Annotated in this window: 50 protein-coding genes and 1 tRNA gene (1 of these 51 only partly in view); 28 read left to right on the forward strand and 23 right to left on the reverse strand. The window is 73.6% G+C overall.

Annotation, left to right across the window (positions count from 1 at the left end; genetic code table 11):
• Nucleotides 1-104 precede the first annotated feature (104 nt).
• The 4 genes from ACFYE1_RS14035 to ACFYE1_RS14050 are packed head-to-tail and all read left to right on the forward strand — an operon-like array spanning nucleotide 105 to nucleotide 2727.
• Entirely contained in the window at nucleotides 105-431 is a 327-nt protein-coding gene (locus ACFYE1_RS14035; protein ID WP_387743989.1) for a MoaD/ThiS family protein, read from the forward strand.
• A complete protein-coding gene (gene mobA / locus ACFYE1_RS14040; protein ID WP_387743991.1) occupies nucleotides 428-1024 on the forward strand; it encodes a molybdenum cofactor guanylyltransferase in 597 nt (198 codons plus the stop codon). The genes ACFYE1_RS14035 and mobA overlap by 4 nt, the downstream gene beginning before the upstream one ends.
• A 39-nt stretch (nucleotides 1025-1063) precedes the next feature.
• Complete coding sequence (locus tag ACFYE1_RS14045) at nucleotides 1064-1360, forward strand: DUF6457 domain-containing protein (protein WP_387743994.1); 297 nt, start codon at nucleotides 1064-1066, stop codon at nucleotides 1358-1360.
• A complete protein-coding gene (locus tag ACFYE1_RS14050) occupies nucleotides 1360-2727 on the forward strand; it encodes a molybdopterin molybdotransferase MoeA (RefSeq protein WP_387743996.1) in 1368 nt (455 codons plus the stop codon). The genes ACFYE1_RS14045 and ACFYE1_RS14050 overlap by 1 nt, the downstream gene beginning before the upstream one ends.
• Before the next feature lie 105 nt (nucleotides 2728-2832).
• On the opposite strand, the gene ACFYE1_RS14055 is transcribed toward ACFYE1_RS14050, so the two are convergent.
• A complete protein-coding gene (locus ACFYE1_RS14055) occupies nucleotides 2833-3333 on the reverse strand; it encodes a DUF456 domain-containing protein (protein ID WP_387743999.1) in 501 nt (166 codons plus the stop codon).
• A gap of 82 nt (nucleotides 3334-3415) precedes the next feature.
• Here ACFYE1_RS14055 and ACFYE1_RS14060 point away from each other — a divergent pair, with 82 nt between their 5' ends.
• Nucleotides 3416-4024 (forward strand): transglycosylase SLT domain-containing protein, encoded by a 609-nt coding sequence (locus ACFYE1_RS14060; RefSeq protein ID WP_387744001.1) that lies wholly within the window; start codon nucleotides 3416-3418, stop codon nucleotides 4022-4024.
• Nucleotides 4025-4031: 7 nt separating this feature from the next.
• On the opposite strand, the gene ACFYE1_RS14065 is transcribed toward ACFYE1_RS14060, so the two are convergent.
• From ACFYE1_RS14065 to ACFYE1_RS14075, 3 genes are all read right to left on the reverse strand, one after another.
• Complete coding sequence (locus ACFYE1_RS14065; protein ID WP_387744004.1) at nucleotides 4032-5474, reverse strand: phytoene desaturase family protein; 1443 nt, start codon at nucleotides 5472-5474, stop codon at nucleotides 4032-4034.
• An 8-nt stretch (nucleotides 5475-5482) separates the two neighbouring features.
• Nucleotides 5483-10405 carry an NAD-glutamate dehydrogenase gene (locus ACFYE1_RS14070; RefSeq protein ID WP_387744006.1) on the reverse strand — a complete coding sequence of 1641 codons (4923 nt, stop codon included), beginning with the start codon at nucleotides 10403-10405 and terminating at the stop codon, nucleotides 5483-5485.
• A 134-nt stretch (nucleotides 10406-10539) separates the two neighbouring features.
• Nucleotides 10540-11118, reverse strand: a complete 579-nt coding sequence (locus ACFYE1_RS14075; protein WP_387744008.1) for a histidine phosphatase family protein — start codon at nucleotides 11116-11118, stop codon at nucleotides 10540-10542.
• Between the two features lie 359 nt (nucleotides 11119-11477).
• Here ACFYE1_RS14075 and ACFYE1_RS14080 point away from each other — a divergent pair, with 359 nt between their 5' ends.
• On the forward strand, nucleotides 11478-12860 hold the full coding sequence (locus tag ACFYE1_RS14080; RefSeq protein WP_387744011.1) for a TIGR01777 family oxidoreductase: 1383 nt from the start codon (nucleotides 11478-11480) through the stop codon (nucleotides 12858-12860).
• Nucleotides 12861-12989: 129 nt separating this feature from the next.
• On the opposite strand, the gene ACFYE1_RS14085 is transcribed toward ACFYE1_RS14080, so the two are convergent.
• Both ACFYE1_RS14085 and ACFYE1_RS14090 read right to left on the reverse strand, forming a co-directional pair.
• Nucleotides 12990-15218: a catalase gene (locus ACFYE1_RS14085; RefSeq protein ID WP_387744014.1), complete on the reverse strand. Its 2229-nt coding sequence runs from the start codon at nucleotides 15216-15218 to the stop codon at nucleotides 12990-12992.
• Between the two features lie 247 nt (nucleotides 15219-15465).
• On the reverse strand, nucleotides 15466-16416 hold the full coding sequence (locus ACFYE1_RS14090) for a YsnF/AvaK domain-containing protein (protein ID WP_387744016.1): 951 nt from the start codon (nucleotides 16414-16416) through the stop codon (nucleotides 15466-15468).
• Between the two features lie 146 nt (nucleotides 16417-16562).
• Between ACFYE1_RS14090 and ACFYE1_RS14095 the strand changes: the two genes are divergently transcribed.
• From ACFYE1_RS14095 to ACFYE1_RS14105, 3 genes are read left to right on the forward strand one after another with little or no spacing between them, the layout of a single operon-like run.
• Nucleotides 16563-16826, forward strand: coding sequence for a PLDc N-terminal domain-containing protein (locus ACFYE1_RS14095; RefSeq protein ID WP_387744018.1), 264 nt, complete (start codon nucleotides 16563-16565; stop codon nucleotides 16824-16826).
• Nucleotides 16827-16867: 41 nt separating this feature from the next.
• Nucleotides 16868-17551 carry a tetratricopeptide repeat protein gene (locus tag ACFYE1_RS14100; protein ID WP_387744021.1) on the forward strand — a complete coding sequence of 228 codons (684 nt, stop codon included), beginning with the start codon at nucleotides 16868-16870 and terminating at the stop codon, nucleotides 17549-17551.
• Nucleotides 17548-18504, forward strand: a complete 957-nt coding sequence (locus ACFYE1_RS14105) for an aldo/keto reductase (protein WP_387744023.1) — start codon at nucleotides 17548-17550, stop codon at nucleotides 18502-18504. Before ACFYE1_RS14100 ends, ACFYE1_RS14105 begins: the two co-directional genes overlap by 4 nt.
• Before the next feature lie 9 nt (nucleotides 18505-18513).
• On the opposite strand, the gene ACFYE1_RS14110 is transcribed toward ACFYE1_RS14105, so the two are convergent.
• Nucleotides 18514-19284, reverse strand: a complete 771-nt coding sequence (locus tag ACFYE1_RS14110; protein WP_387744026.1) for an IclR family transcriptional regulator — start codon at nucleotides 19282-19284, stop codon at nucleotides 18514-18516.
• A 172-nt stretch (nucleotides 19285-19456) separates the two neighbouring features.
• Here ACFYE1_RS14110 and ACFYE1_RS14115 point away from each other — a divergent pair, with 172 nt between their 5' ends.
• Together ACFYE1_RS14115 and ACFYE1_RS14120 are read left to right on the forward strand one after the other, a co-directional pair.
• The gene (locus ACFYE1_RS14115) at nucleotides 19457-20914 is read left to right on the forward strand and encodes an MFS transporter (RefSeq protein WP_387744029.1); all 1458 of its coding nucleotides are present in this window, start codon (nucleotides 19457-19459) and stop codon (nucleotides 20912-20914) included.
• On the forward strand, nucleotides 20914-22779 hold the full coding sequence (locus tag ACFYE1_RS14120) for a bifunctional sugar phosphate isomerase/epimerase/4-hydroxyphenylpyruvate dioxygenase family protein (RefSeq protein ID WP_387744032.1): 1866 nt from the start codon (nucleotides 20914-20916) through the stop codon (nucleotides 22777-22779). Before ACFYE1_RS14115 ends, ACFYE1_RS14120 begins: the two co-directional genes overlap by 1 nt.
• Before the next feature lie 158 nt (nucleotides 22780-22937).
• Here the strand turns inward: ACFYE1_RS14120 and ACFYE1_RS14125 are convergent, their stop codons facing one another.
• Nucleotides 22938-23411, reverse strand: coding sequence for an acyl-CoA thioesterase (locus ACFYE1_RS14125; RefSeq protein WP_387744035.1), 474 nt, complete (start codon nucleotides 23409-23411; stop codon nucleotides 22938-22940).
• Nucleotides 23412-23610: 199 nt separating this feature from the next.
• On the opposite strand from ACFYE1_RS14125, the gene ACFYE1_RS14130 reads away from it, so the two are divergent.
• A complete protein-coding gene (locus ACFYE1_RS14130) occupies nucleotides 23611-24246 on the forward strand; it encodes a YdcF family protein (RefSeq protein WP_387744038.1) in 636 nt (211 codons plus the stop codon).
• A 14-nt stretch (nucleotides 24247-24260) separates the two neighbouring features.
• Here the strand turns inward: ACFYE1_RS14130 and ACFYE1_RS14135 are convergent, their stop codons facing one another.
• Nucleotides 24261-24512: a hypothetical protein gene (locus ACFYE1_RS14135; RefSeq protein WP_387744041.1), complete on the reverse strand. Its 252-nt coding sequence runs from the start codon at nucleotides 24510-24512 to the stop codon at nucleotides 24261-24263.
• Nucleotides 24513-24557: 45 nt separating this feature from the next.
• On the opposite strand from ACFYE1_RS14135, the gene ACFYE1_RS14140 reads away from it, so the two are divergent.
• Nucleotides 24558-24845, forward strand: coding sequence for a hypothetical protein (locus ACFYE1_RS14140; protein ID WP_387744044.1), 288 nt, complete (start codon nucleotides 24558-24560; stop codon nucleotides 24843-24845).
• 40 nt (nucleotides 24846-24885) lie between these two features.
• Here the strand turns inward: ACFYE1_RS14140 and ACFYE1_RS14145 are convergent, their stop codons facing one another.
• A complete protein-coding gene (locus ACFYE1_RS14145) occupies nucleotides 24886-25641 on the reverse strand; it encodes an alpha/beta fold hydrolase (protein WP_387744047.1) in 756 nt (251 codons plus the stop codon).
• A gap of 180 nt (nucleotides 25642-25821) precedes the next feature.
• Between ACFYE1_RS14145 and ACFYE1_RS14150 the strand changes: the two genes are divergently transcribed.
• Nucleotides 25822-26604, forward strand: a complete 783-nt coding sequence (locus ACFYE1_RS14150; RefSeq protein WP_387744050.1) for a metal-dependent hydrolase — start codon at nucleotides 25822-25824, stop codon at nucleotides 26602-26604.
• Between the two features lie 3 nt (nucleotides 26605-26607).
• On the opposite strand, the gene ACFYE1_RS14155 is transcribed toward ACFYE1_RS14150, so the two are convergent.
• Complete coding sequence (locus ACFYE1_RS14155) at nucleotides 26608-27465, reverse strand: formate/nitrite transporter family protein (protein WP_387744053.1); 858 nt, start codon at nucleotides 27463-27465, stop codon at nucleotides 26608-26610.
• A 147-nt stretch (nucleotides 27466-27612) separates the two neighbouring features.
• On the opposite strand from ACFYE1_RS14155, the gene ACFYE1_RS14160 reads away from it, so the two are divergent.
• The 4 genes from ACFYE1_RS14160 (at nucleotide 27613) to ACFYE1_RS14175 (ending at nucleotide 33147) form a co-directional block, all read left to right on the forward strand.
• Nucleotides 27613-27699, forward strand: a tRNA-Leu gene (locus ACFYE1_RS14160).
• A gap of 178 nt (nucleotides 27700-27877) precedes the next feature.
• A complete protein-coding gene (serA, locus tag ACFYE1_RS14165) occupies nucleotides 27878-29074 on the forward strand; it encodes a phosphoglycerate dehydrogenase (protein WP_387744056.1) in 1197 nt (398 codons plus the stop codon).
• A gap of 55 nt (nucleotides 29075-29129) precedes the next feature.
• A complete protein-coding gene (locus ACFYE1_RS14170) occupies nucleotides 29130-32102 on the forward strand; it encodes a glycosyl hydrolase family 65 protein (protein WP_387744059.1) in 2973 nt (990 codons plus the stop codon).
• 157 nt (nucleotides 32103-32259) lie between these two features.
• Nucleotides 32260-33147 (forward strand): endonuclease/exonuclease/phosphatase family protein, encoded by an 888-nt coding sequence (locus ACFYE1_RS14175; protein ID WP_387744062.1) that lies wholly within the window; start codon nucleotides 32260-32262, stop codon nucleotides 33145-33147.
• Between the two features lie 3 nt (nucleotides 33148-33150).
• On the opposite strand, the gene ACFYE1_RS14180 is transcribed toward ACFYE1_RS14175, so the two are convergent.
• Both ACFYE1_RS14180 and ACFYE1_RS14185 read right to left on the reverse strand, forming a co-directional pair.
• Nucleotides 33151-34386 (reverse strand): CapA family protein, encoded by a 1236-nt coding sequence (locus ACFYE1_RS14180; protein WP_387744065.1) that lies wholly within the window; start codon nucleotides 34384-34386, stop codon nucleotides 33151-33153.
• Between the two features lie 46 nt (nucleotides 34387-34432).
• Entirely contained in the window at nucleotides 34433-35158 is a 726-nt protein-coding gene (locus tag ACFYE1_RS14185; protein WP_387744068.1) for a DUF1028 domain-containing protein, read from the reverse strand.
• Nucleotides 35159-35407: 249 nt separating this feature from the next.
• Here ACFYE1_RS14185 and ACFYE1_RS14190 point away from each other — a divergent pair, with 249 nt between their 5' ends.
• The 5 genes from ACFYE1_RS14190 to ACFYE1_RS14210 are packed head-to-tail and all read left to right on the forward strand — an operon-like array spanning nucleotide 35408 to nucleotide 41028.
• Nucleotides 35408-36946: an ABC transporter substrate-binding protein gene (locus tag ACFYE1_RS14190; protein ID WP_387744071.1), complete on the forward strand. Its 1539-nt coding sequence runs from the start codon at nucleotides 35408-35410 to the stop codon at nucleotides 36944-36946.
• The gene (locus tag ACFYE1_RS14195) at nucleotides 36943-37899 is read left to right on the forward strand and encodes an ABC transporter permease (RefSeq protein ID WP_387744074.1); all 957 of its coding nucleotides are present in this window, start codon (nucleotides 36943-36945) and stop codon (nucleotides 37897-37899) included. Before ACFYE1_RS14190 ends, ACFYE1_RS14195 begins: the two co-directional genes overlap by 4 nt.
• On the forward strand, nucleotides 37896-38864 hold the full coding sequence (locus ACFYE1_RS14200; RefSeq protein ID WP_387744077.1) for an ABC transporter permease: 969 nt from the start codon (nucleotides 37896-37898) through the stop codon (nucleotides 38862-38864). Before ACFYE1_RS14195 ends, ACFYE1_RS14200 begins: the two co-directional genes overlap by 4 nt.
• Complete coding sequence (locus tag ACFYE1_RS14205; protein WP_387744080.1) at nucleotides 38864-39901, forward strand: ABC transporter ATP-binding protein; 1038 nt, start codon at nucleotides 38864-38866, stop codon at nucleotides 39899-39901. The genes ACFYE1_RS14200 and ACFYE1_RS14205 overlap by 1 nt, the downstream gene beginning before the upstream one ends.
• The gene (locus tag ACFYE1_RS14210; RefSeq protein WP_387744083.1) at nucleotides 39898-41028 is read left to right on the forward strand and encodes an ABC transporter ATP-binding protein; all 1131 of its coding nucleotides are present in this window, start codon (nucleotides 39898-39900) and stop codon (nucleotides 41026-41028) included. The genes ACFYE1_RS14205 and ACFYE1_RS14210 overlap by 4 nt, the downstream gene beginning before the upstream one ends.
• A 101-nt stretch (nucleotides 41029-41129) precedes the next feature.
• Here the strand turns inward: ACFYE1_RS14210 and ACFYE1_RS14215 are convergent, their stop codons facing one another.
• Genes ACFYE1_RS14215 through ACFYE1_RS14250 form a run of 8 tightly spaced genes read right to left on the reverse strand, consistent with a single transcriptional unit; the run spans nucleotide 41130 to nucleotide 48363 of the window.
• Nucleotides 41130-41675, reverse strand: coding sequence for a Na+/H+ antiporter subunit E (locus tag ACFYE1_RS14215; RefSeq protein ID WP_387744085.1), 546 nt, complete (start codon nucleotides 41673-41675; stop codon nucleotides 41130-41132).
• A gap of 8 nt (nucleotides 41676-41683) precedes the next feature.
• Nucleotides 41684-43489 carry a complex I subunit 5 family protein gene (locus tag ACFYE1_RS14220; protein ID WP_387744088.1) on the reverse strand — a complete coding sequence of 602 codons (1806 nt, stop codon included), beginning with the start codon at nucleotides 43487-43489 and terminating at the stop codon, nucleotides 41684-41686.
• On the reverse strand, nucleotides 43486-45030 hold the full coding sequence (locus tag ACFYE1_RS14225; protein ID WP_387744091.1) for a complex I subunit 5 family protein: 1545 nt from the start codon (nucleotides 45028-45030) through the stop codon (nucleotides 43486-43488). Before ACFYE1_RS14225 ends, ACFYE1_RS14220 begins: the two co-directional genes overlap by 4 nt.
• On the reverse strand, nucleotides 45027-46502 hold the full coding sequence (locus ACFYE1_RS14230) for a complex I subunit 5 family protein (protein WP_387744093.1): 1476 nt from the start codon (nucleotides 46500-46502) through the stop codon (nucleotides 45027-45029). The genes ACFYE1_RS14225 and ACFYE1_RS14230 overlap by 4 nt, the downstream gene beginning before the upstream one ends.
• On the reverse strand, nucleotides 46499-46807 hold the full coding sequence (locus ACFYE1_RS14235) for an NADH-quinone oxidoreductase subunit K (protein WP_387744096.1): 309 nt from the start codon (nucleotides 46805-46807) through the stop codon (nucleotides 46499-46501). The genes ACFYE1_RS14230 and ACFYE1_RS14235 overlap by 4 nt, the downstream gene beginning before the upstream one ends.
• Nucleotides 46804-47778, reverse strand: a complete 975-nt coding sequence (locus ACFYE1_RS14240) for a hydrogenase subunit MbhD domain-containing protein (protein ID WP_387744099.1) — start codon at nucleotides 47776-47778, stop codon at nucleotides 46804-46806. Before ACFYE1_RS14240 ends, ACFYE1_RS14235 begins: the two co-directional genes overlap by 4 nt.
• Entirely contained in the window at nucleotides 47771-48106 is a 336-nt protein-coding gene (locus ACFYE1_RS14245; protein ID WP_387744102.1) for a cation:proton antiporter, read from the reverse strand. Before ACFYE1_RS14245 ends, ACFYE1_RS14240 begins: the two co-directional genes overlap by 8 nt.
• Nucleotides 48103-48363: a monovalent cation/H+ antiporter complex subunit F gene (locus ACFYE1_RS14250; RefSeq protein WP_387744105.1), complete on the reverse strand. Its 261-nt coding sequence runs from the start codon at nucleotides 48361-48363 to the stop codon at nucleotides 48103-48105. The genes ACFYE1_RS14245 and ACFYE1_RS14250 overlap by 4 nt, the downstream gene beginning before the upstream one ends.
• 281 nt (nucleotides 48364-48644) lie before the next feature.
• Between ACFYE1_RS14250 and ACFYE1_RS14255 the strand changes: the two genes are divergently transcribed.
• Complete coding sequence (locus tag ACFYE1_RS14255) at nucleotides 48645-50291, forward strand: SLC13 family permease (RefSeq protein WP_387744108.1); 1647 nt, start codon at nucleotides 48645-48647, stop codon at nucleotides 50289-50291.
• A gap of 40 nt (nucleotides 50292-50331) precedes the next feature.
• Here ACFYE1_RS14255 and ACFYE1_RS14260 read toward each other — a convergent pair whose 3' ends face one another.
• Complete coding sequence (locus tag ACFYE1_RS14260) at nucleotides 50332-51099, reverse strand: endonuclease/exonuclease/phosphatase family protein (RefSeq protein WP_387744111.1); 768 nt, start codon at nucleotides 51097-51099, stop codon at nucleotides 50332-50334.
• Between the two features lie 83 nt (nucleotides 51100-51182).
• The gene (locus ACFYE1_RS14265; RefSeq protein ID WP_387744115.1) at nucleotides 51183-51746 is read right to left on the reverse strand and encodes a Dps family protein; all 564 of its coding nucleotides are present in this window, start codon (nucleotides 51744-51746) and stop codon (nucleotides 51183-51185) included.
• 214 nt (nucleotides 51747-51960) lie between these two features.
• Between ACFYE1_RS14265 and ACFYE1_RS14270 the strand changes: the two genes are divergently transcribed.
• From ACFYE1_RS14270 to ACFYE1_RS14285, 4 genes are all read left to right on the forward strand, one after another.
• Complete coding sequence (locus ACFYE1_RS14270) at nucleotides 51961-52200, forward strand: hypothetical protein (RefSeq protein ID WP_387744118.1); 240 nt, start codon at nucleotides 51961-51963, stop codon at nucleotides 52198-52200.
• Between the two features lie 4 nt (nucleotides 52201-52204).
• Nucleotides 52205-52753 (forward strand): hypothetical protein, encoded by a 549-nt coding sequence (locus ACFYE1_RS14275; protein WP_387744121.1) that lies wholly within the window; start codon nucleotides 52205-52207, stop codon nucleotides 52751-52753.
• A 73-nt stretch (nucleotides 52754-52826) separates the two neighbouring features.
• Complete coding sequence (locus tag ACFYE1_RS14280) at nucleotides 52827-54863, forward strand: oxidoreductase (RefSeq protein WP_387744124.1); 2037 nt, start codon at nucleotides 52827-52829, stop codon at nucleotides 54861-54863.
• Between the two features lie 204 nt (nucleotides 54864-55067).
• A protein-coding gene (locus ACFYE1_RS14285) for an amidohydrolase (protein ID WP_387744127.1) crosses the window boundary here: on the forward strand, nucleotides 55068-55824 show its 5' end (the start). The gene runs 872 nt beyond the window's last position; only the first 757 of its 1629 coding nucleotides appear in the window; it begins with the start codon at nucleotides 55068-55070; its stop codon lies off the right edge, out of view.

The raw sequence follows: 55824 nt of genomic DNA on the forward strand, positions 1-55824 counted from the left end.
GTGGGTCTGGACTCCCCCGGCTACGTCCAGCCGGAGCGCTCGATGAGCGCGATCGGAGGCTGAGCGGCGTGACCCAGCACAGGGACCCGACCGGAACAGCGGCCATGACGCACCAACCCGCCGGGAGCACCCCCGGGATCCCCGCCCCGGACACGGGCGCCGTGGTGCAGGTGCGGTTCTTCGCCGCCGCCCGGGCCGCGGCCGGCACCGAGGCCGAGACCGTGGCCCTCGACGGGCCCGTCCTCACCCGCCGGGAGGTGGAGGAGCTGCTGGCCCGGGCCCACCGGCAGCCGGCGCCCGGCCGGCCGCCGCTGGCGCAGGTGCTGGCCCGGGCCAGCTTCCTGCTCGACGGGGTGGCCTGCCCCGACCCCGACACCGAGGTCCCGGCCGGGGCGGTGCTCGACGTCCTGCCGCCCTTCTCCGGCGGATGAGCACCACGGGCCCGCACACCGTGGTGTTCCACGCCCTGGTCCTGGCCGGCGGGCGCTCCTCCCGGCTGGGCGGGCGGCCCAAGGCGGGCCTGCGGCGGGGCGGGCGCACCCTGCTGGAACTCACGGTGGACGCGGTCGGGGCGGCGGCGGGTGTCGTCGTCGTGGGTCCGGAGGACCTGGTCGTCCCCGAGGGGGTGCTGCGCACCCGCGAGGACCCGCCGTACGCCGGGCCCGCCGCGGGCATCGCCGCGGGGCTGGGTGCCCTGGCGGTCCTGGAGCCGGCGGAGTGGACCATGACCCTGGCCTGCGACATGCCCGGGGTGTCACAGGCCGTGCCCCTCCTGCTGGAGGCCGCGCGGACCGGTGACGGCGCCGCCGGCTACGTGTCGGTCCCGCCCGGGGGCCACCGCCAGCCCCTCGCCGCCCTCTACCGCAGCGACGTGCTGCGCCGGGCGTTCGCGGGGCAGGACGCCGCGGACCGGTCCGTGTTCTCCTTCGTGCGCGATCTTCCGCTCCGGGACGTCACCGTGCCCGAGGACGCCACCGCGGACGTCGATACGTGGGACGATGTGCACAGGCACCACCTGACCTGACCACGAGCGGGCGGCCCCACCGTCCGGGAGGAGCGGCGCATGCCCAAGGACCTGAGCCCGTCCGAGAACGAGATCCTGGAGCGGTGGGTCGAGGTCGTGCGCGGAGCCCTGGACGTGACCGACGCCGACCTCCCGCTGGACGCCGTGCTGGGCCTCACCGGCAGGATCGCCCACGGCACCGTGCGCCCGGCCGTCCCGCCCACCGCCTATCTGCTCGGCTACCACGTGGGCCGTGCCGTGGCCGCGGGCGAGGACGAGCACCGCGTCCTGGACCGTGCCCTGCAGACCGTCGGCGGACTCGTCCCCGCCGCCCGCCGAACCCCCGAGGAGAACTGATGTCCGGACTGCCCCTGCCCCACGACACCAACAGCCCCTACACGCACGCGCTGCCCGTCATCGAGGACGACAGCGGCACGCCCGAGAGCGCCCCCGAGGAGGTCGAGACCGTCCACGACGCCGAGTGGCACCAGGCCCGGCAGTTCTCCTACGAGATCGCCACCGCGCTGCCCAGCCACTGGCTGCCCCTGCAGGAGGCGCTCGGCGAGGTCCTGGCCGAGGACGTCACCGCCCCGATCCCGGTCCCCCACTACGCCTCCTCCGCCATGGACGGCTACGCCGTGGCCGGCCCCCAGCCGTGGACGGTGGTCTTCCCCGAGCCCGTGGAGACGGACCCCCGCAAGATGCTGACCATCCCGCCGAAGGAGCTCTACCGCCCGGTGCTCAACCTGGAGCCGGGCGAGGCCACCCGCATCGTCACCGGCGGACTCGTCCCCGCCGGGGCCCGGGCCGTGCTGCGCGACGAGTACGCGCGCCTGTCCGAGGAGGGCACCGTGCTCACGATCGCGGCCCACGCCCCCTCGGCCGAGGACATCCCCTACGGGCAGAACATCCGCCGCACCGGCGAGGAGGTCGCGGCCGGGGACATCATCCTGCACGCCGAGTGCCTGCTCAACCCCGCGCACATCGCCTTCGCCGCCGTCAGCGGCCACGACATGCTCCCGGTCCGCCGCCGTCCGCGCGTGACCATCCTGCTCACCGGCAGCGAGGTGGTCGAGGACGGGATCCCCGAGCCCGGCCAGGTCCGGGACGCCTTCGGCCCCCAGCTGCCCACGTTCGTGGAGATGCTGGGCGGGTCCGTGGACCAGCTCCGGCGCGTCGAAGACACCGCCAAGGCGATGCTCTCGGCCCTGACCGAGGCGCCCTCCGGCATGGGGTCGGTGCTCGACGCCCGCACCGAGGTGGTCGTCACCACCGGGGGGACCGGGCACTCCGACGCCGACCACGTCCGGTCGGCGCTCCAGGAGCTCGGGGCGGTCTTCCTGCTCGACGGCCTCGCCCAGCGCCCGGGCCACCCCACGTTCCTGGCGCGGCTGCCCGAGGACGGCCCCTTCGTGGTCGGCCTGCCCGGCAATCCGCTGGCCGCGATGACCAGCATCTTCACGGTGGCCCAGCCCCTGCTGGCCAGGCTGCACGGCGACCATCCCCCGGCCACGCGCACCCTGCCCGCGGCCGAGGAGCTGCCGGGCCAGAAGGTCACCGCCCTGGTGCCCGGCTACCTCCGGGACGGGACGGTCTCCCCCCGGGACCGGGTCGGCGCGAACATGCTGCGCGGGCTCGCGCACGCGGACGTCATCATCGTGGTCCCGCCGGGCGGCGTGGCCGCCGGGCAGGACGTCGAGGTGGTCCCCCTGCCCTGGCGCTGACGCGCCGCGGGACGCCGAGGGCCCGGACACCCGCACTGCGGTGTCCGGGCCCCGCCCGTGCCGGGACCGGTTCCGGCCCGCTCCCGGCAGAGGCAGGGCCCGAGCTCAGGCCGTCGTGAAGAGGACCAGCGCGCCCAGCACGAACACCGTGGAGGCGGCGAGCGCGCACGCGAACTCCACGACGATCCCCAGGCCCGCTGCCTTGAGACCCGCCCAGCTGGAGTCCAGCGCCGCCCGGAGGTCCCGCTGGCGGGCGGTCTCGCTCAGCAGCAGGCCCCCGAAGAACCCCACGAAGATCCCGACCACGGGGATCACGAACAGCCCCACCACGGCGCCTGCCGCGGCGTAGAGGAGAGAGCGGTTGGGGATCTGCCGGCGCTTGAGCCGGGTCCCGGTGAGCACCACGCTCGCGGCCATCCCGGCGATCGCCAGCGCGGAGCCGACGACCAGCACGGTCCAGCCCTCCACGGCCTGGACCGTGAACGCCCAGACGGCCAGGCCGACCACGATGAGGATCGAGCCCGGCAGCACCGGCACGATGACGCCGAGGCACCCGACGACGAGCAGGGCGGCGGTGATGAGGGTCGCGATGATCTCGGCAGTCACGCCCTCATCGTAGGCTCTGGGTCGCACTGTCCCCCCAAGAGGCCGCAGACCGGGCCGGGTGGGTCCTCCTAGCCTGGAACAAATGGCCACCATCGTCCTGGACCCCGCGCGCCCCGGCACCGGGGAACTCGCCCCGCGCGGTTCCCCGTGGTTCCTGCTGGCCTCCGTGGTGCTGCTCCTGATCGGCACCGGGGGGCTCTTCCACGCCAACACCTCCGGGTGCTGCGGGGCGTCCCTCGGCGACGAGCCGAGCCGCACCGCCCCCGTCCCGGAGCCGTGGGGCGACGACGTCCTGGCCGCCGCCGAGCTCTCCGGGCTCCCGCCCGAGATCGTGGCCGCCCAGCTGGACGTCGAGAGCCGGTGGGACCCGCGGGCCGTCAGCCACGCCGGGGCGCAGGGCCTCGCCCAGTTCATGCCGGACACGTGGAAGCGCTACGGCCGGGGCGACCCCTTCGACCCGCGGGCCGCCATCCACGCCCAGGGCGTCTACCTCAAGGACCTGCGCCGCATGGTGCGAGGACTGGCGCCCGCCTCGGCCCAGGAGGAGATCGACCTGGTGCTCGCCGCCTACAACGCCGGGCCCACGGCGGTCCTGCGGCACGGCGGGATCCCCCCGTTCGCGGAGACCCGCGGCTACGTGGCGCAGATCCGCGAGCTCGCAGCCACGGAGTACGCCGGGCTCGGGGCCTGAGCCCCCGTCAGCCGGCGGGCCGCCGGCTCCTCGCGAGGCCCCGCAGCGCCCTGCGGGCCGCGTGGTACCCGGCCATGCCGTGCACCCCGCCGCCCGGTGGTGTCGACGACGAGCACAGCCAGACCCCCGGCACGCCGGTCGCGTAGGGATCGGCCTGCACGGCCGGCCGGAACACCTGCTGCAGCCCGTCCAGGGAGCCGCCGCCGATGTCCCCGCCCACGAGGTTCGCGTTCCACGCCTCCAGCCCGGCCGGCGAGGTGTCCACGCGCTCGCGGATCCGGTCGCGGACCCCGGGGGCGAAGCGCTCGAGCTGCTGGAGCACCCGCTCCCCCGCCCGGGGGTCGTCGCACCCGTGGGGGACGTGGGCGTAGGCCCACAGCACCTGCCGGCCCGCGGGCGCCCGGGACGGGTCGGCGGCCCCCTGCTGGGCCACGAGCACGAAGGGGCGCTCCGGCAGCCGGCCCGCCCGGGCCTGCTGCTCCGCGGCGGCGATCTCGGCGAGCGTCCCGCCCACGTGCACGGTCCCGGCCTCCGCCACCCGCGGGTCCCGCCACGGCACGGGGCCGTCCAGCAGCAGGTCCACCTTGTAGGAGGCCGTGCCGTAGCGCCACCGGGCGAGCGCCCGCCGGTACCGGTCCGGCAGCTCGAGGCCGCGCAGGCCCAGCACCTGACGGGGCGTGAGGTCCAGGAGGACGACGTCGGCCGGCCGGACCTGGGCGAGGTCCGTCACCGGGGAGTGGACGAGCACCCGCCCGCCGTGCTCCTCGAGGTCGGCCACCAGGGCGTCGACGACGGCCTGGGACCCGCCGCGCGCGACCGGCCACCCCGTGGCGTGGGCGGCGGCGCCGAACAGGGTCCCGAAGGCGGAGGTCAGCGCGTGCCGCGGGGGCAGCACCGCGTGGGCGGCGGACCCTGCGAAGAGCCCCCGGGCCTGCTCGGTGCGGAACAGCGCCCGGGCCGTGGCCGCGGCGGGCCACGGCGCGCGCAGACCGAAGGACGCCAGGGCCCGCGGGTGCTCCGGCACGCGCACGAGCGGGCCGAGCACCGACTCGACCGTCTCCTCCCAGCGCTCCACCACACCGCGGTGCAGCAGGGACCACGCCCGGCCGTCCGTGCCCAGCCCCGCCGCCGTGCGCTCGAGCGAGCGGTGCAGCAGGCCCGGCGGGCCGTCGTCGAGCGGGTGCGCGGCGACGACCGGCGGGTGCAGCCACTCCAGGCCGTGCCGGTGCAGGCCCAGCTGCGCGAACAGCGGGCTGGCCACGCCGAAGGGGTGGACGGCGGAGCCGAGGTCGACCACCGTGCCGGGGCCGAGTGCGGCCGAGGAGCGGGCCGCGCCCCCGGCCGCGCCCGCCGCCTCGTGGACCGTGACGTCGAGCCCGGCGCGGGCCAGCACCACGGCCGCGGCGAGCCCGTTGGGTCCCGAGCCGACGACCGCGGCCGTTCCCTGCACGGTCCGTCCTAGCCGACCAGGGCGCTGCGCATGGTCCGCAGCGCCACGGACAGGGACGCGAGCTCGGTGGAGGCCTCGCCCGCGTCCTCGGCCTCGATCTCCCCCAGCACCTCGCGCAGCCGGCTCAGGCGGGACTCGTTGCTGGACTCCCAGGACTCCACCTTCTCCCGCGCGTCCCGCCCGGGCGCCTCGAGCGCCTGGTCTGCGAGGGCCACCAGGGTCGCGTAGACGTCCTCCCGCATGGACATCCGCGCGAGGTTCTCCCAGCGCGTGGTCTGCGGCAGGCCGGTGATGCGGTTGAGCAGGCTCTCGATGCGGTAGCGGTCGTAGAGCCGGAAGTAGACCTTGGCGATGGTCTTGATCTGCTCCTCGTCCAGACTGCCGTCCTCGGCGATCGCCTCGCCGGAGGCGTGGGCGAGGCGCGCGACGTCGAGCAGCGCGAACGCGTCCAGCAGTTGCGACCACTCCGTGGCCAGCGGTCCGGGGACGCCCTGCCGCTCGGCGGCCTCCGCCCGCGAGTCGACCCGCTGCCGGGAGTCCTCCCCGAGCAGCCGGTCCTCGAGGAACCGGATGTCCACGGTGGGCTTGTAGCGGTCGATGACCTCGGCGACCGGATTGGCCGTCTCCTCCCGGTTGATGAGCCAGCGCACCACGCGGTCCAGCAGGCGGCGCATGTCCAGGAACATCCGGTCCCACATCTCGGTCGGCAGGTCCGCGGGCAGCTCCCGGTGCTGGTGGGCGTAGCGGTCGATCTCGTAGATCTGCACGGCCGCCACGAAGGCCCGGGCCACTTCCACGGGCCCGCACCCGGTCTCCTCCATCACGCGGTAGACGAAGGGGATGCCGCCGTAGTTGACCATCTGGTTGGCCACGACCGTGCAGATGATCTCGGCGCGCAGGGGGTGGGTGCCGACGAGCTCGCCGAAGCGCTGGGTGATCTGCTCCGGGAAGTAGGCCTCCAGGACCTCCTCGAACCACGGGTCCTCGGCGAGAGCGCCCTCGACCAGGGCCTCCGAGAGCTGGATCTTGGAGTAGGCCGCCAGCACGGACAGCTCCGGGGACGTGAGCCCGTGGCCCGTGCGGACCCGCTCGCGCAGCTGCTCGTCGGAGGGCAGGAACTCGATCTCCCGGTCGAGGTCGGCCTCCTCCTCGAGCCAGTGCATGAACCGGATGTAGGCCTCGTTGAGGGCCCGCACGCGCGCCCGCTCCGTGGTCAGCAGCACGTTCTGCGCCACGTTCGTCTCGAGCACGAGCCCGGCGACCTCGTCGGTCATGGCCTCGATGAAGCCGGCGCGCTCCTCCGCGGAGAGCTTCCCGGCCACGACCATGCGGTCCACGAGGATCTTGATGTTGACCTCCCGGTCGGAGGACTCCACGCCACCGGAGTTGTCGATCGCGTCCGTGTTGATCAGCACCCCGTTCAGCGCGGCCTCCACGCGGCCGAGCTGGGTGCAGCCCAGGTTGCCGCCCTCGCCGACGACCTTGGCCCGCAGGTCCTGGCCGTCGACGCGGATCGCGTCGTTGGCCTTGTCCCCCACGTCCGTGGAGGTCTCCTGCGCCGACTTCACGTACGTGCCGATCCCGCCGTTGTACAGCAGGTCGGCGGGCGCCGTCAGGATCGCCCGCATCAGCTCGATCGGGGAGAGCTCCTCGACGCCGTCGTCGAGGTCCAGGGCTTCGCGGACCTCCGGGGAGATCGGCACGGACTTCGCGGTGCGCGAGTACACGCCGCCGCCGGCCGAGATCTTCTCCGGGTCGTAGTCCTGCCACGAGGACCGGGGGCGGCCGAACAGCCGCTCGCGCTCGGCGTAGGAGACGGCCGGGTCCGGGTCCGGGTCGAGGAAGATGTCACGGTGGTCGAACGCGGCCAGCAGCCGGATGTGCTCGGACAGCAGCATGCCGTTGCCGAACACGTCGCCCGACATGTCCCCCACGCCCACCACCGTGAAGTCCTCCGTCTGGGTGTCGACGCCCACCGCGAAGAAGTGCCGCTTCACCGACTCCCACGCGCCCCGGGCGGTGATGCCCATGGCCTTGTGGTCGTAGCCCACCGAGCCGCCCGAGGCAAAGGCGTCCCCGAGCCAGAACCCGTACTCCTCGGAGATCGAGTTGGCGGTGTCCGAGAAGGACGCCGTCCCCTTGTCCGCGGCCACCACCAGGTAGGAGTCCTGGCCGTCGCGGCGCACCACCTTCTCCGGGTGCACGACGACGTCCTGGCCGGACTCGTTCCGGACGAGGTTGTCGGTGACGTCCAGCAGGGAGGCGATGAACAGCTTGTACGCCTCCCGGCCCTCCGCCACCCACGCGTCGCGGTCCACGGCCGGGTCGGGCAGCTGCTTGGGGTAGAACCCGCCCTTCGCCCCGTTGGGCACGATCACCGAGTTCTTCACCATCTGCGCCTTCACCAGGCCCAGGACCTCGGTGCGGAAGTCCTCGCGTCGGTCCGACCAGCGCAGGCCGCCGCGGGCCACGGGTCCGAAGCGCAGGTGCGTGCCCTCGACCCGCGGGGACCACACCCAGACCTCGAACATGGGGTGCGGCAGCGGGGCCGTGCTGATCCGCCGGGGGTCCAGCTTGAACGCCATGGTGGGGCGGTGCCGGTACACGTTGGTGCGCAGGGTCGCGGCCATGATCTCGGCCAGCGCGCGCAGCAGCTTGTCGGCGTCCAGGGTGGGCACCTCGTCCAGGGCCGCGGTCAGCCGGTCCTGCGCGGCGTCGCGCTGGGAGCCGCGCACGGCGTCGTCGAGCGCCGGGTCGAAGCTCACGTCGAAGAACTCGACCAGCGCCCGGGTGGCCTGCGGGAAGCCCAGGAGCGTGTCCGCGATGTACTCGAACGAGTTGGGGTGCCCCAGCTGCAGGAGGTACCGGACGTAGGAGCGCAGCACGGCCACGGTCCGCCACGTCATGCGCTCCGTCAGCACCAGCCGGTTCAGGGAGTCCGACTCGGAGCTGTGGGCCAGCACCGCGCACAGGGTGTCCTCGATGAGGTCCTCGGTCTTGGCGTCCTCCGGGCCGGTCGCGTCCACGCCCTCCGGCAGCCGCACCCCGAAGTCGTAGAGCTGGAAGTGGCGGCCGTCGGCGGGGGTGACCTCGTACGGCTTCTGGTCCAGGACCGTCAGGCCGAGGTTCTGCAGCATCGGCAGCAGCTCGGTGAGGGACATGGAACGGGTGAGGTAGATGTTCAGCCGCACGCCCCCGGGGTCGTCGACGACGCGCACCTCCGCGGGCAGGTCCGGGTCCCGCCCCCACAGCTCCTCGCAGCGCTGGAGGTCCTCGACCGCCTCCTCGATCTCGTAGTCCGCCCGGTAGGAGTCCGGGAACGCCTCCGCCCAGTTCTCGGCGTAGCTCCGTGCCAGCTCCTCGGGGAAGTCCCGGTGGATCGTACGCGCCAGCGCCTCGCCCCAGGACCGCACCGCGGCCCGCAGCCGCGACTCGAGGCCCGTGCGGTCGAAGGACTGCACCTGGCCCGTGTACGGCAGCCGGATCCGGAAGAACAACCGGGCCAGCGTGGACGAGGAGAGCCGGGCGTCGAAGTCGATGGACTCGGCGTCGAAGGTGCGCCTCAGCTCGGCCTCGATCCGCCCGCGCACCGACGTGTTGTACCGGTCGCGGGGGAGGAAGAGAACGGCGGACATGAACCGCCCGAAGTGGTCCTGGCGCAGGAACAGGCGGGTCTGCCGCCGCTCGTCCAGGCCCATGACGCCGCGCATGATGTCGTAGAGCTCGTCCGCGGTCATGTGGAACAGCTCGTCGCGCGGGTAGTCCTCGATGTTGCCCATGAGGTCCCGGGCCGAGTGCGAGTCCTCGAGGAAACCGAACCGCTCGGCGACCTCGGCCAGCTTGTCCTTGAGCAGCGGCGTCTCGCGGGCCGGCGTGTTGTAGGCGCGGCGGGTGAAGAGCCCCAGCACGAGGTACTCGCCCACGATCCGGCCCTCGTCGTCGTACTTCGCCACGCCGATGTAGTCGAGGTACTCCCGGCGGTGGATCGACGAACGGCGGTTGGCCTTCGTGATGAACAGCGTGCCGGCCTCGCGCGCGTGCTCCCGGCCCAGCCCGGTCAGGACCTGCCGGTGCGGCTTGCGGTCGTGCTCCTCGAGCAGGCCCAGACCGGTCCCGGGGCGGCTGACCAGCGAGAGGCCTTCGCCGGAGTCCTCGAGGTCGTACTCCTTGAACCCCATGAGGATGAAGTTGCCCCGGACGAGCCAGCGCAGGAACTCCTGGGACGGTCCGATCAGCGGCGGGGGCCCGCCTTGGGGCAGGTCCAGCTGCCGCAGCCGGTCGAGCTCGTCCGCGAGCCGTCCGACGCGCTCCTTGAGGTCCACCTGGTCGTCGTCGACCCGCTGGACGTCCCGGAGCAGGTTCGAGAGCCGGTCCACGAGCTCCTGTGCGGTCTCGTCCGAGATCTGCCGGGCGAGCTCCACGGAGATCCAGGACTCCACGACGTGGGTGGTGCCGCCGTCCGAGCGGAGGCCGGCCAGGCTGGGCAGCGCAGTGGTGTCGCCGCTGGAGGTGGCCGAGAAGTCCGGCACCTGCTGGAGCTCGCGCAGCTCATGGGTGTCCGCGTCCCGGGCGGCGACCAGCACGGGGTGGATGAGCAGGCGGGCACCGCCCCACTTGGCGGCGATCTCGGAGGACACGGTGCTCACCAGGTAGGGGACGTCCTCGGTCACCACGAAGACCACGGAGGTCGAGTCCTCCTGGCGCACGCCCACGGCGATCTCCCGCGGCGCGCGGACGCGGCCCACCTCGTGGTGGTGGTCGGCCCGCTCGCGCAACTGCCCCTCGGTGCGCGCGAGCAGGTCCTCCTGCGGTACGTGGCGGTAGTACTCGTTGATCCACGCCCGGTCCCCGGACCACTCGGGGGCCCGGGGGATCACCCGGAGCGCCTCGGTCCGGTCCTCGTCGGGGATCGTGTACTGGTCAGAGGCCACAGCCGCATCACGCCTTCGTCGCCGTGGGCGGCCGGGAGCGCGTGCTGTGCGCCACCGTTGCCGCCGCAGGGGGTGGACGGCACCTCGTGGGACCGTCCCTGGTGACCTCAGCTTATTGAACGAAGCCGGGGCTGTCAGGGTGCGGTGGACTCCGACACGTCATCTCGCAGGCGCGCGGCGCCGAGGGCCTCCGTCCGCACAGGGACCACCTCGCAGTTGCGGATCCTCGGATGGGCCTCCCCGTTGAGCTCGGAGACCGTCAGGCGGATGAGCGAGCCGTGCGCCACGACCAGCACGCTGCGCCCGGGGTGGTCGTCGCGGATCCGGCGCAGAGCTGCCAGACCGCGACGGGCGACCGCCTCCGCCGGCTCCCCCGCGGAGAGGACCTGCTCCCGTGCCGGCCCCTCCAGCCCGGCCAGGCGCGAGCCCTCGTGCGGACCGAAGCTGCGCTCCACCAGCTCGCCGTAGGTCCCCGAGAGCTCGAGGCCCAGGGTCTCGCCGATGATCCGGGCGGTCTCCACGGCCCGGTCCAGCGGCGAGGAGACCAGCACGTCCCAGCCGAGGGCCTCGGCATGCAGGTGCCGGGCGACGGCCCGGGCCTGCTCCCGCCCGGCGTCGTTGAGGGGGACGTCCGTGGCGCCCTGGAGCCTCTCCTCGAGGTTCCAGTCGGTCTGGCCGTGGCGGATGAGCACGATGCGTCCGGGGGTGTTCACGTCCCCCACTCTGGGCGACGCCCCGCCCGGGGGCAAGCGGGGCGGACAGAACTCCGGCCCGCGCGGGCCGGAACCCCGTCCCGCCGCACGACCGCTCCTGCTGGACCGGGCGCTGCCGGCCGCGGGTCGGTCGCGCCGGGACGGGCGGCCGATCGGACCGTCCTCCCCCCGGGGGCGTCGACGTCGTCGAGGCCCGGTGCGTCGTCGTCGGCCGGGGTGGTCGTGGCAGCCTCCACCGCGAGAACGTGCGCCCACCGTGGCGCCCCGGGCGGGATCTCGGAAGCATGCGGGCGAGGACACGGACGGCCCGCGGCCCGAGGTCCTGGACGAACCGGGGCATTGCGGGTTGAGTGGCACGCATGACCACCTTCACGTTCAGCTCCCGCGTGCCCCACTCCGTCGAGGACGTCTTCGCCTGGCACGCCCGCCCGGGGGCGCTCACCCGGCTGACGCCCGCGTGGACGGGCTCCGTGGTGGAGGAGTCCTCGCCCCCGCTGCGGGACGGGACGCGGTCCCGGCTCCGGGTCGCCGTGCCGGGCTCCTGCGGGCTGGCCTCGGTGCCCTGGACCGCGGAGCACCACGGCTTCGTCCCGGGCCGGGAGTTCCGGGACCGGATGGTCAAGGGACCGCTCGCCTCCTGGGAGCACCAGCACCGGTTCGAGGACGACGGGCACGACGGCACCGTGGTCACCGACACGGTGGAGTACGCCGCGCTGCCGGGCAGCAGGGCGTTCGGGGACCGGCTGATGAGCCCGGCGCTGGGCCGCCAGTTCGAGGCCCGCTCCCGGCGGCTGGCCGCCGACCTCGACCTCCACAGCCGCTATCCCGGCCGGCCCCTGACCGTCGCCGTCACGGGGGCCTCGGGCACCATCGGCGTGCAGCTGGCCGCGCTGCTGGGCACGGGCGGCCACACGGTCCGGCGCCTGGTGCGCCGCGAGGCGCGCACCCCTCTGGAGATCTCGTGGGACCCGGCGGCCGGAAAGCTGGACCCCGCCGCGCTGCGGGGCGTGGACGTCGTGGTGAACCTGGCAGGGCGCACCATCGGCGGGCGGCTCACGGACTCGGCGAAGGAGCAGATCCACGACTCGCGGGTGCTCGGGACCCGGCTGCTCGTCCGGGCGCTCACCGCGCTCGGCGACGAGGCCCCCTCCGCGCTGATCAACGGCTCGGCGATCGGGTACTACGGGGCGGACACGCACGGGGAGACCGTCACGGAGAAGTCCCCGCCGGGCGACGACTTCCTCGCCGGGGTCTGCACGGCGTGGGAGCGGGCCGCCCAGGAGGCCGAGGCCATCGGCACCCGCGTGGTGACGGTCCGCACCGGGGTGGTGCAGAGCCCCGCCGGCGGCGCCCTCAAGGCCCAGCTGCCCCTGTTCCTCGCGGGGCTGGGCGGACGGCTCGGCTCCGGGGACCAGTGGCTGAGCTGGATCTCGCTGGACGACGCGGTGGGCCTGTTCGCCCACGCGGTGCTCTCCCCCGGCCTGCACGGGCCCGTCAACGCCGTGGCCCCGATGCCGGTGACGGGCCGCGACTACGCCCGGACCCTCGGCAAGGTCCTCGGCCGGCCGGCCCTGCTGCCCACCCCGGGGTTCGGGCCGAAGCTCGTGCTCGGGTCGGAGGGCGCCGAGCTGATGGCGCTCGCGGACCAGCGGGTCTCGGCGGACCGGGCCATCGACCGCGGCTACCGGTTCCGCCACCCCGACCTCGGCTCGGCGCTGCGGGAGGAGCTCGGCCGCTTCTGACCCACCCGGCCCCGTCGACCGCCCGGCCCGCCCCGCCCCAACGGCCGACGTCACCACTTCTGGCCGAGCTCACCGCGGGTCGGCGGCGGTCTCGGCAGAAGTGGTGACGTCGCGCCAGTGCGGCGGTGGTCAGAGGCGGCCGGAGACCGGGAACCGCTCCCACGCGCGGTGACTCTTCATGAGCGTGACCACCTGTTCGACCACGGAGGCGGCGTCCTTGCCGGAGACCACCCCGGGCGCGCCCTCGGGCAGGCCCGCCGCGGCGAGCACCTGGCCCTTGGCGCCCCAGGTGCCGATGGCCTTGGCCTGGCGGAACACCTCGCCGAGCAGCAGGTGCACGCGCGGGTCCACGCCGCCGGAGGTGACGGCTCCGGCCTTCGCGTCGAGGCCCTGCCGGGCGTCCGGGGCCGGCGGGACGGCACCGGCCACGAGCACCGAGTCGAACTCGACCGAGCGCGCCGTGAGGTAGGTCCGGTGGGCCACGACCTTCCCGCCGCGCCCGACCGGACCGCCGTGCGGGGCGATGACCAGCGGGACCATCCCGGCGTCGTCGATCGCGGAGACCACGGCCACGAGGTCCTTCTCCTCCGGGTCCGGGCCCACCACGATGCCCACCTGGCGGCCGTCGAGGGGCCACTGCCCGCCGATCTGGGACAGGGCCGGGCTGGGCTGGATCCGCCCGTGCTTGACGGTCGGCTTCGGCGCCGGCAGGCCCAGTCCCTGGGCGACCACGGCGCACAGCTTCTCGTCGATGTTGGCGAGAGCCTGCAGCTGGCGCTCCTTGACCGACTGCTCCCAGCACTTGCCGAGCTCGAAGGTGTACGCCTGCGCGATGTGCTCCTTCTCCACGTCGCTCATCGACAGCCAGAACAGGCGGGTCTGGCTGTAGTGGTCCTCGAAGGTCACGGGGTTCCCGCGCTCCTTGACCGACTCCGCGACCGGGGCCGGGTGGTCGATGAAGGGCCGGGCCGGCTCGTCGGCGGGGAAGGGGTTGTTCCCGTCCAGCGAGTTCGGGTGGTACGGGGCGACCCCGGTGTGCACGGCCGTCTGGTGCATCCCGTCCCGGAGCATGTCGTTGACCGGGGCGTGGGGACGGTTGATCGGCAGCTGGGTCCAGTTGGGCCCGCCCAGCCGGCTGAGCTGGGTGTCCAGGTAGGAGAACAGCCGGCCCTGCAGCAGCGGGTCGTTGGTGACGTCGATGCCGCGGACCAGGTTGTTGGGGTTGAAGGCGACCTGCTCGGTCTCGGCGAAGAAGTTCGACGGGTTGCGGTCGAGCGTCATCAGCCCGACCGGCTCGACGGGCGCGAGCTCCTCCGGGACGATCTTCGTGGGGTCGAGCAGGTCGATGCCCTCGAACATCTGCTCCTCGTTGTCCTCGAAGACCTGCACCCCGAGCTCCCACTCGGGGTGGGCGCCGGCCTCGATGGCGTCCGCCAGGTCCCGGCGGTGCACGTCGGGGTCCATGCCCATCGCGATCTGCGCCTCCTCCCAGAGCACCGAGTGCACCCCGAGCTTCGGCTTCCAGTGGAACTTCACGAGCACGCTGCGGCCGGCGTCGTCGACGAGCCGGAACGTGTGGACGCCGAAGCCCTCCATCGTGCGGTAGGACCGGGGGATGCCGCGGTCCGACATGTTCCAGATCGTGTGGTGCTGCGCCTCGGTGTGCAGGGAGACGAAGTCCCAGAAGGTGTCGTGGGCGGACTGCGCCTGCGGGATCTCCCGGTCCGGGTGGGGCTTGCCTGCGTGGATGACGTCCGGGAACTTGATGGCGTCCTGGATGAAGAACACGGGGATGTTGTTGCCCACGAGGTCCCAGGTGCCCTCGGAGGTGTAGAACTTCGTGGCGAAGCCGCGGGTGTCCCGGGCGAGGTCGGCGGACCCGCGCGAGCCGAGGACGGTGGAGAAGCGCACGAAGACCGGGGTCTCGACGTCCTTCTGGAACACGGCGGCGGAGGAGATCCTGCTCGCGGTGCCGTAGGAGCGGAACACGCCGTGGGCACCCGCGCCGCGGGCGTGCACCACGCGCTCCGGGATCCGCTCGTGGTCGAAGTGGCTGATCTTCTCCCGGAAGTGGTGGTCCTGCAGGAGCACGGGCCCGCGCCGGCCCGCCTTCAGGGAGTGGTCGGTGTCGCCGCGCCGGGAGCCGTGGGCGGTGGTCAGGTGCTCCCCGCCCTGGGCGTTCAGGGCCGGGTCGATCCCGGTGTCCTGGCCCGTGGGGCTCACGGGCTCGGGCGTGCCCTGGTCCGGCTTGGGCGGCAGCGGCGGGCGGGCCGTGGTGGGCTCCGCGAGCGGGGCGGCCTCGCTGCCGGGGACCCCGGGAGCCAGGGGCGCCTGCTCCTCGGTCCTCTGCCTCATCATCCTGTTCAGCCTCTTGCGCACGGTGGACCTCCCGGTCGTCGAAATGTGGTCGACACCGGCCGGCCCCGGTCCGCACGGACCGGAACGACCAGCTCACTGGTCATTACTGCACTCCCGTGCGGCGAGGCACAAGCCCTCGGCCGGGCCTCCGCCCTGGGTGAACAGGCGGCGGCGGGCCGGGGGACGGCCCGCGGCGGCGCGACGGACCCCCTCGACCCGGGGGCCGAGGGGGTCCGTCGCGAGGGACTCAGTCCTCCTCGACGTCGATGCGCTCCCGGCGCACGGTCTCCTCGACCACCTCGGTGCGCTCCGTGCGGCGCACGACCAGGCGCACCCGCTCGTAGGGCACGCGCACCGTCTGCACCACGGGCACGTCCCGGTAGAGGATGACCTCGTCCTCCCCCACCGGCAGTTCCCGGCCGGCGAGGAACGCTTCACGCTCCTCCTCGGTGACGGGGGTGCGGACCTCCTCGACGTCCTCGGACGCCAGGGTCTGCTCCGCGCGCACCGGCTCCTCCACCACGTACTTGCGCAGCCGCGTCCGTCCGTACTCGACCCGCTCCGTCCCGACGTGCAAGCGCTCCTCGTGCCGGACCACGGAGGGGCTGTCTCCCGGGTGCCCGCCGGGCACGGTCCCGGCGCCCCCGAGGTCGGCGGTCCCGTGCCCGGCGTCGTGGCGGCCTGCACCGCCCTCCGCCGTGGCCGTGCCCGTGGCGCCCTGGGCAGTGGTCACCTGATCGGTGCCGTTCCAGCCGGTCGCTTCCTGGTCGAAGGCCTGACCGCCGGCGCCGGACAGCCCGTCACGCCGGTCGTCACGCGTCTCGCCGCCGACGCTCTCGCGGCCGTGACCGGCCGTGGCGTCCGACCCGGTCAGCGACTCGCCGGTCTCGCGCACGCCCGAGCCGCCGTCGCGGCCGGAGTCGTCGCCGTGACGCACGGCGTCGTCGTCCCCGGCGTCGATGTTGTAGGCGGGGGCCCCGCCGCGCGGGTCGCGCGTGTCGGTGGCGCCCGAGGTCGCCGAGCCGCCGACGTCGCCGTTCTCCCGCCCGTAGGCGTTGTGGTCCCAGAGCTCGGTCGCCGAGCTGGGCGGGTGGCGCTCCACCCCGGTGTCGTCCGCATCCAGCCCGCCGGCGCGCCCGGCGGTGGGCTCCTCGTGGGCGGATTCCTGGTCGTACGGACGGTCGTCGGAGGTGGACATCGTGGACTCTCCTCGGGGTTGCAGTCGACACGCACATTTTATCAGCGTGCTGAGTGGTGGCGCATCCCACTCTACGGGGGACCAGGGACCGGCACGCCCGGGTTCCCGCCCTTGTCCGCCCGCCGCCGCGGTGCGAGGATCGATGCATGAGCACCTGTACCGTCCTCGCGGCGGGCGGCGCCGAGGCCGTGCGGTCGGGAGCGTGGGAGAGCGGTGCGACGGTGGCCGGGGCGGTCGTCGTCGTGCTGATGGTCGCCGCCTCGCTCTCCCTGCTGCGCAGCCCGGGCCTGGATCCCGTGCTGCGCCTGCTGTGGCTGCTCGTGATCCTCGCGTTCCCCGTCGCCGGCGCGGGCCTGTGGTTCGCGCTGGGCCGCCGGGCCCCGCGGCCGCAGGAGCCGCATCCCGCGTAGCCCCCTCCGTCCCGCAGGACCCGGCCGAGAAAGGAATCCGCATGAGCTACAGCCAGGACGGGCACGGGTTCTTCACCCGGGCCCTCGACGCCGAGGACCGCGGACGGCTCGACGAGGCCGAGACCGCCTACCAGCAGGCCATCGTCCTCTTCGAGGAGGAGGGCGACTCCCGCCAGGAGCAGGCCGCCTGCCACTACAACCTTGGCCACCTCTACCTCGGGATGAACCGCCCCGGCCGGGCCGTCACCGCCTACGAGAACGCCCTCGGACTCTTCTGCCGCATCCCCGGCAGCGGGAAGCACAAGGCCCGCACGCACCTGATCCTGGGCAGCCTGCTGCTCGAGCTGGATCGCGCCCACGACGCCGAGGAGCACCTCCTCGACGCCCTGGGCCAGTACCTCGACGCCCCGCACGAGGCGCAGGACCAGGCGCAGTGCCACGTCAACCTGGGCCGGGTGTACGAACTGGGCGAGCGCCACACCCAGGCCATCACCGCGTACAACCGCGCGCTGGACTTCTACCAGGAGACCGAGGCCACGACCACGGACCAGGCGGAGTGCTTCACCGCTCTGGGCCGGCTCTACGAGCGCGCGGGACGGATGAAGGAGTCCGGAGCCGCCTATGCGGCAGCCGCCCGCCTGCGCTGGGCCGCCGAGCAGCAGCGCCTGGAGCAGCAGAGCCCCGCCCGGGACGCCGGAGTGCCCGAAGGAGAGGACCGCCCATGAGCTCGCGCCTGATCTACGGCTGCATGACCATCGGCGGGTCCTGGGACGACGCCCCGCCGAGCGCCCGGACCGTGGACCGCGCCCGGGCCGCGGTGCACGCCGCGCTGGACGCGGGCATCACCGACTTCGACCACGCCGACATCTACGCCCACGGGAAGTCCGAGGCGGTCTTCGGCGAGCTCCTCGCCGAGGACCCGGAGCTGGAGCGGAGGGTGACCCTGCAGACCAAGTGCGGGGTGCGCCTGCCGGGCAACGCCGCCGCACCCGGCGCGCCGGTGCACTACCGGCTGGACCGGGACACGATCCGGAGCAGCCTCGAGGGATCCCTGGGCCGGCTCCGGGTGGACTCGGTGGAGCGGTTCGTGCTGCACCGGCCGGACCCGCTGGCCGACCTCCGGGAGGTCGCGGGGACCCTGGACGAGCTGCGCAAGGAGGGGCTGATCCGCTCCGTGGGCCTGTCCAACATGTCGACCCGCCAGGTGTCCCGCTACCAGCAGGTGCTCACCACTCCTGTCACCGCGGTGCAGCTCGAGCTGAGCCTGCGGCACCGGAGCTTCGTGGAGCAGCAGATCCTGGCCAACCACCCCGAGGGGGCGGAGCACTCGTTCCCGGAAGGGCTCCTGGAGTACTGCGCGGCCGACGGCATCGAGGTGCAGGCGTGGGGCGCCCTCGCCCGCGGCCTGTACACCGGTGCGCCGATCCCGCCGGAGGACCAGCACGCCGCGGCCACCGCCGAGACGGTCCACCGGATCGCCGCGGCGCACGGCGTGTCCGGCGAGGCGGTGGTCCTCGCGTGGCTCATGAAGCACCCCGGCGGGATCCGCCCGGTCCTGGGGACCACCGACCCGGAGCGGATCGCCGCGTGCGCCGGGGCGGAGGAGCTCGCGTCCCGGCTGGGCCACGAGGACTGGTACGCCCTGCTCACCGCGGCCCGCGGCCGGTCCGTCCCCTGAGCACGCCGCTCAGCCGGTGAGCCTCGCGCCGAGCTCCTCCGCCGCCTCCTGGAGGGCGGGCACCATGTCCACGAGGTCCTCCAGCCGGTGCCGGAAGACCGGTGCGGACAGCGCGAGCGAGCCGACGCAGCCCCCGCCCGGCCGCAGGACGGGCACCGCCACGGCGACCATCCCCACGTCGTGCTCCTGGTCCTGGGTGGCCCAGCCCTCCCGCCGGATCCGCTCGACCCGCCGGCGCAGCTCGTCCCGGTCCGTGAGCGTGCCCGGGGTGCGGGGCTCGAGCCCGATCGTGCCGACGAGGTGCTCGCGCACGTCCTCCGGGGCGAACGCGAGCAGGCACAGCCCCAGGGCCGAGGAGTGCAGCGCGCCGCGGTAGCCGGGGTCGGAGGTGACCCGGAAGTCCGGCCCGTCCTCCTTGGCGAGGGTGTGGAAGCGGTCGCCGTCCAGGACGGCGAACAGGCAGGACTCCCCGGTGCGCTCGACCATCCGCCGCAGCACGGGCACGACCGTCCCGGTGATCCCGAGGCGCTGGGCCACGCTGTGGGCGGCGTGGAAGATCTTCAGCCCCAGGACGTAGCGCCTGTCCTCCTGCAGCTCGGCGAAGCCGTCCCGGACGAGCGCGTTGAGCAGCCGGTACGTGGTGCTGAAGGGGTAGCCGCAGATCTTGGTGGCCTCGGCCGTGGTCAGTCCGCCCGGGTGCTCCCCCAGCAGCTCGAGCAGCTGGAGGGCCTTGCCCACCATGTCCCGGCGGGGGGCCCCCGCCGGCTCCGGGGCCGTCATCGGGGGCATCCGACGCTGGGGACGGTGGTCCGGCTCGGTGTTCTCACGGTGGCGCTCCATTCGCTCTCTGGTTGACATGTGGACCAGCTCACAGCAATCATGATCACACAATAGAAGTAATTTCCACAATATGAGAACCATCTGATGTTGCGGACCGAACCGAAGGACCTCCATGAGTTCAGCAGCGACGACTGCCGGGACCACGGCCACGCCGCCGTCCGGCCGGACGCCCCGCAAGGCCGCACTGGCCAGCTGGATCGGCAGCGCCCTCGAGTACTACGACTTCGCGGTCTACGGTACCGCCGCCGCCCTGGTGCTCAATCGCCTCTTCTTCCCCGCCGAGACGTCCCCGGGCGCGGCCATCCTCTTCGCCATGGGCACCGTGGGCGTGGCGTACGTCGTCCGGCCGCTGGGCGCACTGGTCATGGGGCCGGTGGCCGACCGGTTCGGCCGCAGGTTCGTGCTCATGCTGACCCTGTTCATGATCGGCGGGGCGACCTTCGCCGTCGGCTGCCTCCCGACCTACGACCAGGTGGGGATGCTGGCCCCGGCGCTGCTCGTGCTGTGCCGCGTGGTCCAGGGCCTGTCCGCCGCGGGCGAGCAGGCGAGCGCGATCTCCATGTCGCTCGAGCACGCCGACGAGGACCGCCGCGCGTACACCACCAGCTGGACCCTGCAGGGCACCCAGTTCGGGACCCTGCTGGCCACCGCCGTGTTCATCCCCTTCACCCTCCTGCCGGAGGCGGCGCTGTTCAGCTGGGGCTGGCGCGTGCCGTTCTGGCTCTCCGCCGTCGTCGTGGTCGTCGCCTACCTGATCCGCCGCCATCTGGAGGAGCCCCCGGCCTTCCGGGAGGCCCGCGCCGAGGCGCCCGCCGAGCAGCCGGAGTCCCCCCTGCGGGTGCTGCTGCGGCACCACCGGGCCGCCGTGGTCCGGATCGCCGCGGCCGCCATGATCAACACCGTCAACGTGGTGTTCACGGTGTGGTCCCTCTCGTTCGCCACCTCCGTGGTCGGCCTCGACCGCTCCACGATGCTGTGGGTCTCGGTGCTGGCCAACGCCGTCGCCCTGTTCGTGATCCCGGTCGTGGCCGTGCTCGCCGACCGCATCGGCCGCAAGCCCGTCTTCCTCGCGGGGGTGCTCGGCCCCGCCGTGCTGATGTATCCCTACCTCTCGGCGGTCCACGCCGGGAACTGGCCGCTCATCTTCGTGCTCGGCGCGGTCATGTCCGGGTGCTCCTACTCGATGGCCAACAGCATCTGGCCCTCGTTCTACGCCGAGATGCTGCCCCTGCGGGTGCGGGTCACCGGCCTGGCCCTGGGCACCCAGATCGGGTTCGCGGTCTCGGGCGGCTTCGCGCCCGTCCTCGCCTCCGCCGTGGCCGGTCCCGCCGGCGACAACTGGCTCGGCGTGGCCGTGTTCGTCACGGTCGCGTGCCTGATCTCCGGCGGCGCCGCGCTCACCGCGAAGGAGACGGCGAAGAAGTCCCTCGACGAGATCGACGCGCTGCACACGTCGCGCGCCGAGGCCGCCGGGCTGCGCGCCCCCGACGACCGGGGACGGGACGCCGGGGAGCAGAGCACCGGGGACCGGGGCGCCGTGGAGCCGGCCGTCTCCGGGGCGGGACGCTGATGCGCACCTCGATCGCCACGGTCTGCCTCTCGGGCACCCTCGAGGAGAAGATGCACGCCGCCGCGGCCGCCGGGTTCGACGGGATCGAGGTCTTCGAGCAGGACCTGGTCGTCTCCCCCTCCTCCCCCGAGGAGATCCGGGAGCTCGCCGGGCAGCTGGGACTGGGCCTGGACCTCTACCAGCCCTTCCGGGACTTCGAGGCCGTGGGCCCGGAGCAGCTGGCCGCGAACCTGCGGCGCGCCGAGGCCAAGTTCCGGCTGATGAACCGGCTCGGCACGGAGACCCTGCTCGTGTGCTCCAACGTGGCCACCGCGGAGATCGACGACGACGAGGTCATGGCCGGGCAGCTGCGGCAGCTCGGCGGGCTCGCCGCCCGCTACGGCGTGCGGCTGGCCTACGAGGCGCTGGCGTGGGGACGGTTCGTCGACGACTTCGAGCGCGCCCAGCGGATCGTGGACCTCGCCGACCACCCGAGCGTGGGGACCTGCCTCGACAGCTTCCACATCCTCTCCCGCGCCTGGGACCCCGCGCCGATCGAGGACGTCGCGGCCGAGAAGATCTTCTTCGTCCAGCTCGCCGACGCCCCGCTGCTGAGCCTGGACGTCCTCTCCTGGTCCCGCCACCACCGGGTGTTCCCCGGGGAGGGCGGCTTCGACATGGTCGGCTTCATGTCCCACCTGGTCCGCGCGGGCTACGACGGGCCCGTGTCCCTGGAGATCTTCAACGACGCCTTCCGCCAGGCCGACGTCCACCGCACGGCGGTGGACGGGCTGCGCTCCCTGCGCTGGCTCGAGGACCAGACCCGGCGGGCCCTGGCCGGGGAGCGGACCCGGGACACGCTCGGGCTCCAGGCGCTGCCCGCGGTCGAGGAGCCCAGCGGCCACGACTTCGTGGAGATCCGCACCGGACGCCTCGGTGAGACCACCCGGCTCCTGCACCAGCTCGGCTTCGCCCTGGGCGGGCACCACCAGTCCAAGGAGAACGTGCAGGTGTGGGTGCAGGGACCGGTGCGGGTGGTCGTCAACGACGCGGTCCCGGACGGCTCCACCACCGGGATCGCCGCGCTCGGCTTCGACGTCGCCGACCCGGACGCCGTGGTCGAGCGGGCCGCCCGGCTCAAGGCCCTGCCCGTGCCCCGCTCCCAGCGCGACGACGAGCAGGTCCTCCGCGGCGTGTTCGCCCCGGACGGCACGGAGATCTTCTTCTGCGAGCGCAGGGCGGACGGGGTCCCCGCCTGGCTGGCCGAGTTCGGCGCGGACGACGAGCTCGACACCGGGGCGCTGGTCACCGGGGTGGACCACATCAACATGGCCCAGCCGTGGCAGCACTACGACGAGGCCGTCCTGTTCTACACCTCGGTGCTCGCCCTCGAGGCGCAGGCCTCGCAGGACGTCCCCGGCCCCTCGGGGCTGGTGCGCAGCCAGGTGATGCGCTCGGCCAACGGCGCGGTGCGGATGCCCCTCAACGTGGCCCCCACCGCCGCCGAGCAGGGCTCCTTCGTGGGCGCGGCCTACCCCGAGCACGTGGCGCTGTCCTGCACGGACGTCGTCGCCGTGGCCCGGCGGGCACGCCGGCGCGGGCTGCGGTTCCTGCCCGTGCCGCAGAACTACTACGAGGACCTCGACGCCCGCTTCGACCTCGACGCCGGGTTCGTGGCCTCCCTGCAGGAGCTGCACCTGCTCTACGACCGGGACGCCCAGGGCGAGTTCCTGCACTTCTACACGGAGACCCTGGGCACGGTGTTCTTCGAAGTGGTGGAGCGCCGCAACGGGTACTCCGGGTTCGGCGCGCCCAACGCCCCGGTCCGGCTCGCGGCGCAGTACCGGCGATCGCAGGCGGCCCACCGGGCGCGCACCGAGGCCTGAGCCGGCCCGCCCGACCCCCCCCACATTCCGTCCCCCCGTTGCGCCGCACCCCACGTCGGTGGTGTTTCCCCAGAAATCGCCCTGGGGAAACGCCACCTGGATGGGGATTCAGCGGGCGAGGGCACGGCGCGGTGGGGGCTCGGCGGGAACACCGAGGGTCAGCGGAAGACGCTCGGGCCCGCGTGCGGGGCGAGGAGCTCCTGCTGCTCCGCCGAGATGCGCAGCACCGTCCCCGTGGCGGGCACGAAGAACGCGAGCCGGGTCTCGGCCCGCACGCACGCCCTGCGCGAGACCACGTCGGTGATCTCGAAACCCAGCGTCAGGGCCCCGCCGCGGGCGGAGACGACCCACACCCGGACCTCCACCGGCGTGTTGCGGTACTCGAGGGGGCGGAGGTACTTGATCCGGTTCTCGGTGATCAGCGCCTGAGTGCCCTCCGGCAGCGCGGAGAAGAACGGGATCAGCGGGGGCTCCACCTGGTCGCCGGTGCCCACGGGCACGCCCAGAGCCGCGATCCGCGCCTCCTCGAGCAGCCGCACGACCTCCACGTTGTTCACGTGCCCGTACGGGTCCATGTCGCCCCAGCGCATGGGCACCCGGCACAGCACACCGGACTCGTCCTGCACCGTCATGCGGTCCGTCCTCCTCGGTCGTCGAACTGCCGTGCGCACGGCACGCCCGCGCGCACCGCACCGGCGTCCTACATCGTAGGCCCGGGCCACCCCGCCCGGTCGGCCCCGACCCGTCACACGGCGCGCGTCCCCCCGTGGCGGGTGCGACAATGTCGGCTGACCCGGACTCCGTCCGCACGACCGGCGAGGAGCGGCCCCGATGCCCCGAAGTGCCCGCACCACCCGCCGCTCCGCGTGGCTGAGCTGGGTCCTCGTCCCGGCGCTCGCGCTGGGCCTGGCCTGGCTGATCGCCGGCTGGGCGGTGTTCCAGCACCCCCGGACCGACGACCCGGCGCGCTCGGACGCCCTCCTCGTGCTGGGACCTCCGGACCGGACGCGCATGGCCGAGGCGCTGCGGCTCATGGACGCCGGGGTGGCGCCCGTGCTCGTCGTGGCCGATCCGGGCACCGGCGACCTCGGCGACGCCTCGGGCAGGGTGTACTACGCGCGGGCCGCCCGGACCTGCGCGGAGGGCGGGGACCAGGACTACGAGGTGATCTGCTTCCGCCCCGACCCCTCGACCACCCAGGGCGAGGCCATGGAGCTGCGCGCGCTGAGCGAGCAGCGGGGGTGGGACCACGTCAGCGTGCTCACCTACCGCCAGCACGTCGCCCGGGCCCGCCTGCTGCTGGGACGGTGCTACCCGGGGGAGCTGGACATGCTCTCCTTCGACTACCCGGCCGTGCCGCGAGGGCACCTGCGGGAGTTCGTCTACCAGTCCGGAGGCTTCGTGAAAGCCTGGCTCACCCCCGGCTGCGATCAGCAGCTGCCCTGGCAGCCCAAGTCCGTGGGCTGACCCGGCGGGACCACTCAGCCGCCCCGGTCGGCGAGGTCGCGGCTCCACTCGACGGACCGGCGGTCGCCCTCGGAGGAGACCGTGTGGGCGTCGTCGCGCCCGGAGAGGACGTCCCCCGCGGACGGGCGCGGCGCCCCCGGCCGGTGGGGGCCGCCGGAGGCTGCGAGGCCGGCGACCCACGCGTCGGTCTCCACGCCGCGGTGCGCGTCCGCAGCCATGCGGGCCCGGGCGGCGGCGACGGTGATGGGGTCCACGGGTCCGGTCATGGTCCCAGTCTTCTCCCGCCGCGGCCCGGAGGGAAGACTGGGACCATGACCGACCTGCAGTGCCCGGCCACCGCCGTCCTCCTCGACGGCGCCGCCGCTCCGCCGCTGTGGACCGCACGCCTGCGCGTGGCCGAGCGGTTCACCGTCCGCGGCGCCGAGGAACTGGTCTCGCTCGTCGACGACTCCGCCGACCTGTTCCGCGGGGAGACCTTCGTGGTCGCCGCCCCCGCCGGTGACATCGAGGAGGCGCTGCGGCTGCGGGGCGCGGACGGGCGGGCGCCCGTGGTCGTCGAGGTGGACTCGGCGGGGTGGCGGCCCGTGCCGGCTCCCTGATGGCCTGCTCCCCGACGCACCGCTCCCCGGCGGAGTCCGGTCAGGCAGAGCGCTCGAGCTCGTCGGCCACCCAGCCGTGCACGATGCCCGCGAAGGTGTGCGGGTCGGTGAGCACGCCCATGTGCGCGGTGTCCGTGACGATCCGGGTGACGTGGCGCTCCTGCGGATCGAGGGCGTCGATGGCGGGGTCGTCGTCCCCCTGGACGAGCAGCACCGGCAGCTCGGAGTGCTCGAGCAGCAGCGGCGTGCGGTCAGGCCGGTCCCGCATGGCTTCCAGGGCACGGACCACGGCATCCTCCGGCCAGTCCCGGGCCTGGCGGAGCGCGGCCTCGACGTCCGCCTCGCGGGCGTCCTCCCGGAACGTCCGCGGCATCTGCCGGCGCGCGTAGGCCGCGACGCCGCGCTCCCGCACGGCGGAGATCCCCTTGTCCCGGCCGGCGCGGGCCGAGGCGTCGTCGGCCTCGGTCGTGCTGTAGGCCAGGACGGCGTGACTGATCCGGTCGGCGTGGCGCTCCAGGGCCGCCGCGAGCACGTAGCCGCCCAGCGAGTGCCCCACCCACACGCAGCGCTCGATCCCCTCCGCGTCGAGCACCTCGCACACCCGGTCCGCGTACGCCGTGAGGTCCGCGGCGCCGTCCGGATGATCGCCGCCGACCCCCGGCAGGTCCACGGTGAGGACGTCGTGGAAGGCCTCGAGCAGCGGCCGCGCCCGGTCCCACAGCCGCTGGGTGCACAGGAGCCCCGGGAGCAGCAGCAGGGTGGGCGCTCCCGAACCGGAGCGGGCGGATCGGAGCACGGCACTGTCCTTCCGTCGGCGGAGTCCTGGCCGTCAGCCTACGGAGCCGGCGGGCACGGTGTCACCGGGGCGCCGTCCCGCCGTCGGCCGCGCTGTGCTGTCCGGCCGGAACTCTAGTGTTTCCGCTGGTGAGGCCGACCGGCCCGCCGCAACCGGGAATCCGAGGAGGACGTCACTCTCATGATGGGACCGAGCCATGCGGCCTGCGGGGCGGCCGCGTGGGTGGCGCTGACCGCCGAGTACCAGCTGCACCTGCAGGACCTCACCGTCCCGATCGGCTGGGGGGTCCTGGACGTCGGCGACACCGGGGTCCTCACCGGTGCGCTCGTCACCGCCGGGGCGGCGCTGCTCCCCGACCTCGACCACCCGGACGGGACCGTCGCCCGGTCCCTGCGCCCGCTGTCCACGTGGCTGGCCCGCGGGATCTGCCGGCTCTCCGGCGGGCACCGGCGCGGCACCCACTCCGTGCTGGGCGTGGCGGTGTTCACCGGCCTGGCGGCCGCCGCGCAGAAGATCGGGATCCCGGTCGAGGGCCTGGGCCGGGTGTGGCCGCTCGCCGCGGTGATGTCCGTGCTGCTCATCGCCTTCGCGGTGCAGGTGCTGGCCTTCGTGCCGGACCGGGTCGCGAAGCTCAACTGGGTCGTGGGGATCGGGCTGGGCGTCGTCGTGGGACTCCACCCGCCCGCCCACGAGTGGTGGTTCCCCGCGGCCGTGGCCACGGGGGTGGTCGCCCACCTCGCCGGGGACCTGGTGACCACGCGCGGGATCCACCTGCTCTACCCGCTGCGGATGCCGCTGCCCCTGCCCCGGTCGGTGTACAGGAACCGGTCCTTCCTCACGGTGCCGCTGATCGGCAACGCCGGCTCGGCCGTGGAGATCGCGCTGCTCGCCCCGATCACCCTCTTCGCGCTGACGGGCCTGTGGGGGGCGTTCGCCCTGACCACCGGGCTCGCGGTCGCCTGATCCTCAGACCACCCGCCCGTCGTCGGCGTGCCGGCTCTCCTGCGCCGCGCGCTCCTTCTTGATCAGCTCGAGGGTGCGGACGAGCCGCGGCAGGGTGATGATGACGAGCCCGCCCACCATGTTCAGCGGAATGACCCACAGCATCCACAGCAACCACTCCGTGTAGGAGATGTCGGAGCCCGCGTGCATGGCGCCGAAGATGATGGCCGAGTTCAGCGCTCCGTGCAGCATGCCCAGCCCGACGACCAGCAGTCCGTCGATGAGCGCGATGACGGCGTGCACCACCTCGTTGCTGGACCCCTGGCTCATCCGCGTCCCGAGCGTGATGGTGCTGCCGGCCAGGAGCGCCAGAGCGGCCGACTCCACCGTGAGGCCCCCCTCGAGGTACTTGGTCGCCGACTCCTCCATGACGTCGTGGAACTGCGGGAATCCCGCCACGATGAGCCAGGTGAACAGCCACCCGCCCGCGAGGTTGGTCAACAGGGTCACCACCCAGAAGCGCGCCAGCTGCAACCAGGTGCTGTGCCGGGAGACGACGGCGTAGATGGGCACCAGGAAGTTCTCCGTGAACAGCTCCGAGTGGGCGAGCTGGAGAGCGAGCAGGCCGAAGCCGAACGCCGCGCCGGCCATCAGGTCCGATCCGGTGGCCTCTTTGACCGCCAGGTAGGCGAGGATGCCCACACCCACGTCGATCCCGCCGAAGAGTCCCGTGATGGTCATCGCCCGCCAGGTGCGGGTCAGTCGTTCCGCGCCCTCGGTGACCGTGTTCTCGAACCCCTCGACCAGCTCGTCCTCGAGCGGTTCGTCCGTCCGGCCCAGCTCCTTGCGCTTCTCCTCGAGATTCTCGCTGTCGGGTTCCATCCCTGCCCCCTGAGTGCCGTAGTCGATCCCCGTCCGGGATGCAGCAAGCTTACTGATGGACGGCACGCGGCCACGATTGGCCATCGGACACGAGTGTGGGTAGGATTGTCGTCGTTGCCCACAGCGGTCCGCCGCGGTGATCGACGAGCGCGAGTGGCGGAATAGGCAGACGCGCACGGTTCAGGTCCGTGTGCCCGAAAGGGCGTGGGGGTTCAACTCCCCCCTCGCGCACCACGCAGGCGAAGCGGGACATCCGACGGATGTCCCGCTTCGCCTTTTTCGTGCCCCGCGCCGCCGGCGGGACCCGAGGGAACACCCAAGTCCGCCGAAGCACCGTGATCCGGAGCACATCGACCGCGCAGTGACGCCCGACGTCGTCGTCCCGCGTCCCGGAGCCATAGACTGGACCACTGTGAAAGCACTGCTCCTGGAGAACGTCCACCCCGAGGCCGAGCGCATCCTGTCCGAGAAGGGGATCGAGGTGGAGACCCGCCAGGGCGCCCTCGACACCGGAGAGCTCGTCGAGGCGCTCGAGGGCGTCGAGCTGCTCGGCATCCGGTCGAAGACCCACGTGACCCGGGAGGTGTTCGAGGCCCACCCGCAGCTGCTGTCCGTGGGCGCCTTCTGCATCGGCACGAACCAGATCGACCTCGCGGCCGCCACCGAGCACGCGGTGACGTGCTTCAACGCCCCCTACTCCAACACGCGGTCCGTGGTGGAGCTCGCGATCGCCGAGATCATCTCGATGGCCCGGCACCTCACCGACAAGAACAAGGCCATGCACGAGGGCGTGTGGGACAAGTCCGCCAAGGGCGCCCACGAGGTCCGCGGCCGCACCCTCGGCATCGTGGGATACGGCAACATCGGCTCCCAGCTGTCCGTGCTCGCCGAGACGCTCGGCATGCGGGTCTACTACTACGACGTCGTGGACCGGCTGCCCCTCGGCAACGCCCAGCGCTGCGACACGCTGGAGGAGCTGCTGGAGCGGGTCGAGACCGTCTCCCTGCACGTGGACGGCCGCGCCGACAACAACAACCTGTTCGGCCGGGAGCAGTTCGAGCGGATGCGCCCCCGGTCCCTGTTCCTGAACCTGTGCCGCGGCATGGTGGTCGACTACAACGCCCTGCGGGACGCCCTGGTCAGCGGGCACATCGCCGGCGCCTCGGTGGACGTCTTCCCCAACGAGCCCAAGGCGGTCGGGGACCCGTTCAGCTCGGTGCTGCAGCGCCTGCCCAACGTGATCCTCACCCCGCACATCGGCGGCTCCACGCAGGAGGCGCAGGTGGACATCGGGCGGTTCGTGGCCGGGAAGCTCTCGGCCTTCGTGGCCTCCGGCTCCACGACCCTGTCGGTGAACATGCCGCAGGTCCAGCTGGACGCCGCCGTCAACGGGACCCGCATCCTGCACCTGCACCGCAACGTCCCCGGCGTCCTGGCGACCGTCAACAGCGTCCTCGGCGACCACGGCATCAACATCGACCGCCAGCAGCTGTCCACCCGCGGGGACACCGGCTACCTCGTCACGGACGCCGGCAACGGCGTGACCCCGGAGGTCATCGAGCAGATCCTGGGGCTGCCCGAGACCATCCGCCTCAGCACGATCAACTGACGCCCCGCCCCGCCCGCCTCCAGCACCTGACGGAGGCAGGTGACACAATGTCCGCATGAACGGCCTCGAGGTGGAACCGGTCGTCCCCGGCGAGAGCACCTTCGGGGCCGTCCTGCTGGCCCTCGATCCCTCGGCCGAGGAGACGCACTCCGTGCTCATGGAGTTGGACGACCGGCACAGGCCCGACGCCGGCGCGCAGGCCCTCTTCGGGCGCCTGCAGTCCGAAGGCGTCCTCACAGCGGTCGTCACCGCCCGCCAGGAGCTGCCGTCCGAGTTCCTGGCCGACGTCGTCGTTGCCGCCGACCCGCCGGACGACGGTCCGGACGGCCCCGTCTCCCGGCGTCCCCATCGGCATCCTCCGTCCGCGTCCCTGCGGCTCGCCTCCCGCCAGCTGGGAGTCGACCCCGAGCACGTCGTCGTCGTCACCGACAGCCACCGCCTGGTGCGGACGGCCGTGACCGAGGGGTTCGGCCTCATCGTCGGCCTCGGCGACGCCGACCGCCGCGGACCGCTGCTCGCCGCGGGCGCCCACTTCGTGGTCGACGACCTCGAGGCCCTCGACCTGCCGCTGGCCCCCGTGTCCGGCACCGCGGCGTGGGGCGGCGGATCGGGCGAGGGCAGCCCCTGGAACCTGACCTACACGTCCTTCGACCCCCGGCAGGAGGGGCTGCGCGAGTCCCTGTGCACGCTGGGGAACGGGTACATGGCGACCCGCGGCGCCGCGAGCGAGTCGCGTGCCCAGGGGCCGCACTACCCGGGGACCTATCTGGCAGGTGTCTACAACCGCCTGCGCACGGACGTCGACGGGCTCACCGTCGAGGACGAGCACATGGTCAACGCCCCCGACTGGACGATGCTCCAGTACCGCGTCGGCAACGGCTACTGGTTCCTGCCGACGCAGGAGAACGTCCTCGACTACGCGCAGGACCTCGACGTGCGCACCGGCGTGCTGACCCGCAGCCTCCGTTTCCGGGACGACGTCGGCCGGACGACCCGGGTGACCACCCGCCGGTTCGTCTCCCAGGACCACCGTCACCTTGCGGGCCAGGAGACAGAGTTCGAGGCTGAGGACTGGTCCGGGACGCTCACCGTCCGGAGCCTGGTGGACGCGGACGTCGCGAACCGCAACGTCCGCGAGTACTCGGCGCTGTCCGACCGGCACCTGGACGCGACCACCGTGGAGGACCTGGGACCCGGAAAGGTCCTGCTGGACACCGTGACGAGCCAGTCCCAGATCCACATCGCGGTGGCGATGCGCACTCGGGTGCTGGAGGAGAACCGCGCACGGCGCTCCGGATCGATGGTCGCCGTCACGCCGGCCCCCCGGGTGACGGGCCACGAGATGCACATCGGGATGGAGGCCGGGGAGGCCGTGCGGGTCGAGAAGATCGTCGCCTTCGCCACCTCCCGGGATCGGGCGATCTCGACGCCGGCGCTCGCGGCGTCAGGGGCTCTGGCCCGGGCCGGGACCTTCGAGGAGCTGCTGAGCCACCACGTTGCGGCGTGGCAGGCCCTGTGGTCCGCGTTCGCCGTCGCGACCGGCACAGGAGGGCAGGAGGGGCTCGCCGTGAACCTCAACACCTTCCACGTCCTGCAGGCGGTGGCCGCTGCGGGGCCGGACCTGGACGCGGGCGTGCCCGCCCGCGGGCTGCACGGTGAGGGTTACCGGGGCCACATCTTCTGGGACGAGATGTTCGTCTACCCCATGCTCACGCTGCGGCGGCCCGAATGGACGCGGTCGATGCTCGCCTACCGCTACCGGCGCCTCGGGGAGGCCCGGGACGCCGCACGACGCGCCGGCCACGCCGGGGCGATGTTCCCGTGGCAGAGCGGCAGCGACGGCCGCGAGGAGACGCCCACGGTCCTGTTCAACCCTCGGACCGGGCGGTGGATCCCGGACAACTCGAGGCTGCAGCACCACGTCGGGCTGGCGATCGCCCATTCGGTGTGGCAGTACTTCCAGTCCACGGCGGACACCCGTTTCCTCGTGGAGGAGGGGGCGGAGCTCATGGTGGAGATCGCCCGGTTCTTCGCGGGCCTGGCCGTCCACGACCCACGGGACGACCGCTACGACATCACGGGCGTCATGGGGCCGGACGAGTTCCACGACGGCTATCCCGGCGCTCCCGGATCCGGCCTGCGCAACAACGCCTACACCAACGTCATGACCGCGTGGCTGCTCACCCGGACCCTGGAGATGATCGACCGCCTCGGCAAGGACTACGGGGGGCCCCTGTGGCAACGGCTGGACCTGCGCGAGGACGAGCTGGTGGGCTGGAAGCGGATCCGCACCCGGCTGCGGGTTCCGTTCCTCGCCGACGGCGTGCTCGCCCAGTTCGAGGGCTACGGGGACCTCCCGGAGTTCTCCTGGGAGGAGTACCAGGAGCGCTACGGCCGCATCGGCCGCCTGGACCTCATCCTCGACGCCGAGGGTCTGTCCACCAACGACTACCGGCTCTCCAAGCAGGCGGACGTCCTGATGCTGCTCTACCTGCTCTCCGACCTGGAGCTGCGCGAACTGCTCGAGCAGCTGGGCTACGCGTTCCCGCCGGAGTCGCTCCGAGCCACCGTGGCCTTCTACCGCACCCGCTCCGCCCACGGGTCCACGCTGTCCAACGTGGTCCACTCGTGGGTCGAGTCGCGCCTCGACCGCGGCGGCTCCTGGTCGTTCCTGACCCGCGCCTTGAGCAGCGACCTCCTCGACGCCCAGGGGGACACGGTCCGCGAGGGCATCCACCTCGGGGCCATGGCCGGCTCCGTGGACATCCTGACCCGTTGCTACACGGGCCTGGAGATCCGGGAGGACATGCTCTGGTTCCGCCCGGCGATCCCCCCGCAGGTGCCCGAGGTGACCTTCTCGATCCACTACCGGGACCAGCCGATCCAGGTGGAGCTCACCCCGCAGGGGCTGCGTCTCTACCTCGGCCCCGGACCCGCCCTGCCCGTGCGCGTCTGGGTGGACGGCGAGGTCCACGAGCTCCGCGCCGGGGAGATCCGGCACTTCCCCGTGGCGGTGCCCGATGCCTGAGCCGTGCACCGCCCACCACGGGGCCGAGGTCCCCGTGGAGGACCCCACGAATTCACCGGACGATCACCGGGGGTTCCCCCTCGGTGGCACCGTGGTCGGGCCGCCCGGTCCACCATGGGACGACGACGCGCCCGCACTCCCCCACCCTGGAGCAGTGATGTCACCAGACACCGTCCTTCTCGACCGTTCCGCGACCCCCGGTGTCGCCGACCCCGCGGCGCCGCTCATCGGCCCCGCCACGGGCCGGTCCCTGCACGTGATGAGCTACAACATCCGCTTCCACCACAGCGGCACGCGCGCCGGGGACCCGGACCACTGGCCCGACCGCGCGCCCCGGCTGGCACGGCTGCTGCAGCTCGAGCAGCCCACGCTCCTCGGGGTGCAGGAGGCCCTCCATCACCAGCTGCCGGCGGTGGAGCAGTCGCTGCCGGCCGGCTACCGGATGGTCGGCTACGGCCGCGCCGGGGGCAGCAAGGGCGAGTACTCGGCGATCTTCTACGACGCCCGGCGCCTGGAGCTGCTGGAGTGGGACCAGTTCTGGCTCTCCGGCACCCCGGAGCTCATCGGCTCCGCCACGTGGGGCAACGACGTCCCGCGCATCATCACCTGGGGCCGTTTCCTGGACCGCGGCACCGGCACCGACCTCGTGCTCGCCAACACCCACTTCGACCACGACTCCGAGGACGCCCGGGACCTCAGCGCGGAGGCCCTGGCCGAGCTCGTGCACAGCTTCCACCCGGACACCCCCACCGTGGTCACCGGGGACTTCAACGCGGACGCGGGCGACTCCGGGGCCTACGCGACGCTCGTGGGCTCCGGGCTGCTCGCCGACACCTGGACGGCCGCCGAGGAACGGCTCACCCCCGCGTGGGGCACCTTCCCGGACTACGGCGAGGCCGTCGAGGGCGAGGAGCGCATCGACTGGGTGCTGACCGGCCCCGACGTCCGGGTGAGCCGCGCCGCGATCAACACCGCCCGCTTCGCCGGGGGCCACCCCAGCGACCACGCCCCGGTGCAGGCGCTCGTCACCCTGGGACAGGACTGAGCGCTACGGCCCTGCGGGTCCCTGCGGTCCTGCGGGGCTGAGGGTGAGCGGGCGCCACGGGCGGGCGCCGTCGGCCCCCGCGCCCATCGACCCCACGGTCCGCGCGGTGCGCGCCAGGGACGCCGCGTCCTCCTCCGGGGAGCGGCAGACGTCCTCGGCCGGCAGCGCGCACCACCGGATCGGGTCGAGGGTGAGGAGGTGCGGCGTCCACACCGGGTCGCCCGCGACCCACTGCCCGTCCTCGCGCGCGAAGGACATGCTGACCGTCAGGCCCTCGTTGTTGACCGGCACCCGGGTGGCGTGCTCCGAGAGGCTGTTGCCCAGGCCGTGGACGATCCAGGTGTCCCCGTGCTTCTCGATCGGCAGCACCGAGTGCGTGTGGTGGCCGTAGACGAAGTCGAACTCCCCGCTGTCGGCGAGCGCGTGCGTGACCTCGAGCTGCTGCCGGTCGGGCGCCGAGGAGTACTCCTCCCCGGCGTGCACCGCGGCCAGCACGATCTCCGCCCCCGCCTCCCGGGCCTGACGCGCCTTGCGGACCATCTCCGGCACGTCCAGCAGGTCCACGCGCCACGCGGCGTCCGGGACGTTGCCGTTGAGCCCGTAGGTCCCGGTCACCAGTCCCACGCCCACGCCGTCCACGTCCAGGACCAGCGGCTCCCGCGCGTCCTCCGCGGTGCGGTACGTTCCGGTGGTGGCGATCCCGGCGTCCGCCAGGACGGCGAGGGTCCGTTCGAGGCCCTCCGGGCCGGCGTCCACGGCGTGGTTCGTGGCCGTGGTGCAGGCGTCGTAGCCGATCTCGGCCAGCGCCGGGGCGATCTGCGGCGGCACCTCGAACGAGGGATAGCCGGAGAAGGGGCCCTCGGGCGCGGCGAGCGGGGTCTCCATGTCGCAGATCGCGAGGTCGGCGCTCTCCGTGAACGGGCGCAGCCCCTCCACGAGCGGGCCGAAGTCCAGCTCCCCGTCCCCGTCCGCCTCGGCCTGCGCCCACAGCCCCGGATGGAGCAGGACGTCGCCGGTGACCACGACCTCCAGCCGGTCCGGAGCGGGCCCCGGGTCCGGCGTGGACGGGGCCGACGACGGGGCCGACGACGACGCCCCGTCCCCGGCCGGGGCGGTCCCCGGCGGTGCGGCCGGCTCCGGGGAGCAGCCGGAGAGGACCGTCGCTCCCACCAGGAGGACCGCGGCCAGGACGGCCGCGGGGCCGCGGCGCACCGGCGGAAGGACACGACGAGAGGTCATGGACCGAGGGTAGGCCACCCCGGCGGGGGCCGCCCACCGCGGCCGGTCAGGACAGGACCGTCGACCAGAGCCCCTCGTCCTCGGGACGGTGCGGGACCGGGGTGCTGGGCACCACCTCGGCCGGTGCCGGGTGGGCCCTGCCCTTCAGTGCGAGCATCTCCTCCAGGTCGTCCAGCGGGCTGGGCGAGTTGTCGGCGCGCAGGTCGACGTCGAGCAGCACGGGGTACTGGAAGCCGGCGAGCGTGTCGGCCACGAGCACCGCGGCGCTCTGCTGCCCCCGGCTGTCCCCGCCCGCGTCCTGGCCCGCGCGCAGGCACGCCAGGAGCGCACCGGCCATCTCGTTGCTGGTCGGCCCGGGTCCCGCGAGCGCCGCGTCCATCGCCGCGCGCATCGCCTCGACGACCTCCGGGCCGGCCAGGTAGTTGCCGACCACCACGAAGTCCGCCCCGGCCACACCGCCGGCCCAGGGCGTGCACAGGCTGCCGGTGAGGTGCGCGCCGGGCCCCGCCACGGGCAGGACGGCCACCTGGCGCAGCGCCAGGTCGGGGTCGGCGTCGGTCAGGGCGGCGATCGCCTCCTCGGCCGTGCCCCCGTGGTGCAGGGTGCGGAGCATCTCGAAGCGCAGCCGCCGGTTGGTCCACGCCTGGGAGGCCACCACCCCGGCGGTGGGCACGAGCGCCGGAACGGCGTTGCCCACGGCGAGCGAGCAGCTCGCCGTGGCGGCCCCCAGCAGACGGGAGTCCGCGCTCCGGGCGATCACGGTGTAGGTCACGAGCACCTCCTGGCCGTCACGTCCGTGACGACCGGTTCGTTGTCGATGGCTGTCCCCGCGCGGTGCGGGGGACGACGTCCCCCGCACCGGCACGTCGGACACGCGGTGGCGGTAGTGGTGGTGGTCCGCCCCGGGTGCATAGGGTGGGACGACACCCACGACCGGGCGCGCACCGGCAGGGCGGCCGGACGGGGCACCTGCCGGGTCCTCCCGGGCGGACGGCTCATTCCTACCACCGGGAGGCGGCGGATGGCACGCGGAGCACGGATCGTCGCCGTGGGGAGCGCCGTGTGCCTCGCCCTGGGCGCCTGCTCGACGGGCGAGGGCGTGGACCTGTCGGGGGCGGGGGACGTCGACACCGACGACTACCTCGAGGTGGCCATCGCCGGGGAGCCCGACCAGCTCGACCCCCACAACACGAGCGCCTACTTCTCCTTCCAGATCCTCGAGAACGTCTACGACACCCTGGTGGAGCCCGACGGGGACCTCGAGATGCAGCCCGCCCTCGCCGAGTCCTGGGAGGTCAGCGAGGACCAGCTCTCCTGGACGTTCCGCCTGCGGGAGGGCGTCACGTTCCACGACGGCTCCGCGTTCACGGCCGAGGATGTCGTGTACTCCTACGACCGGATCATCGACGAGCAGCTGGCCAACGCCTACCGGCTGGCGGCCGTCGAGGACGTGGTGGCGGTCGACGAGCACACCGTGCGCATCGACGTGTCCCAGCCGACGCCGGCCCTGCTCGCCGCGATCGGCGGGTACAAGGGCATGGCCATCGTCGAGCGGCAGAACGTGGAGAGCGGCGACGTCCAGCTCGACCCGGTGGGCACCGGGCCGTTCGAGGTGGTGGGCAACTCCGCGAGCACGGCCGTGACGCTGCGGGCCAACGACGGCTACTGGGGCGAGGGCCCCCACGTCCCCGGGGTCGTCTACCGGTTCATCTCGGAGGGCACCACGGCGCTCGCGGACCTCACGGCGGGCGAGGTGCACTGGACCGACTCCATCCCGCCGCAGCGGGTGAACTCGCTGCGGCAGAACCCCGACGTCGAGGTCGCCGGGGTCCCCTCGACGGACTACTGGTACGTGGCCATGAACCAGGCCCGTCCGCCCTTCGACTCCCTCGACGCGCGCCTGGCCGTGGCGCAGGCCATCGACCGGGAGGCGATCGCCCAGGTCACCTGGTACGGCAACGCGACCTTGAACCAGACCGCGGTCCCCGAGACGTCCGTGTGGCACCACGAGTACGCTCCGTTCGAGCAGGACCCGGAACGCGCCCGGGAGCTCGCGGAGAGCTCCGGGCTGACCGGGGAGACCGTCGAGCTCATGGTCACCAACGAGTACCCCGAGACCGTCACGGCCGCCCAGGTGATCTCCGCGAACCTCGCCGACATCGGGGTCGCCACCGACATCCGGACCCTCGACTTCGCCACCTGGCTCGACGAGCAGGCCCAGGGCAACTTCGACATGCTGCTGCTGGGCTGGCTCGGCAACGTGGACGTCAACGACTACTACTACAACCAGCACCACTCCGAGGGGTCGAACAACGCCCAGGGCTACAGCAACCCCGAGGTCGACCGGCTCCTGGACGGGGGGCGCACCGAGACCGACCAGGACGCCCGCAAGGAGCTCTACGGCCGGGCCGCGGAGCAGATCGTGGACGACGCCAGCTACGTCTACCTGTACAACCCCGACGTGGTCCAGGCGTGGTCCCCGGACCTGAAGGGCTACGAGGCCCGCCCGGACCGCGCGGTCCGGTTCAAGGACGTCCGGCTCGAGGAGGACACCGAATGAGCAGCCCGCTCCTCAGATTTCTCGTCAAGCGCCTGCTGCACACCGTGGTGGTGCTCTTCGGGGTGCTGGTCGTGGTCTTCGCCCTCCTCCAGCTCGTCCCCGGGGACCCCGTGCGGGTGGCCCTCGGCACCCGCTTCACCCAGGAGTCCTACGACGCCCTGCGGGAGGCCTCCGGGCTGGACCGGCCGCTGCTCGTGCAGTTCTTCGCCTACATCGGCAACGCCCTCACCGGCAACCTCGGGGTGAGCTTCCGCAGCGGCGAACCGGTGACCCTCATCCTGCTGGACCGGCTGCCGGCCACCGTGTCCCTCGGTCTCGCCGGCATCACGATCGCCCTGCTCATCGCGTTCCCGCTCGGCACCTGGGCCGCCCTGCGCCGCGGCTCCGCGGCGGACGGCGGGATCCGCGCCGTGAGCCAGTTCGGCGTCTCGGTCCCGGACTTCTGGCTCGGCCTGCTGCTGATCATCGTCTTCTCGACGATGCTGGGGCTGCTGCCCCCGTCCGGATACGTGCCCTTCACGGAGGACCCGTGGGGCTGGCTCCAGCGGGTGGTCCTGCCGGGGCTCGCCGTCGGCGTGGTCTCCGGGTCGATCATGACCCGCTACGTCCGCTCCGCAGTGCTCGACGTCGTCGGCTCCAACTACGTGCGCACCGCCCGCTCCAAGGGGCTGCCCCGCCGCACGGTGGTCGGCCGGCACGTGATGCGCAACGCGCTCGTGCCGATCCTCACGGTCGCCGGCGTCCAGGCCGCGACGATGCTCGGCGGACTCATCGTCATCGAGGTGGTCTTCGCCTGGCCGGGGCTGGGCCGGCTGGTCTTCGACGCCGTCGCAGCCCGCGACTACCCGGTGGTCCAGGGCACCGTGCTGCTGATCGCCCTCATCTTCCTGCTGATCAACCTGCTGGTGGACATCCTGTACGCCGTCGTCGACCCGAGGATCCGTGTGTCATGAGCAGCTCCGAGACGCCTTCGCCCGACCGCCGCGCCCCGGGCGCCGGGGACGGCCGCACCGGGCCCGCCCCCCGGCCCGCCGAGCCGGCGGAGACCCCGGAGGAGGTCAGCCGCACCGGCACCCTGCGGATGCTGGTCTCGAACAAGGTCACGGCCGCCGGGCTGGCCATCCTCGTCGTCGTGCTCCTGCTCGCCGTGCTCGGACGGTGGATAGCCCCCTTCGGGGCGAACGACATCGACGTGGTCAACGCCCTGCAGCCGCCCTCGGGAACGCACCTGTTCGGCACCGACGAGCTGGGCCGGGACGTGTTCTCCCGCGTGGTGCTCTCCGCCCGGATCTCGCTGACCGTGGGGCTCGTGGCCGTGGGCATCGCCCTGGTGGTCGGCGTGGCCCTCGGACTCGTGGCCGGCTTCTTCGGCGGCTGGCTCGACACGGTCATCATGCGCAGCGCGGACGTGCTCTTCGCGTTCCCCATCCTGCTGCTGGCCATGGCGATCGTGGCCGTCCTGGGCCCCGGGCTGACCACCGCGATGATCGCGATCGGGGTGGTCTACACGCCCATCTTCGCCCGCATCACGCGGGCCTCCACACTGGCCGTGCGCGAGGAGCTCTACGTCAAGGCCTCCCAGTCCATCGGGGCGTCCGACGGGCTCATCCTGCGCCGCCACGTGCTGCCGAACATCATGGGGCCCATCACCGTCCAGACCTCCCTCTCGCTGGCCTTCGCGATCCTCTCCGAGGCGGCGCTGTCCTTCCTGGGATTGGGCGTCCAGCCGCCCGAGCCCTCGTGGGGACGGATGCTCTACGACGCGCAGGCCTTCATCTACGACGCCTGGTGGATGAGCGTGTTCCCGGGCCTGGCCATCTTCTGCACCGTGCTGGCGTTCAACCTGGTGGGCGACGGCATGCGCGACGTCCTCGACCCGCGGCAGCGGACGGCCGACGAGATCCGGAGGAGCGCCTGATGCGCACGACCGAGCCCCGCCGCCCCACCGCCCCGGCGTCCTCCGACCGGGACGTGCTGCTCGACGTGCGGGACCTCGCCGTCCGGATCGGCCCCGCGGAGATCGTCAACGGCGTGTCCTTCGCCGTCCCCCGGGGCGGGACCCTGGGCATCGTGGGCGAGTCCGGGTCCGGCAAGTCCATGACGGTGCTCGCGGCCACCGGCCTGATCGACTCCCCGCCCGCCCGGGTGAGCGGGCAGTCCCTGCTGGACGGTCAGGACATCGTGACGATGAGCCCCCGGCAGCTGCGCGGCGTCCACGGGAGGCGGGTGGGCTTCATCTTCCAGGACCCCTCCACGTCCCTCAACCCGGTGCTGACCGTCGAGCAGCAGCTCACGGAGGCACCGCGCTTCCACCTCGGCCTCACCCGCCGCGACGCTCGGCGCCGGGCGCTCGAGCTGCTCGAGGCCGTCGGCATCCCCGACCCGCCGTCCCGCCTCTCCTCCTACCCCCACCAGCTCTCGGGCGGGATGAAGCAGCGCGTGATGATCGCCGTGGCCCTGGCCTGCGACCCCGAGCTGCTCGTGGCGGACGAGCCCACCACCGCGCTCGACGTCACGACGCAGGCCCAGATCCTCGAGCGGGTCAAGGAGCTGCAGGCCTCCCGGGGCATGAGCGTGATCTGGATCAGCCACGACCTCGGCGTGGTCTCGGGGATCGCGGACCGGGTGGCCGTGCTCTACGGCGGGCAGATCGTGGAGTCCGCGCCCCTCGAGGAGCTCTTCACCGACCCCCGCCACCCCTACACCCGGGGGCTCATGGCGTCCCGGCCGCAGACGGCCCACGGCAAGGGCGAGCTCGCCGTGATCCCCGGCAGCCCGCCGGACCCGAAGCACCTGCCCCAGGGCTGCCTGTTCTGGGACCGCTGCCCCGTCCGCGGCGACCCCCGCTGCGAGACCGAGCGCCCGCCGGAGGCCCCGGTGGGACCGGACCACGTGGTCCGCACCTTCTACGGCAGGGGCCCGGACGGCACCGACCGGCGAGGAGGCTCCCGATGACCGACGACCACCGGCCGCTGCTGAGCGTGCGGGACCTGCAGGTCCGCTTCCCCGTCAGCACCGACCGCGGCAAGGGCGTGGTGCAGGCCGTGGCCGGGATCGACTTCGACATCCACCGGGGGCAGACGGTGTCCCTGGTCGGCGAGTCCGGCTCCGGCAAGTCCACGGTGGCCAACGCGCTGATGCACCTGGTGGAGCCCAGCGCGGGGACCGTGCTGCTCGACGGCAAGGACATCACCTCGGTGCGGGGCCGGGAGCTCAAGGCCCTGCGCCGGCGGATCGCCATGGTCTTCCAGGACCCGTTCGCGTCCCTGGACCCCCGCCAGCACGTCTCCCGCGCCGTGGCCGAGCCCCCCGAGGTGCACGGCCTCGGCGGGGACAAGGACGGGCGCCGCCGCCGGGTGGAGGAGCTGTTCGAGCTCGTGGGCCTCTCCCGCCGCTTCCTCGACCGGTATCCGCACGAGCTCTCGGGCGGGCAGCGCCAGCGCGTGTCCATCGCCCGGGCGCTCGCGGGCGAACCGGACCTCATCATCCTCGACGAGGCGACCGCCTCCCTGGACGTCTCCGTCCAGGCACAGATCATGAACCTGCTCAACCGGCTGCAGGGCGAGCTGGGGCTCACGTACCTTTTCATCGCCCACGACCTCGCGGTCGTGGAGCACATGAGCGACCACGTCCTCGTGATGTACCTCGGCCGGCTCATGGAGGACGGGGGCGTGCGGGACGTCTTCGACGCCCCCGCCCACCCGTACACCAAGGCGCTGCTCGCCTCGGCCCCGTCCGCCGACCCCGTGGCGGAGCGCCGCCGCCGGACCGCCCCACTCAAGGGCGAGGTGCCCTCGCCCCTCGATCCGCCGTCCGGCTGCGTCTTCCGCACGAGGTGCCCGTGGGCGGCCGACGAGTGCGCGCGGACGGTGCCCGAGCCGGTCCCGCCGCCGGGGGCCCCGAGTGCTCCTCCGGAGGCCCGGCGCGCCCCTCGGGAGCACGTGGCCGCGTGCATCCGGCTGCCGGAGGTGCAGGCGTCCACGCGCGGGACCTCCCGACCGGTGCGCTCCGCCACCGGGCCGGCAGGCCCTGCGCGACCGTCCACGGCCCGTCGTGCGCCCTGGGCGGGTCCCGGCGCCTGAGCCCGGGGCCCGGACCCCCGACGGCTCCTCGAGGACCACCGGCACGGGCAGGTGCCGCCGGGGACGGGACGCAGGCGGTCCTGCGATCCGGCCGCCGGAGCTCACGGCGTGCCACCCCTCGGAGCGGCGGGAGGTTCCTCGGACCCGTCCTGTCGATCCGAGCCACCCCCCAGGAGGGGTGCCCCGGCGGCCGCCGCGATCCTGCGCTGCAGGGCGTCCCAGTTCTCGGCGACCCGGATCCGCGAGTCCAGGACGTGGATCAGCGCGGTGTTCTCCTCCATGGACACCATGAGCGTTCCGGGCATCAGGCTCACCATGGCCAGGGCGACCTGCCGCTGGTGCCCCGGTTCCAGGCGGAGGGGGTGGCGCTGCACCTCGGGGACCACGTCCACGCGCCGGGCCAGGATGCGGCGGCTGACGTCGATGCCGCCCAGCACAGAGTGGACGAGGAACCAGAGGAGCAGCCGGACCGTGTTCCCGGCCCGGGAGACGTAGTGGCCCCCCGGTGCGGTCGGCGGGGAGAGCCGCAGGCTGAGCACGAGCGCCGCCGCGCCCGACACCACCCCGTAGTACCACCCGGGGGAGTCGCCCTCGGTGAGCACCCACCACAGCAGGCCGAGCAGCGCTCCGCGGACCACCACCGCCACCGCCCACCTCACGGGACCACCGCCAGTGCCACGGCCGTGCCGGTCACCAGCAGGAGCAGCGCCACTCCGCTGCCGGACCACGAGTGCACCGCGCGCACCGCCGACCCGACGGCGGCGATCCTCCGGGGTCCCGGTCGAACCCGGCGGGCGGCCGCCCGCACCACGGCCCCGGTCCGGGCGGCGCCCTGCTCGGCGCGCGCGGCCGACCGGCCGATCCGCCGCAGCACGCGCTCCTCGGGGACGAGCAGGTCCCCGGGGGGCACGGCGCGTCCGTCGGGGTGCGCCGCCCATGCGGGGACGGCGTCCCGGGCCGACAGCCACCACCACGCACCACCGATCACCAGGCCGAGCAGGATCGGCCACGAGGCGTCCCAGAGGGTCACCGGCTCGATCCCCGGGAAGGCCGCGACCGGAACCCACTGCCGGGTGAGGGTCCAGGGCACCGTGATCCCGGTCAGCACGACGAGCAGCCACGCCCACAGCTCGGCGTCCGGCCGGTGCTGCGGTCCGCGCTCGGTCCGCGCCAGGAGCAGCCCGAAGCGCAGCAGCAGCAGGGTGGAGCCCGTGGCCACGAGCGGCAGCAGCTGCGTGAGGTCCAGGCCCGCCACGGTGACGCCCTCGACCGCGTTCTTGGCGGCGTACTTGCCCACCGCCCCGGAGCTGAGCGGCGCCCCGGCCACGGCGAGGGCGGCCCCGCACAGCCCCAGCGCGGCCAGCGGAGCGGTGCGGGCGGCGCCGAAGTGCTTCCACACCGGCACCCCCAGGAACAGGGCGCCCTTGGCGAAGCCGTGGTGCACGCTGTACACCACCGCGGCACCGATGCACGCCTCGGCCAGCTCCGGGACTGCCAGCGCCACCCCGACCACGGCGCCGAGGAACCCCGTCTGGCTGATCGTGGAGTACGCGAGCACGACCTTCGGGTCCTCCTGCAGGTCCCCCGCGGGCACGGCGAGGAACGCGCCGAGCAGGGCGAGCACCACCAGGGCCGTGCCCCAGCGCTCGAGGGCGACCTCGCCGAGGGGCAGGAACCGGAGCCACCCCACCAGACCGGCCTTGACCATGGCGCCCGAGAGCACGGCGCTGGCCGCCGGCGGGGCGGCCGGGTGGGCGAGGGGCAGCCACACGTGCAGCGGGAGGGTGCCGGCCTTCACGCCGAAGCCCACGAGCAGCAGCCCCACGATCCAGTGGAGGTGCTCGGAGCCGGCCGCGGCCGCGGGGGCCTCCGCGAGGCGCATCCCGCCCGCGGACACGACGAGCAGCAGGGCGCCGAGGATCGCGGCCTCGCTCAGCACGGTCAGCACGAGGTAGACGCGTCCCGCGCGCCGCGCCTCCCGGGTGCGGTGGTGCACGACGAGTCCGTAGGCCGCGAAGCTCATGAGCGCGAAGCAGAGATAGAAGGACACGGCGTCCGCGGCCGCGTAGACGCCCATGTTCCCGACCAGGCTCACGAGCAGGAACCCGGTGAGCCCGGCGGAGCCGGTCCCGTCCGCCGGCGAGGGCCTCGACCACGTGGTCGTCGCGAGCGCCGCCCCGTAGAGCAGCGCACCCGTGAGCACCAGGGGCCGTGCCACCGGGTCCAGCTCCCAGGACACCCCGAACAGCATCCAGGGCACCTCGAGCACCGGGCGCCCGGCGGGTCCGTCCTGGGGCAACAGGGTCAGGAGCACGAACGGGACCACCGCCGGCGGGGCGCAGCGGATGAGGCGCCGGCGGTTCCGTGCGGCACGCTCCGGGGCGGCGAGCCCGCTCACGGCCAGGGCCGCGACGAGCCCGAGCGGATAGAGCAGGGCGAGGGTCCACAGCGCGGCGGTCATCCCGGGTACGCTCCCTCCGCGACGAGCAGGGACAGCCACAGGGGCGAGTACGGGACGCCCGCGAGCACCCCCGCGGCGAGCGACAGGGCCGCCGTCGCCAGGACGGGGACGAGCAGGGCGCCCGGTGCCTCCCGCAGGGGACCGGGGCGGCCGCGCGCCGGAGGCGCCGCCCCGTCGTTCCCTCCGCCCTCCGGCTCCCGGAACCACAGGGCGTAGACGGCCGGCAGGAAGTAGGCGGCGTTGAGCAGCGCGCTGAGCAGCAGGACCCCGACGATCTCGGGGTGACCCGCGTCCAGGGCACCCCGCCCCAGCTGCCACTTGGAGATGAAGCCCGCGATCGGCGGGAGGCCGATCATCCCGACCGCGCCCACCGTGAATGCGGCCGCGGTCAGCGGCATCCGGCGCCCCACCCCCGCCAGCCCGGCCACGGTCTTCACGCCGAGGACCTCCGCGAAGATCCCGGCGCAGAAGAAGAGGGTGATCTTCATCAGCCCCTGGTGGACCAGGTGGACCAGCCCGCCCGCGGTCGCGGCCTCGCTGAACATGGCGATGCCCATGGTCACGTAGGACACCTGGCTGACGGTCGAGTAGGCCAGACGTCGTTTGAGGTCCTGCTGCCGCAGGGCGAGGACGGAGCCGAAGACCACCGTGAAGGCGGCCAGGGCCAGCAGCGGGCCGAGGACCCCGAGAGCATGGGCCAGGTCCACGCCGTAGACGTCGTCGACCACCCGGACGATCCCGAAGACCCCGGCCTTGACCACGGCCACGGCGTGCAGCAGGGCGCTGACCGGCGCCGGCGCCACCATGGCCCGGGGCAGCCAGCCGTGCAGCGGGAACAGGGCGGCCTTGACCCCGAGCCCGGCCACCATGAGCACGAAGGCCAGCGCGGCGCCGGCCGGGTCCTCCTCGGCGAACACCCGTACCGCGGCGGCGCCTCCCTCCGCGAAGTCCACCGACCCGGCGTGGACGGTCAGCAGCGCCACCCCGGCCAGCAGGCTGAGCCCACCGGACAGCGTGTAGAAGAGGTACAGCCGCGCGGCCCGGACCGCCTCGGCGGTCCCCCAGTGGGCCACGAGCGGATAGGTGGTGACGGTGAGCAGCTCGAAGAAGACCAGGAAGGTCACGAGGTTGCCCGAGAAGGAGATCCCCACCGTGGCGGCCACGCACAGGCTGAAGAACCCGAAGAACCGGCTCCGGTGGGAGTACTGCTCCAGGTAGCCGATGGCGTAGACGGTGGTCAGCAGCCACAGGACCGCGGAGAGACCGGCGAACAGCAGGGACAGCGGCTCCGCCCGGAGGACGAGGTCGACTCCGGGGAACAGGGGCGTGCGCCACTCCGGCCGGGCCCCGGCGACCACGACCGGCACGAGCGCTGCCACCAGCACCAGCTTGACCACGGCGGCGGCGAGGTTGAGCGCCGAGCGTGACCGGACCTGGTCCTCGCGGAGGAAGAAGATGACGGTCCCGGGGACCAGGGAGATCAGCACCATGACCAGCGGGACCACACTGGGCCCGGTGGAGGCGAAGCCGCCGGTGGTCATCGGCCACCTCCCGGTGGCGCCCCCGGGGCCACCAGCTCGGTGAGGACCGGGCCGCCGAGACCGGCCAGCAACGGCACCAGTGCCAGCGTGAGCGGGACCCAGCGGACCAGCCGGGACGCCGGGCGGGACTCGGGCAGCGGGAGCGACCCTCCCCGCGGTTCGCGCAGCATCACCGTCAGGGGCTTGAGCAGGTACGCGGCGGAGAGCAGCCCTCCGCCGACCACCACCACGGCCCAGCCCCACTGTCCGCTGCCCACGGACGCCAGGACGAGCTGCCACTTGCCCGCGAAGCCGAGGCTCGGCGGCAGGCCGGCCAGCGTCACCGAGGCGACGCCCATCCCCATGACCACGGACGGCAGCGGCCGCACGACGCGCGCCAGGCCGGGCAGCGCGTCCGTGCCGTAGACGCTCTTGAGCGTTCCGGCCGAGAGGAACAGCGAGGCCTTCGCGAAGCCGTGGCCCACGGCCAGCGCCGCCATCCCGCCCCACAGCGCCCGCAGCGCCTCCGGATCGTGCGCCGTGGCCGCGGACAGGGGGAAGAGCAGGAAGAGGTAGCCCATCTGCACGACTGTGGAGTAGGCGACGACCTGCTTGAGCCGCTGCTGGGCCAGGGCCATCGTCCCGCCCCAGAGCACGGCGAGAGAGCCGAGCAGACCGAGCAGCACCCCCACCGTGGGCTCGGGGCCTAGGACCCAGAACCACATGCGCACCAGCACGAAGAACGCCGCCTTGACCACCAGGCCGGACAGGATCGCGCTCACGGCGGTCGGCGCGGACCCGTGCGCGGGCGGCAGCCACGCGTGCATCGGCACGAGGCCCGCCTTGAGGCCCAGCCCGGCGACGAGCAGCACCGCGGCCCAGCGATTGTCCCACTCGGCGGCCGCCAGCCGGTCGCCGGCCGCGAGGAGGTCGAGCGTCCCGGCCTGCGCGTACACGAGGGCCACCACCACCAGGAGCAGCGTCGAACCCAGCACCGCGACCAGCAGGTAGCGCAGGGCCGGGCCCCACGCCGCCCGCCCGCCCAGGGCCACGAGTCCCACGGCGGCGATCCCCACGACCTCGAGAGCCACGTACGTGTTGAAGAGGTCCCCGGCCACGTAGACCGCGTTGAGACCCGCCCAGGTGGCGAACCAGAGGGGCCAGAAGCGGGCGTCGTCCCCGGTGGCCGCGCGGTCGGAGACGGCGTACACGGTCACGCCCGCGCCCACGAGCGCGGTCATCAGGAGGAAGACCGCGCTGAGCCCGTCGGCGTGCAGGACGATGCCCAGGGGGGACCCCCACCCGCCGAGGTCGTGCCCCGCCGCGCCGGAGCCGGCCACGTGCACCACGAGCGTCAGGACGGCCGCGGCCACGGAGGCCGTTCCCAGCAGGCTCACCGGGGGCAGCCACCGGTCCGGCAGGACGGTGGTGAGCACCACGAGGACCAGCGGGGCGAGCACCACCAGCCCGAGCAGCGCGGAGGAGTCGTTCACGGACCGTTCCCCTCCCCCGTCGGGTCCCCGGGGTCCGGCGGGGCCTCCTCGGTGCGCCGCAGCAGGACCAGTCCCACCCCCGTGAAGGCCACGGTGATCACGATGCCCGTGAGGACCAGGGCGTGCGGCACCGGGTCGGGCGGGTCCGAGCGCGCGGCCAGGACCACCAGGGACAGCAGGGCCCCGCTGCCGGCCACGTTGAGGCAGATGAGGCGCACGAGCGGATCGCGTGCCAGCAGCAGGCGCACGGAGCCCAGGACGGTCAGGCCCGCGGCGACGCACAGGTACCACTCGAGGACGCTCACGGGGTGTCCACCCGCCCCCGGCCCAGCGCCAGGAACACCACGGTCAGCGCGGTCCCGATGCTCAGCGCCAGCGTCGTCTCCACGGCCACGATCACCCACCCGGCCCACGCCGGGTCCAGGGCCAGCCATGCACCCCCCGTCGCCGGTCCCCAGGCCGCCGCGGCGAGGAAGGCCAGGAGACCGACCACCAGGGCCGCGCGCAGCAGCCCACCGTGCCGCGGCGACGGCCCCAGCCCGGCCGTGTTCATGAGGATCAGGGCACCGGCCAGCACGGCGCCCGCCTGAAATGCGCCACCGGGACGGTCCGATCCCGCGAACAGCACCCACGCCGCGATCAGCAGCAGCACCGGGGAGATCACCCGGCAGAACCAGACGAGGGTGTCCGGCCGCCCGGCCGCGGCGACGGGCCGGGCCGGGCCGGCCGCGGCGACCGGCCGGCCCGGTCCGGTGCCCAGGGTCACGGCGACGGCCAGGACCGCGACGAACAGCACGGCGATCTCCAGGAGCGTGTCGTAGGAGCGGAAGTTCAGCAGCACGGCCGTCACGGGGTGGTCGACGCCCGACTCGCCCATCCGCGCGAGCACCGGCTCGGTGAGACCCGTGCGCCCGCTCCTGACGGCCCGCACGAGCGTCACCGCCAGACCGGCTCCGAGGAGCACACCGGCCAGAACCCCGAGCACGGCCGCCGCCGCGGGCCCCCGGGAGGCCGGGCGGTCCTCCTCGGGGGCGTGGTGCCCGCGGGTCACGGTGTCCACGAACAGCGCTCCCGTCACCCCCGTGCCGATCGCTGCCTCGGCCAGGGCGACGTCCGGGGCGCCGAGACGGCTCCACAGCACGACCAGGAGCACGCCGAGGACCAGGAAGGACACGGTGGCGCCCATCCGGCGCCGCGGCGTCACCGCCGCGACCGCCCCGGCGAGCACGGCGAGGCCGAGCACGACGTCCAGGGCCCTGAGCGGCTCGTCACCCATCGGCGGCCTCCTCGGCCGGTCCGCCCGCGGCCTCCCCCGCCGGGCGGAGCCCCTCGCGCCGGGCCAGCAGGGAGGCGACCACCGGAGAGGTGAGCATGGCCAGCGACCAGATCACGATCAGCTTGGCGGCGGCGCCCACCGAGCCCGCCTGGACGACCAGTCCGGCGATCACCAGGCCCAGGCCCAGGTTGTCGGCCTTCGTGAGGGCGTGCAGACGGGTGCGCAGGTCCGGCAGCCGCAGCAGACCGACGGTGCCGATGGTGAAGAAGGCCGTGCCGGCCACGACGAGGACGGTCGAGAGCAGGTCCAGGGCCAGGTCCGCGGTCACGGTTCCTCCGCCTCCGCCCGCAGCCGGGACACCGCCACCACGGCGGCCAGCGCCATCATGACCAGGGCGGCGTCGCGCACGGCCGGCACGCCTGTGCTCACGGACAGGACGGCGAGGAGCGCCGCACCCGTGGTGCCCGTGAGGAGGACGCCCAGGAGGCGGTCGCGGCCGGTCGGCCCGCGCAGGACCCGGACCAGGCAGAGCAGGAGGTTGGCGCCGAGCACCACGGCGACCCCGTCGAGGACCGGCTCGATCATGGTGGGTCCCCGTGCCGACCGCCGGCGCGCAGGGTCGATGACCGGTCGGCCGGCTGGTCGTGGACGGCTCCGTTCCCGGATCGGCGACGGGCGTCGTGGCGCATCGTGCTCCTCGTGCCGGAGGGTCGGTTCCGACCCTATCAGCCGGTTCCAGGGGCCCGGCGGGTCCGGCCGGACGGCCCCGCAGAGCGGCCCAACAGGGCGTCACAGGCCACGCCGTGGGTGGCTCCACCCCTAGACTGTGAGCATCCCGACCCGCCGCGATTGGAGTTGGAGCAGACATGGCCAGCACGCCGTCCGTCCCCGGAGCCCCCTCGGAGCAGCGCAGTCCCCGGCCGAGCGAGGCGGAGGACGCCGACCACCGCTCCCCCGGGGAGCAGGCACCCCCGGAGCCCGCCAAGACGCACCGGATCAGGTGGGCCGGGCTCGCCGTGGGCCTGGTCCTGGCCCTGCTGGTCTACGTCGTCATGCCCGCCGACCTGGCCCACCCCGCCAAGCTCACCGCCGCCACCGCCGTCCTGATGGGCGTGTGGTGGATGACGGAGGCCATCCCGATCCCGGCCACCGCCCTGCTCCCGCTGATCGTCTTCCCCGTGCTCGGGGAGGACGTCGCCGTGGACGACGTCGGCGCCTCCTACGGCAGCAACATCATCTTCCTGTTCATGGGCGGGTTCCTGCTGGCGCTGGCGATGCAGCGCTGGAACCTGCACCGCAGGATCGCCCTGCGCACCGTGCGCGTGATGGGGACCAAGCCGGCCCAGATGGTGGCCGGGTTCATGGTGGCCACCGCCTTCCTCAGCATGTGGGTGTCGAACACCGCCACGGCCGTCATGATGATCCCCATCGGTGTCTCCGTCCTGCTGCTGCTCCCCAACCTCATGGCCGACGCCGCCGCGGAGGGCGGCAGTGCGGACGGGGCAGCGCTGCAGGACGCCGACCTGGAGGGTGCCGATCCGCAGAGCGCCGAGGTGAAGGAGGCCATCATCGCCTCCAACTTCGGCACCGCCCTGATGCTCGGCATCGCCTACGCCGCCTCGATCGGCTCGCTCAGCACCATCATCGGCACCCCGCCGAACACGCTCATGGTCGGCTACCTCCAGGAGGCGCACGGCATCGACGTCGGGTTCGGCCAGTGGATGCTCGTGGGCGTTCCGCTGTCCTTCGTGATGCTCGTCATCGCCTGGATCCTGCTCACCAAGGTCCTGTTCAAGCCGGAGATCGACGAGATCCCCGGCGGCAGGAGACTCATCAACCTGGAGCTGGACAAGCTGGGCCCCATGTCCACCGGGGAGAAGCTCGTGCTCGCCATCTTCGCGCTGGCCGCCCTCAGCTGGGTGTTCGTGCCCATCCTCTTCGACTCCCCGCCGATCAGCGACGCGGGCATCGCCATGGTCGTGGGGCTGCTGCTGTTCACGCTGCCCGCCGGCGCTCAGCGCGGGGTCCGGCTGCTGGACTGGGAGTCCGCGGTGAAGCTGCCGTGGGGCGTGCTCCTGCTCTTCGGCGGTGGGCTGGCCCTGTCGTCGCAGTTCTCCTCCTCCGGTCTCACCGACTGGATCGGACAGGGCGCCGCTGCCCTCGGCACGGTGCCGGTGCTCCTGCTCGTGGCGATCCTCGCGGCCGGCATCCTCTTCCTCACGGAGCTCACCAGCAACACGGCCACTGCGGCCACGTTCCTGCCGGTCTCCGGCGGCGTGGCCCTCGGCCTGGGCCTGGACCCCATGCTGCTGGCCATCCCCGTGGCCCTGGCAGCAACCTGCGCGTTCATGCTGCCGGTGGCCACTCCGCCCAACGCCATCGCCTTCGGCTCCGGCTACGTGACGATCGGCCAGATGATCAAGGGCGGGGTGCTGCTGAACATCATCGGCATCGTCCTGATCACCCTGGTGACCATGACCCTGGGCGTCCAGGTGTTCTCCATCGTGTACTGACCGGTCCGTGCGCGTCGGTCGGCGCGCGGCGGCCCCGTCCTCAGGAGGCGGGGCCGCCGTCGTGCTCGACCTCGGCCAGCACGGGGAAGTGGTCCGAGGCCCACACGCCGCGCGGACGCTCGGCCAGGACGCGCGAGTCGAGCACGCGGACCGGGCCGCCGTACAGGATCCAGTCCAGGCGCGGCGTCCTGGCACCGGGGTCCCGGTAGTTGGGGAAGGTCCCCGCGGCGTCCGCGGGCAGGGTGTCCCGCAGCCCACCGGCGAGCGCGGCGTCCCAGGTGCGGGACCGGCCGGCGGCCGCGTTCATGTCCCCGAGGAGCAGCAGGGGCCCGTCCCACCCGAGGAGCAGGCCCTGCAGCGCGGCCAGCTGGCGCAGCCGGCCGCGCTCCGGCCACGGGTCGAGATGGGTGGCCACCGCTCGCCAGAGCACTCCCGTGCGCAGGTCCCTGAGGTCGGCCAGCACCACGGTGCGGGGGAAGAGGTCCCCCGGCCCCTTCGATCCGGGCACCTCCGGCCGCGGCGACAGCCACCGCTGCTGCCACCGCTCGATCCCGAAGCGGGCGGTGTCCACGGCCAGCAGGCACCGCTCGCCGCGTCCGTCGGCGTCCCGCCCCCCGCCCAGGAGGACGTGGTCCGGCCCCAGGGCCTGCTGCAGGGCGTGCAGCTGCTGCGGGAGGACCTCCTGGAAGGCGGCCAGCTCCGGCCGGTGGGCCCGGAGCACGGCCTGCACCGCGGGGGCCCGGGTGAACCACGCATCCGGTGCCGTCCGGCCGTACTTCTCCATGGGACGCCGGATGTTGAAGGTCATGGCCGTGAACGAGGTCCGGCCCCGCGGACCACAGGGGTCGGCGGGGCCGGGGCGGACGTGGGCTGCCACGGTCGCGGGACGGGCTACTGGGCGGCGGCCTCCGCCGCGCCCTGCTCCGTGCGGGCACCGCCGTGCTGGAGGTCCCCGCCGCTGTTCTCGAGGTGGGCGCGCATGAACCACTGGAAGAGCTCGAGCCCCTTGACCTGGCTGATGAGCACGTCCTCGGTGACGGGGTCGAGCTCGCCGACCTTCTGGATCGCGTCGCGGTGGTCCTCGATCACGCCGTTGTAGACGAGGTCGAGCGCGGCGAGGTGCTCCACGCCGGTGGCGCGGTGGACCGAGTAGTCGTCCCAGGTGCGGGCCTGGACGAGGTCGCCCGGCAGACCGGAGGGGCCCACGCCCATGGTGGCCATGCGCTCGGCGAGCTCGTCGACGAAGCCGCGCACGAGTTCGATCTGCGGGTCCAGCATCTCGTGCACCGAGATGAAATTGGGGCCCACCACGTTCCAGTGGGCGTGCTTGAGCGTGAGCTGGAGGTCGTTGAGAGCGTGCAGGCGCTGCTGGAGCGTCTGGGCGACCTCGTGGCCGTTCTCGGTGGACAGACCGGGCACGGTGTAGGGGGCGGTGCGCTGGTTCGGCGTGGCCATGGGTTCGTCTCCATGTTTCCGGCCGCCACCGGGCGGCGGCCTAGCTCGACAACTGTGGACGGCCCGCAAGAGCGGGCCTCTTCCGACCACTATGGCACGGCCCCCACCTACTGTCAGCACCCTGTCCATTCGCTGTCCGCGATATCGCGACGACGCGTCCCCGCCCGTCACGGCAGCCCTTGCCCGGGGCGCGGACCACTGGTTGTCTGGACCCATGAACACCACTCCCGCCTCCGGCGACCAGCTCCCCGACGACCCGCACCTGGCCGAGGACATCGGCACGGCCCCCGACACGCCCGCCGAGGACATGGCCCGCGAGCCGATGCCCACCGGGCTGACGAACGCCGGACAGCAGGTCTCCGGCGTGCGCGAGGCCGGCTCGCCCGACCACGAGATCGGCGGGGGCGGCCAGGACCCTGCCGAGGGCGGGCACCAGCCGCCCACCTCGGACTGAGGCGATGAGCACCCGGGGCACCAGCACGGCCAGTATCGCCCGGGCGACCGGCATCCCGTGGGAGGCCTGGACGGCACGGCTCGACGAGCTCGGCGCCCGGGCGATGAGCCACGCCGAGGTCGCCCGCCGCGTGGCGGAGCAGCTCGAGGGCACCGTCGAGAACCCCGAGTGGTGGGCGCAGTCCGTCGCGGTGGCCTGGGAGCAGCACACGGGAGCCCGCCGGCCCGGGCAGGCGGGTGACGGCAGCTTCGGGGCGAGCGCGAGCCGCACGGTGGCCGGCACCCCGGACGAGGCGCTCACCCGGTGGACCGCGCTCATGGCGGGCCGCACGGCGGTCGGCGGTGTCCCGTTCCAGCAGCCGCCCACCACCGCCGCCACCGAGAAGTGGCGGTACTGGCGCGTGCGTCTCGACGACGGGACCAGGGTCTCCGCGAGCATCGGCGACAAGGGGAGCGGCCGCGCCACGGTGGCCCTCGCGCACACCGGTCTGGCCTCCGCCGACGACGTCGCACGGTGGCGCTCGACCTGGAAGGACCTGCTGGCCGCGCTCTGAGCCGGCGCCGCGCTTGTGAGGCGGCTCACTCCTCGCCTACGGTGACCCGAGTACCTGAGACGAGGAGTATCACATGACCGTGCCCTATCCACGCCTGCTCGCGCCTCTGGACCTGGGCTTCACCACCCTGCCCAACCGGGTGCTCATGGGATCGATGCACACCGGTCTCGAGGAGCTGCCCGGGGGGTTCGAGCGCCTTGCGGAGTTCTACGCGGAGCGGGTCCGGGGCGGTGTGGGGCTCATCGTCACGGGCGGCGTCGGGCCGAGCCCCGAGGGCGCCACGCACGTCGGCGGCGCCGTGCTCCGCACCCCGGAGGAGGTGGCCGGGCACCGCACGGTCACGGACGCCGTGCACGCCGAGGGCGGCCGGATCGCCCTGCAGATCCTGCACGCCGGCCGCTATTCCAGGACGCCCGACGCCGTGGCCCCGAGCCCGCTGCGTGCTCCCATCAGCCCGGTCGTGCCGCACGAGCTCACCGCGGAGGAGATCGAGCGGACCATCGAGGACTTCGCCCGCACCGCCGCGCTCGCCCGGGAGGCCGGCTACGACGGCGTGGAGATCATGGGCTCCGAGGGCTACCTGATCAACGAGTTCGTCGCCGCCGAGACCAACCACCGCACCGACCGGTGGGGCGGGTCCTACGAGAACCGGATGCGCCTGCCCGTGGAGGTCGTCCGCCGCGTCCGCGAGCGCACCGGCCCGGACTTCGTCCTGATCTACCGGCTCTCCATGCTGGACCTGGTCCCGGGCGGCTCCACGCTCGAGGAGGTCGTGGAGCTGGCCCGGGCGGTCGAGGTCGCCGGCGCCACCCTGCTCAACACCGGCATCGGCTGGCACGAGGCGCGCATCCCCACGATCGCCACGGTCGTCCCCCGCGGCGGCTTCTCGTGGGTGACGCGCCGACTCAAGGGCGAGGTCGGGATCCCGCTGATCGCCGTCAACCGGATCAGCACCCCGGAGACCGCGGAGCGGATCCTGGCGGACGGGGACGCCGACATGGTGTCCCTGGCCCGGCCCCTGCTCGCGGACCCGGACTTCGTGGCCAAGGCCGCCCGCGGCCGGCCGGCCACCATCAACACGTGCATCGCGTGCAACCAGGCCTGCCTGGACCACACCTTCGCCGGCCGGACCGCGTCCTGCCTGGTCAATCCGCGGGCCGGGCACGAGACCCTGCTGCGACTGGGTCCCACCCGCCGGGCCGAGCGGATCGGCGTGGTGGGTGCGGGCCCCGCCGGGCTGGCCTTCGCCGTCGGCGCCGCGGAGGCCGGGCACGCCGTGACCCTGTTCGAGGCCGAGGAGCGGATCGGCGGGCAGTTCTGCCTGGCCCTGCGCATCCCCGGCAAGGAGGAGTACGCGGAGACGCTGCGCTACTACGGCGTGCGGCTCGCCGAGCTGTGCGTGGACGTGCGGCTCGGGACGGCGGCCGGACCCGAGCACCTGCGCGGCTTCGACCGGATCGTGCTCGCCACGGGCGTGGAGCCGCGCGTGCCCGCGATCGAGGGGGTGGAGCACCCGTCGGTCGTGGGCTACCGGGACGTCCTGCAGCACGGGGCGCCCGTGGGCCCCCGGGTGGCGGTCCTCGGCGCCGGGGGCATCGGCTTCGACGTCGCCGAGTTCCTCCTGCACTCCCCCGGCACGGACTTCTACCGCGCGTGGGGCGTCGACACGACGCTGTCCGCCCGGGGCGGGCTGACCGCGCCCCGGCCCAGGCCCCCGGTGCGAGAGGTGACGCTGCTCCAGCGCTCCCCCGGCAAGCTCGGGGCCGGTCTGGGCCGCACGACCGGGTGGATCCACCGGACCTCGCTCCGGGCAGCCGGCGTCCGCGCCCTGAGCGGGGTGACGTACCGGCGGATCGACGACGACGGGCTGCACGTCACCGCGCCGGGGCCCGACGGCACCGAGCCGGTCGAGCAGGTGCTGCCGGTCGACACCGTGGTGCTGTGCACGGGCCAGGAGCCGTTGCGGACGCTGCGCGACGAGCTGCTCGGCGCCGGGCACGACACCGGCGCCGTCCCGGTCCACCTCATCGGCGGAGCCGACGTGGCGGCCGAGCTGGACGCCAAGCGGGCGATCCGGCAGGCCACGGAGCTCGTCGCCGCCCTGGGCTGAGCCACCCCGGCCCGCTCCTCCCGGGGCGGCAGACGGCCGGCCCGCGAGCCGGCGGGCCCGTGAGCCCACCGGTCCGATCCGAGAGCTGAGCACTTCTCCCGGCGGCCCGGGCAGGACCGGTGAGTTCGGCGCTGGGGCGCGGGGCACTGTGCGGGCCCCGGCGCCGGGTGCCACGATGGGGGCAGTCCCGCGGAAAGGATCCCCATGCAGCTCGATCTCCTGCTCGTCAACGCCACGGTCCTCACCATGGAGCCGGGCCGCCCGACGGCGTCGAGCCTCGGGGTGCACGGCGGGCGGATCGTGGTCCTCGACGACCCGGACGTGCCGGCGGCCGAGACCGTGGACCTCGGCGGGGGCACCGTGCTGCCCGGGTTCGTGGACGCGCACTGCCACACGGCGTGGTTCGGGCTCGGCCTGGCGGAGGTGGACCTCTCCGGCTGCACGTCACTGGACGGGCTCTACGCGGCCCTGGAGCGCGGCATGGCCGCCAAGCCGCGGGACGAGGAGTGGCTCATGGCCACCGGCTTCCTCCCCGCCACCGTGGGCGGACTGCTGCCCGACATCGACGTCCTGGACCGCATCACCGGCCGCACGCCGCTGTTCGTCCGGCACACGTCCGGCCACGCGGCGGTGGTGAACTCCGAGGCGCTGCGCCGGGCGGAGATCTTCACCCCGGGGACCCCGGACCCGGTGGGCGGGCGGGTCGTGCGGGACGACACCGGCCGCGCCACGGGCCTGGTCGAGGAGACCGCCCAGGCCGTGGTGCAGGAGCTGTTCCGCCCCTACCCGGTGGACAGGATCGTGGCGGCGCTCGACCGCGCCACCGCCCGCTACGCCGCCGAGGGCATCACGACCTTCGCGGAGGCGGGGGTGGGCGCTGGGTGGATCGGGCACAACCCCTCCGAGCTGCAGGCCTACCAGCAGGCCAGGGACGCCGGCGTCCTGCACGCGCGGGCCCAGG

This window comes from Kocuria nitroreducens (assembly GCF_042879195.1).
Lineage (GTDB): Bacteria > Actinomycetota > Actinomycetes > Actinomycetales > Micrococcaceae > Kocuria > Kocuria nitroreducens.

Bases quoted from the DNA above. Each gene is read 5' to 3' on its own strand.
- ACFYE1_RS14180 (WP_387744065.1), bottom strand. From the start codon at position 34,386: ATGACCTCTCGTCGTGTCCTTCCGCCGGTGCGCCGCGGCCCCGCGGCC.
- ACFYE1_RS14050 (WP_387743996.1), top strand. From the start codon at position 1,360: ATGTCCGGACTGCCCCTGCCCCACGACACCAACAGCCCCTACACGCAC.
- ACFYE1_RS14140 (WP_387744044.1), top strand. From the start codon at position 24,558: ATGACCGACCTGCAGTGCCCGGCCACCGCCGTCCTCCTCGACGGCGCC.
- ACFYE1_RS14120 (WP_387744032.1), top strand. From the start codon at position 20,914: ATGCGCACCTCGATCGCCACGGTCTGCCTCTCGGGCACCCTCGAGGAG.
- ACFYE1_RS14220 (WP_387744088.1), bottom strand. From the start codon at position 43,489: ATGACCGCCGCGCTGTGGACCCTCGCCCTGCTCTATCCGCTCGGGCTC.
- ACFYE1_RS14255 (WP_387744108.1), top strand. From the start codon at position 48,645: ATGGCCAGCACGCCGTCCGTCCCCGGAGCCCCCTCGGAGCAGCGCAGT.
- ACFYE1_RS14115 (WP_387744029.1), top strand. From the start codon at position 19,457: ATGAGTTCAGCAGCGACGACTGCCGGGACCACGGCCACGCCGCCGTCC.
- ACFYE1_RS14170 (WP_387744059.1), top strand. From the start codon at position 29,130: ATGAACGGCCTCGAGGTGGAACCGGTCGTCCCCGGCGAGAGCACCTTC.
- ACFYE1_RS14090 (WP_387744016.1), bottom strand. From the start codon at position 16,416: ATGTCCACCTCCGACGACCGTCCGTACGACCAGGAATCCGCCCACGAG.
- ACFYE1_RS14095 (WP_387744018.1), top strand. From the start codon at position 16,563: ATGAGCACCTGTACCGTCCTCGCGGCGGGCGGCGCCGAGGCCGTGCGG.
- ACFYE1_RS14125 (WP_387744035.1), bottom strand. From the start codon at position 23,411: ATGACGGTGCAGGACGAGTCCGGTGTGCTGTGCCGGGTGCCCATGCGC.
- ACFYE1_RS14105 (WP_387744023.1), top strand. From the start codon at position 17,548: ATGAGCTCGCGCCTGATCTACGGCTGCATGACCATCGGCGGGTCCTGG.
- ACFYE1_RS14275 (WP_387744121.1), top strand. From the start codon at position 52,205: ATGAGCACCCGGGGCACCAGCACGGCCAGTATCGCCCGGGCGACCGGC.
- ACFYE1_RS14130 (WP_387744038.1), top strand. From the start codon at position 23,611: ATGCCCCGAAGTGCCCGCACCACCCGCCGCTCCGCGTGGCTGAGCTGG.
- ACFYE1_RS14200 (WP_387744077.1), top strand. From the start codon at position 37,896: ATGAGCAGCTCCGAGACGCCTTCGCCCGACCGCCGCGCCCCGGGCGCC.
- ACFYE1_RS14205 (WP_387744080.1), top strand. From the start codon at position 38,864: ATGCGCACGACCGAGCCCCGCCGCCCCACCGCCCCGGCGTCCTCCGAC.
- ACFYE1_RS14085 (WP_387744014.1), bottom strand. From the start codon at position 15,218: ATGATGAGGCAGAGGACCGAGGAGCAGGCGCCCCTGGCTCCCGGGGTC.
- ACFYE1_RS14190 (WP_387744071.1), top strand. From the start codon at position 35,408: ATGGCACGCGGAGCACGGATCGTCGCCGTGGGGAGCGCCGTGTGCCTC.
- ACFYE1_RS14150 (WP_387744050.1), top strand. From the start codon at position 25,822: ATGATGGGACCGAGCCATGCGGCCTGCGGGGCGGCCGCGTGGGTGGCG.
- ACFYE1_RS14080 (WP_387744011.1), top strand. From the start codon at position 11,478: ATGACCACCTTCACGTTCAGCTCCCGCGTGCCCCACTCCGTCGAGGAC.
- ACFYE1_RS14135 (WP_387744041.1), bottom strand. From the start codon at position 24,512: ATGACCGGACCCGTGGACCCCATCACCGTCGCCGCCGCCCGGGCCCGC.
- ACFYE1_RS14270 (WP_387744118.1), top strand. From the start codon at position 51,961: ATGAACACCACTCCCGCCTCCGGCGACCAGCTCCCCGACGACCCGCAC.
- ACFYE1_RS14060 (WP_387744001.1), top strand. From the start codon at position 3,416: ATGGCCACCATCGTCCTGGACCCCGCGCGCCCCGGCACCGGGGAACTC.
- ACFYE1_RS14210 (WP_387744083.1), top strand. From the start codon at position 39,898: ATGACCGACGACCACCGGCCGCTGCTGAGCGTGCGGGACCTGCAGGTC.
- ACFYE1_RS14250 (WP_387744105.1), bottom strand. From the start codon at position 48,363: ATGATCGAGCCGGTCCTCGACGGGGTCGCCGTGGTGCTCGGCGCCAAC.
- ACFYE1_RS14045 (WP_387743994.1), top strand. From the start codon at position 1,064: ATGCCCAAGGACCTGAGCCCGTCCGAGAACGAGATCCTGGAGCGGTGG.
- ACFYE1_RS14260 (WP_387744111.1), bottom strand. From the start codon at position 51,099: ATGACCTTCAACATCCGGCGTCCCATGGAGAAGTACGGCCGGACGGCA.
- ACFYE1_RS14280 (WP_387744124.1), top strand. From the start codon at position 52,827: ATGACCGTGCCCTATCCACGCCTGCTCGCGCCTCTGGACCTGGGCTTC.
- ACFYE1_RS14225 (WP_387744091.1), bottom strand. From the start codon at position 45,030: ATGACCACCGGCGGCTTCGCCTCCACCGGGCCCAGTGTGGTCCCGCTG.
- ACFYE1_RS14265 (WP_387744115.1), bottom strand. From the start codon at position 51,746: ATGGCCACGCCGAACCAGCGCACCGCCCCCTACACCGTGCCCGGTCTG.
- ACFYE1_RS14100 (WP_387744021.1), top strand. From the start codon at position 16,868: ATGAGCTACAGCCAGGACGGGCACGGGTTCTTCACCCGGGCCCTCGAC.
- ACFYE1_RS14155 (WP_387744053.1), bottom strand. From the start codon at position 27,465: ATGGAACCCGACAGCGAGAATCTCGAGGAGAAGCGCAAGGAGCTGGGC.
- ACFYE1_RS14110 (WP_387744026.1), bottom strand. From the start codon at position 19,284: ATGACGGCCCCGGAGCCGGCGGGGGCCCCCCGCCGGGACATGGTGGGC.
- ACFYE1_RS14195 (WP_387744074.1), top strand. From the start codon at position 36,943: ATGAGCAGCCCGCTCCTCAGATTTCTCGTCAAGCGCCTGCTGCACACC.
- ACFYE1_RS14175 (WP_387744062.1), top strand. From the start codon at position 32,260: ATGTCACCAGACACCGTCCTTCTCGACCGTTCCGCGACCCCCGGTGTC.
- mobA (WP_387743991.1), top strand. From the start codon at position 428: ATGAGCACCACGGGCCCGCACACCGTGGTGTTCCACGCCCTGGTCCTG.
- ACFYE1_RS14035 (WP_387743989.1), top strand. From the start codon at position 105: ATGACGCACCAACCCGCCGGGAGCACCCCCGGGATCCCCGCCCCGGAC.
- ACFYE1_RS14240 (WP_387744099.1), bottom strand. From the start codon at position 47,778: ATGGGTGACGAGCCGCTCAGGGCCCTGGACGTCGTGCTCGGCCTCGCC.